Origin of the sequence: Parashewanella curva (genome assembly GCF_003675895.1) — a bacterium.
In the GTDB taxonomy this organism is placed as follows: domain Bacteria; phylum Pseudomonadota; class Gammaproteobacteria; order Enterobacterales; family Shewanellaceae; genus Parashewanella; species Parashewanella curva.
This window is the reverse complement of the sequence record NZ_ML014757.1, coordinates 59,778-112,957: the sequence shown is the minus strand read 5'-3', so window position 1 is coordinate 112,957 and position 53,180 is coordinate 59,778. Positions and strand designations below refer to the sequence as shown.

The window sequence follows — 53,180 nt, the reverse complement described above, 5'->3', positions numbered from 1 at the left end:
GTGATTTCATGTCAATATTTATCTAAGGGTTTGTGTGTTTTAGTTTTTGTCTAAGCAACAAGATTATAACACGCAAACCCTTACCTTTTCTTTAAATATCAACATGATAAACGATTTTTATTGTTGGGTTTGAACTCCGAAACTTGAGTTATTAAATGTATAGCTAAAGCAATTTATTCTGACGAAAATACATACTATGTGCTTCTTTAAGGTAAATAATGAGATTAGGAGACAGCGCTCTATCTTTATCACTTAAAATCCATTTTAATTGAGCTTTCAGAACAGCTTCTTTGTTTTGTTCTGTTGTCTCTGTTTTAAGATGGGGGCTAATGCGAGGATTTCTTGCTAGTTGCTGAATGAAGTTATCATTAAGTATGGAGGCTTTCATTCTAGGCTCTTGTACTATTTTAAGCCTTATCTTAGTGCCTTCTTTATAGTCATTAATTATCAATTTATGAAGTTCAAGCAAGCAAACAGCCTCTTCTGGGTAGATAGAGTCGGATCTTTTGGAGGCGCTTGCAATCAGCCCATTAACCGTTTGTAAGTTCCAGCGTCTTTTTGAAATTGCTTCACATTTGGTTAACCGATTTAGTGTAGAGCCGTTAAGTTTATATTTCACTTGCTTGACCCAAGCTAAAAAAGCAGTTTGTTCTCGAGTATGATAGGTAAGTCTGTTTTTGGGATTATTTGAATCAACTTCTTCAACCAGTTCACCTATTGGGATTAATTGTCCATTCATAGAGATCGTTGTTTTAGTCTTATAGACCGTTATCCTTACTGGAGGGAGTTGCTCTCCTAGTTGTAGCTCATCTAACACCTTAGGTGGGTTGCAAGCTAATGATATGGCATAACGTGAATTTAATTTAGCTTCGAATAATCGAGCATCCTCTGTTCTGGCTACTACTGTTGGAGATGAAGCTGTGGCAAAAAGCGATTTAAAAAAGAAAACAATTTTTTGATAAGTGCTTCTGGCGTCAACAACATGAAAACATTCTCCTCTGACTCTTCGAACATCAAATGATTTAATGTTATTTGGGGCTTTTCGTGTTGGGTCTACGAAGTGCCATTTATTCTCATATTTACCAGAAGAGTTAACTATTCCTTCACTTTCGTGTATTACATCTTTAGATGTTTCAGCAAAAGCAGTATTAAGATCTGGAAGGGAATTGTTAGGAGAAGGCACTGACATATTTGGCACCAAAAATATAGCAATAATCTTATAATTATAGTTATTTGATAAATTTCTCAATATTTGAAACAAAAATTAATATACAGAACAATAGCTTTTAGTCAGAAACGACTCTTTATCACAAGAGTGTCTGGGAAGTGAAACAAAGAGAAGGATGGTCGCTTCAACACCTTTCAATGAAGAAGCTAGTAGAAACTTTCTGATTTGCTACAGCTTGAAATAGGGCAAATCAAAATGAAAGTAAGTTAATACGTTGCAACTTTCATGCTTTTGATGAAGTTACCTAATTTAGTCAACATCTTGTTGTTATCTTTCAAATTAGCTTCAATGATTTTGACCACGGCTGAACCAGAAATCGCACCTTCCGCACCAGAATTAATCGCTTGACTGACTTGCTCTGGTGTTGATATGCCAAACCCTAAAATAGCTGGTGGTGCGTTATGTCGTTTAAGGCTAGATAAAATGTGCTCGATTGGCATTCCTGCTTGAGTTTCTGTGCCTGTTACGCCCGCACGAGATAATAAATAGGTATAACCTTCACCTAATTCACTGACTTGTTTGAGTAAATCATCATTAGCATTTGGAGGAGCTATAAAGATTGGTGCAATATCATGAGCTTTGGCAATCTCTCTAAACTCTGCAGATTCTTCAACGGGTACATCGGCGATTAACACTGAATCAACTCCAGCTTGTTGGCAGTTGGTATAAAAGTTCTCAATACCATTGCTATAGACCAAATTGGCATAGGTTAATAAGCCGATAGGAGTGTCTGGGTAATTTTGCCTTACTTTAGCAAGCAGCTCAAAACAAGCTGTGGGGGTGACATCAGAGTTTAAAGCGCGAATGTTCGCGGCTTGAATGACTGGCCCATCAGCGAGTGGATCAGAAAAGGGTAGCCCAAGCTCAAGCGCATCAGCACCCGATTCAATTAGAGTTTGAATGATCTTATATGACTGTTCTAAATTCGGATCGCCTATGGTAACAAAAGGAACGAAGGCACCTTGTTGTTTCGCTTTTAAATCCTCAAAGACTTTTTGGTATCGAGTTTGGCTCATGTGTTATTCCTCAAGGATTGATGTTTGATTTTCAAGAAGTTTTGATACAGAAAAGATATCTTTATCTCCTCGGCCTGATAAGTTCACAACCAGTAAGGTATCTTCAGTCGCTTGTTGTGCCATTTTATAGGCATGAGCTAAAGCATGTGATGATTCTAGCGCGGGAATAATACCTTCTGATTTTGCTAATAATTGGAATGCTTTTAAAGCTTCGTCATCGGTGGCTGACACATAAGTGCCACGTCCCGAAGCATGAAGTTCCGCATGTTGTGGACCTACCGATGGAAAGTCTAATCCCGCTGAAACCGAATAAGACTCTTCAACTTGACCATGTTCATCTTGCATAAGTGGAGATTTCATACCAAAGAATATTCCCGTTCTTCCATGAACCAGCGGTGCGCCATGCATAGATGTGTCGATGCCTTTTCCAGCAGGCTCTACGCCAATTAATGCTACGTCTTTTTCTTTGATGAAGTCAGCGAAAAGGCCAATAGCATTTGAGCCACCACCGATACAAGCAATCACTGCATCAGGTAATGTACCTTCTTTTTCTAAAATTTGTTGCTTGGTTTCTTCGCCGATCATTTTTTGAAATTCCCGAACGATGGTCGGATAAGGGTGAGGGCCAGCAGCGGTGCCGAGTAAGTAATGGGCTTTATCGTAATTGCCTGTCCAGTCACGCATAGCTTCGTTACAGGCATCTTTTAACGTGGCAGCACCAGCGGTTACTGGGATGACTTCTGCACCCATTAATTTCATGCGAAATACGTTAGGCGATTGACGTTCCACATCTTTTGCACCCATATAAACTTTACACTTTAAACCTAGTAAGGCACAGGCTAGGGCTGTTGCTACACCATGTTGACCAGCACCAGTCTCAGCAATAATTTCTTTTTTACCCATACGTTTAGCCAGTAATGCTTGGCCTAGTACCTGATTAGTTTTGTGGGCTCCACCGTGAAGTAAGTCTTCTCGTTTTAGATAGATTTTGACTTTAGGGTTGGGGCTAAAATTGCGTGTTAAGGTTAGTGCTGTTGGGCGGCCAGCGTAATCCTTGAGTAATGAAAGAAACTCTTGTTGAAATTCAGGATCAGATTGAGCATCAATAAACGCTTGTTCTAGTTGCTGCAAGGCAGGCATTAAAGTCTGTGGAACAAATGCGCCACCAAACTCACCGAAATAGGGATTTAATTTAAATGTCGTCATGGTGATTTATGCCTTAATAATTTCTTAAAAGAGTAAAAACGTGTTGGATCTTTGCTGTATCTTTAATGCCTGCTGATACTTCTAAACCAGAATTAAAATCTAAGCCGTAAAACCCTTGTTTCATTGCTTCGGTGGCATTTTCAGGTGAAAGTCCCCCAGCTAGCCAAGCACTTGCTTTGTTTTCAATTGGCAGGCCCCAATCAAACGCATTGCCCGTACCGCCAAATTGATCTTGGTTTTTGGTGTCTAACAGCAGTCTATCCGAATTGTTAGCTACAAAATGAACTTGGCTGTTTTCATCGACTGCGACAGCTTTAGTGACTTTTGTCGATAATCCTGAAATGGTAAATCGAGCTTTAAGCTGCTGGATAAAATCGGTTGATTCCTTTCCGTGAAGCTGCACAGAATGTAAACCAAGCCTTTGGCTTAGAGAAACGATATCATCAATGCTTTGATCAACAAACACACCCACAAAATTGAGCCCTCGTTGGGCGTGGCGATGGTGATCAGTAATATTAGCCGCAGTCTCAGGTGAAACATAACGTGGAGATTTTGGCGTAAAGATAAAACCGATATGTGTAGCACCAGCGTTGGCCGCTGCTGAGCTGTCTTCGATACTGGTGATCCCACAGACTTTGTTATTGCCATAAACGAGTTGACGACATGCAAGGTCTAAATCATTTTCAGCCATCAATGAACTTCCAACTAAAAATCCATTAACTAATGGAGCGAGTTGTTTAACTTGCTGGTTAGTGTAAATGCCAGACTCACTAATAATTACTCTATCCTGACCAATGAGAGGAGCGAGTTGCCTTGTTGTGTCTATATCAGTAGAAAGATCACGAAGGTTACGGTTATTGATGCCAATGATTGCAGCATCAAAGTCAATTGCACGCTGAAGCTCATCTTCATTGGAGACTTCGGTTAGAATATCCAGTTGGTATTGTTTGGCTATGGTAGCTAGAGCTTGATATTGCTCATCATCTAAAACTGATAGCATTAACAAAATTGCATCGGCACCATGATGAGCTGCCAATCTAATTTGATAACTATCAACAATAAAGTCTTTGCATAAAATAGGTTGGTTAACCAGTTTTCTCACTATGGCTAAGTTTTCAAAGCTACCTTGAAAAAATTGTTCATCGGTAAGTACAGAAATTGCGTTGGCATAACGACGGTAAATGCTACAGATTTCTCCAAGGTGAAAATCTTCACGGATCAACCCTTTAGAGGGACTTGCTTTTTTACATTCAAAAATAAAACTGGTTGGCTCTTCTTTTAAGGTGTCATATAAGCTTTTAAGTGAAATTTTTGGCTGTAATTGTTCTTCAGGGTATCGAACTTTTAGTTGTTCAATATGTTCAGCCTTAGTCGCAACAATTTTTTGTAAAATCGTAGACATTCTTACTTCTCCAAACCTGCAATAAGCAGAGCTAACTTTTTATAGCCTGTATCTGTATTCAAAATGTGTAATGCGCATCGTACGCCTTCTTTTGGTGAATTGACGAGTCCACTAAGGTAGATCGCACAGCCAGCATTAGCAGCAACGGCTGCAATATGAGCTGGCTTACCTTGACCAGATAAAATTTGGCGACTGATTTGAGCGTTTTCAGCTGGCGTTCCACCTTGTAATTCTTTTACTTGGTACTTATCGACTCCTAAAGAGTTAGGCGTGAGTAAAGACGTTGAGAGTTGCCTATCTTTGAGTTCACACACCAGAGTCTCTCCATGCACTGCAACTTCGTCTAAGCCGCAACCATGAACCACCATCGCACGTTTTACACCAAGGTTTAGCAGTACCGTTGCAATAGGTTCGACTAATAACTCATCATAAACGCCAAGCAAAATAGCATCAGGTCTGGCTGGGTTAACTAATGGGCCGAGTAAATTAAAAATGGTTCGTGTTTTTAGTTCTTTGCGAACAGTGGCGGCATGTTTAAAACCGCTATGATAAGTAGGAGCAAACAAGAAACTGATCCCTGTTTTCTCTAATAACTGGCTAGCAACTTCTGGTGATACAGTTACATCAACGCCTAATTGGGATAAAACATCCGATGAGCCTGATTTACTTGATACACCTTTATTGCCGTGTTTTGCTACATTTGCTCCAGCCGCTGCAGCCACAAATGCTGCGGTGGTAGATATATTGATGGTATTAAAGCCATCCCCGCCAGTTCCAACAATATCAACAATATTTGCGACATTGCTGCGATTAAACTCTTTTGCATGAGAAAGCGAAGCGTCGGCCGCACCACAAATTTCTTCAACGGTTTCGCCGCGTACTTTCATCGCTGTGAGTAAACTCGCTAGTTGTATGTCATCTACTTGATTGGTGATGATGTCATCAAAGACACATTTCATTTGCTCGCGAGTTAAAGAATGTCCATTAAACACTTTTTGAAATAATGCTTGGTTGTCGTTCATTTTATTCTCCTGAAAAAGTGCTTAAATAAGTTAATGATTGAATTAATAGCTCACTACCACGAGTCGTTAAAATTGATTCGGGGTGAAATTGAAACCCGAGAACGGGATGCTGTTTATGAGCAATAGCCATTGGCAAACTTTCGGTATAGGCAATCACTTCAAGACTACTTGGAACTTGGGTTGCCACTAAACTGTGGTATCGAGCAACCGGTAGAAGTGAAGGCAACTCACCAAACACTTTATGCATTGTGTGATTGATAGGGCTGGCTTTACCATGAATGGTTTGTGGTGCTTTATCTACCTTACCTCCGTAGTGCTCTACTAGGGCTTGATGACCTAAGCAGATCCCTAGAATAGGTAATTGGCCAGAAACCAATTCGATAAGCTTCATCATACAGCCTGCATTTTTTGGTGCACCTGGGCCGGGAGATAAAACCAGAACAGCATCATTATCGGCCAGAATTTTTTCAGCGAGATATTCAGCATTTAAATCATTGCGATAAATGTATACCTGATGACCTAAGCTACGAAATTGATCAACTAAGTTGTAGGTGAATGAATCAAAGTTATCTAATAGGTAAATGTTCATAGTCCACCTCCAAGTTGGATGGCTGAAATTACGGCTTGGGCTTTTTGACGGGTTTCATCGGCTTCGGCTTGAGGATCAGAATCGAACACCACTCCAGCTCCTGCTTGGACGTGGGCTACATTGTCTTTTACATAAGCTGAGCGGATCACGATACAAGTGTCCATATCGCCCTGAGAATTGATATAACCCACTGCGCCTCCGTAACTGCCTCGGCGCTGGCCTTCAACTTGTCTGATTAATTGGCTGGCTTTAATTTTGGGGGCACCGGTTAACGTACCCATATTCATGCAAGCTTGGTAAGCATGAAGGGCGTCTAGATGAGGTTGAAGTTGACCTGTAACTCGACTGACCAAATGCATGACATGTGAATAGCGATCAACTTTAAGTAATTCAGGAACCTTTCGTGTTCCAGCTTGGCTGATTCGGGCAATATCATTACGTCCTAAATCGACTAGCATTAGATGTTCCGCCAACTCTTTTTTATCTAGCCTTAACTCAAGCTCTATTCGGCAGTCTAAATCGGCATCAATATCGCCGTGCTCGTCTTTACCGCGCTTTCTTGTTCCGGCAATGGGGTAGATTTCAACTTGATTTGAGTCTGCTTCATATTTAAGGGCGCTCTCAGGAGAAGCACCAAATAAAGTGAAGTCTTCGCCACGGAAATAGAACATATATGGGCTTGGGTTCGTTTGTTTCAGCGTACTGTATGCTCCCAGCGTATTAGGGCAAGGCAAGCTAAAACTACGAGAAGGAACAATTTGAAAAATATCGCCTTCAATGATGTGTTGCTTAAGTTCAGAAACATGAGCTTTAAATGTTTCGTCGCACATATTTACTCTGGGTTCAGCATCAACACTTGCTGCTGATAAAGCCACTGGTGGCATTTTTGCTAAGTGTGTAATTTGCTGTGAACGATCGGCTAATTTCGCAGTATTTGATTCATCAAAACTAAATGAATAGGTCGTTAAACTGGCTTTCTTTTGGGTGTGGTCTAAAGTGATAAGTTGTTCTGCCAGATAGAACACATAGTCAGGTGTTTGGTTATCTCCTTGCTTCACTTTAGGCAAAGACTCGATGCAAGCGATAAAATCGAAAGAAAAGACACCGCCAAGAAAAATCGATTGGTGCTCAGACGTTTTTTCGTCAAGGCTAAGAATGGCACGAAGCCCATCTAATGGAGATTGACTTAATAATTTTTGGTCCTCATCTAAAACATCGTGGCTTGGTTCAAGTGTGATTGTCAAACTATTACCAGTTAATTGGTGTTCAAGGTTTTCAAATTTAAGCGCAATTTGTGGGAGTAAGTGTTGTCCATTTATAGTCAGCGCTACAAAAGTTAAGTTTTGGTGATCGCAACGAATCATCATTGCTGCATCCGTCATGATAAGACTTTTAAGATGAGCTTTACTGTCTATTTCGGCAGATTCTAACAACATAGAATGGCTACAATTCTGGGTAACCAATTGATATAAACTCAATGGATCGGTTTGATAGCTGATCTTATTATTTACCGCCGAAAATTGAAGCTTACTTTTCATTTCTAGCACCTAGTTATCAAATTTGAAGCATAAAAAAACCCGCATGTTGCGGGTTTTATGTGTCTTACTCTGTTTGCTTTATTTATTTTGCATGCACAGCATTACACTACCCGCGATTGAGGAAGTGCCACCACCAGTTGATGATTTGAAGAGCTGCATTAAAATTCATGTGTTTAGTAAGATATAAATAAAGTCAAAATGTATTTATAGAAAACACCAGATAACAATAAGTGTCAATATTTTTTTAGTTTGAGCGCTTTTGATATTACTGTTTTTTTATGGTTGGCTCTTGATATTCAAGCGTTATTTTGCTTAAAGACTTATTGTTTATCCGTTTATTTATCGTACTTTTTTCTTAAGATACCATCAAAATACTGTGTGTCATTGGGTCTGTCTTCAAAATTTTCTTCAAAGTCATCTCGACAATTAGGGTTGCAAAAACCAACAATATAGCCTCGATATTCAGTTAACGAGTCCTCTTTAACCGCCTTTCCTGAGCGTGGGCAAAAGTTATTAATTGTTTTTGATGTCATTGCTATCAAATCCTATAAGTTTGTAACACTAATAGACATAAGATCCATTGAAAGAGCTTAAGATTGGTAATGCGAATCTTGTATGGATAAATTATTGAAGCTCAAAAAGCATAGATATTCAGCCCTGAAAACCAAACACTTAATTATACAGCATTAAGGCTAGAATTGATTAATATCTATGCAATTTATGATTTTGTCAACAAAGCCATGATGAATAATCTAAAGAGACAACATTAAACTATCTTCTACCTTGAATTGATACAGCTTTTGAGTAAATGGACAAATAAAGCTAAGTGAAACAGCTTGTAATTGCAAATCTCTCGCTTCATCTCCACTTATGCCGTGCATTCTGTCTCCCACAATTGGGAATTCTATAAAACTTAAATGCTTGCGGATTTGATGTTTTCTACCTGTAAGCAATTTAACATCTACCTTAGAATATTTTTCATTTTTTCCGACAAATGAAAATTTGGACGAAGAAGGCTTGTTATCAATCGGGTGGTCAACTAAATACTCCATAGGTATAGAAGAAAAATCACCATGAACAATAGCCTGATAGCGTTTATCAACTTTCCGAGAATGAAACATTTCAGAAAATAGACGGGCCGCCTTTTTTGTATGGCAAAGTAAAATCAGTCCGGAGGTTGCTCTATCGAGCCGATGAATTAGAAATACTGGGCGTTCATTTTTCCCAGTTAATTTATGGAAATTAGACTCAACCCAACGATTAATACTGAGATGGTCAGCCCAGCGGCTTCCTTGACAGTTAAGTCCAAATGGCTTAAACCACACGCTAAATACATCGCCATCGAAAATGAGTGACGGTGCTGGCGCAGATTGCTGAAGCAATTGAGAGTTGTAGTTTAACTCTAATTTATCTTCAGGTAATAAAGACTTACTTGCTCGTCTAAGGCGTTGTTTACTCTTACCTCTGTATAACCATACCGCCCCTTTATGCATTGCATCCTTTATCTGTGCTTGCGTGAGTTGTGAAGAAGATGCTAGCAACTGACTTGGCTTAGTCTGGTAATTACTTTCATCTATGGGCAAGGTCAGTTCAAGTTTATCCATTATTACAGCAGGTGAGTGATCAGACGGCTCATTATATACATTTGTCGAGAAGCCGTAATGGGGAGTTGATAAAATTTCAAATCAGTATGATTACATTCGTTCTGAAGTTATGTAGCGTCGTTTTCTCCTAATCCTCCGCACCTGCAAATTTTGAAGTGATTTGTTGTACTGTTGACTCTAGGTTTCTTTTTATCTCATCTAAATTGGTGTTCATCTCTGGAACTTTATAGGTGAGAGTTGATATAACTAAAACAGCTATCACTTCTTCATCACTACTGAAAATTGGGAACCCAATATCGAATCCACTTAAAAAGATAGGGCTTTCCATTGCTTCATATCCTTGTTTTTTCACTTTTTCGATACGTTTACGTAGCTTTTGAAAATCAATTTCTGTATTGCTTTGTGCTTTGTAAGCTTCAAGCATGGATTGACGCTTATTATAAGATGCAAACGATAAAAGGACATGTCCAGCACAATTATTTATAAGTGGAAGTTTACTACCTATATTATAAGTGAGTTGTTCCATGTTATCGGTACTAGCCTTATAAGCGGTAATTATTCCGTGACCTTCTGAGTAACATACGAGGTAACAAGGGTGCTTGCATTGGCTAGATAAAATAGTCATTTGAGGTAGAGCAAGATCTAATAATCTATTAGTAGGTGAGATCGTTTGTGATAAACGAAACAGTTTAAGTGATAGTCGATATATTTTCCCTTCAGGTGTGTACTCTACATAATCCAACTCCTTAAGAACGGACACCATTCGAAATAATTGTGCATTTGTTCGCGACAGCTTGTTTGATATTTCAGTCAGACTTAAGCCTTTGGGGTATTTTGAAAGTAACTCTATAACTTCTAACCCTTTTTCTAGCGCCGGAGCCGTATACTTTTTATTCATACGAACTTTGTTTCCTATTATTTCATTATTTTTATGTTACGTTGACGTTAACGTGTATGTGATTGTGACTGGGTGTTTCGTATATAAAATATATCGATAATTTATGTTTGTATATAAAATAATGTGATTTATGGTCAATCAATGTTTGATTATTTGTGAATTAAATGTCAAAAAAGCGATGTCGTTTCAAAATTGAATCAGCGTTTAATATTTGAATCAGTCACAACCATGGAAGAGAATAATGAATAAAAAGTTTAGCCGATCAGTGCTTTCGACTGTAATCAGTGCAGCTATCGTAGGTAGCTTATCGATTTCAGCTCAAGCTGCTGAAGATGAAGCAAGCAAAAGCAAGAAAAATGAAGACATCGAAAAAATTACCGTTTCAGGCATTCGTGGCTCTGTTGCAGAATCTCTGAATACTAAAAGGTTTGATGATAATTTTGTCGATGCCATTACCGCTGAAGATGTAGGTAAATTACCGGATCGCAATGTGGCAGAAGCCCTACAACGTGTGCCAGGTGTTGCTATTCAACGTGATAGAGGTGAGGGTGACTTCGTATCTATTCGTGGTCTGGGTCCTGATTTTGTGCGTGGTACGGTAAATGGTCGTACTTTAGTAAGTGGTACAGAGTCTTTTGACTCAACACTGAATGGTGGTGCTGCAAGTACGACCGGTCGTGCAACTAACTTCGATGTACTCCCAGCTGAAGTTATTAACAAGTTAGAAGTTTACAAAACCGGTTCAGCCTCTCAAGTAGAGGGTGGTATTGGTGGTGTTGTTAACATTAAAACCGCACGTCCTCTACAGCTTGGAACCACAACTGCTGCAACAGTTCGCGGTCAGTACGGTGAGTTCAATAAGAAAACCAAACCATCATTCAGTGGCTTGCATAGCTGGGTAAATGATGACGAAACCTTTGGTGCAATGGCGGCGGTAAGTTACTCAGACCGTTATATACGTGAAGATATTGCCAATACCTTTGGTTATTTAAAATCGCCTGAAATTGACACAAATAGTGATAAAAAAGGTGATTTAGCTGGTGCCTTTATTCCATTCTCTGCTAACCCTGAATCATTTACAGAAGAGCGTAAGCGTACAACTGTAAATGGAACGCTACAATGGTTGCTTGGTGAGGATACTCAGTTGGTTGCAGATGTGCTTGTGTCTAAGCGTGATATCGACTCTAACCAATATGGTGCAATTTATTCATTAGCTCCTGGAAGTCAAGCGGGTGTTAAGTTTTGTAATACTGAACCAAATGAAGATAAAAGTGTTACTTGTAAACCAGAACTTAACAGTGGCACATTTACTCGTTTCCCAACGACAGCTAACATTGAGAGCTTTACAGATATTCGTTCCGGTTCAGATGAAAGTGTTAACTTTGGTTTGAATTTCCAACACAACACTGAGAACTGGTTATTTGAAGCAGATTATTCTTATGCTGATGCCAGTGGTGAACTAAATTTTGGTCGTTCAGTAATTTCGCTAGTTGATGGTTTGAATGCTGATGGTAAAAATATCGTTCACACAGTGAAAGGTATCGCGTCCACTCATGGTGATACAGTCAGCTTCACTCCAGATGCAACTGATGCAGCTTTGTTATCTGCTGCGAATTACGCTATTCAACAAACAGAGTTAAGAAAACGTAAAAACGAAGATAGCGAGCACGCATTCAAATTTGATGCGACCTATAGCTTTGATAGTGACATTTTTTCTGAGTTAAAAGTAGGTGCGCGCTGGCGTTCACGTGAAAAGACGTTTGATGTATATTTTGGTCAAAATGGTGGTCGTAACAACCCAGCTCTAGCCACAGCTATTACTAACTCTACGATGCGTGCACCGAGCAACTTCTTAGATGGAAGCCTTACTGGTTTAACGCCTTCACAGCTACTTTTCCCTAACCATCAAGCTATTTTAAATGCACGAGGTAAAGGAATAGATGTTGCAAGACAGTCTTTAGAGAGCTTCGTTGCTGAAGAAGAAACCTTAGCTGGTTATGCTCAGTTAAATGTTAATACCTATGTAGGCGATATGAAGCTTTCTGGTAACGCAGGTGTACGTGTAGTTCGTACAAATACCGATGTAACTGGTCAGTCTCAAAAATTAACCCTTGAGCAGCAAGGTTCAATTAACGTACCAGTGCTTTCTGGTGAAATCACAGACTTCCCATTCAGTAACAGCTACACTAATGTATTACCTAGCTTGAATGTTAAGTTAGATATTACCGAAGATTTGGTTGGTCGTTTCTCATATTCTAAGTCGTTAACTCGCCCTGAGTTCGAACAATTAGCGCCTTCTCTAAAAATCATTAATGCTACTCAGCGTATCGCTGGATTTGGTAACCCAAGTCTCGAGCCATACCTAGCAGATAATTTTGATTTAGGTTTAGAGTGGTACTTTAATGAATCGAGCGCCTTCACTATTGCTGGATTCCATAAAGATATCGACGATTACATTGTGGGTTCTGTAAACAAAGATGTGACTATCGCTGGTGTTAAGTTTAACTCTGTAAGACAGCCCGATAACCAAGGTAACGCAAAAATTAAAGGCTTTGAAATTGGTTATAGCCAAGCCTTTACTTTCTTACCAGAACCGTTTGATGGTTTAGGTGCCATTGTTAATTTAACAAAAGTGAGTGCAGATCTTAAGTTGAATAATGGTGATAAGGTACCTTTCCCTGGCGTATCTGATACCAGCATTAACACTGCACTTTACTATGATAAAGATGCACTGCAAGCTCGCTTAGCATACTCTTGGAGAGATGATTTCTTAATCGATCCAACTGATGTTTTTGGCGCAAGTCAACTGTATGCAGAAGCTTATGGTCAGTTTGATTTATCTGTAAGCTATGAGTTTGCTGACGGTCTAACTGGTTTCTTCGAAGTCGTTAACTTAACTGACGAGCAAGAAAAGCGTTATGCAACTGCAATTGATTCACCTGCGAATGGCACACGCCCATTATCGCTTGGTCAAACTGGTCGTAAGATCAATTTAGGTGTTAGTTACAAGTTCTAACTCCCTGAAATCATACCGTCGCTTTAATGTGGCGGTATGGTTTTTTCTGTATAAAATTTTTATTTTTTGACAGGAGAGTTGTATGAATCTGTCATTCTTCTATTCTCATCACTCTCGCGTTTTTAAAGGATTTCATTCATGAAAGTAGGTTTATGTGGTCTGGGTGACCGTTTGAGCTATGTTGCAAAAGTAATGCAAGAGTTAATCCCAAACTTTGAGTTGGTTGCTTATGCCGATCCTTCTTCGGTTAAATTAAGCTATATGGAAGAGCATAACATTCACATGACAGGCTACGATCAACTATCTGATATGCTTGCTAATGAACAGCTTGATTTACTGATGATTGGTTCCCCTAACCATCTGCATCTTGAGCACATTCGTATGGGGTTAGAAGCGGGAGTAAAAATCTTTACTGAAAAACCAGTTGTTATTTCTGAAGAGCAAACTTTTGACCTATTAGCCTTAATTAAAAAATACGATGCTGTAGATAGTATTATGGTCGGCATGGTGCTTCGTTATGCGCCTTTATATAAAGACTTGAAGAAAAGTCTTAGCGCAGGCGATATTGGCGAAATTATGAGTGTTGAAGCATCTGAGCATATCGCTCCAGAACACGGTGCATTCTTTATGCGTGACTGGCGACGCAACTCGGAATTGTCAGGTGGTTTTTTGCTAGAAAAATGCTGCCATGACATCGATATTTACCAAGGTGCGATCGGTTCAAGGCCAAAAAGAATTGCAAGCTTTGGTAGCCGAAGATTCTTCAACTCACAACACTCAGAACTGGAAAAGGAAGATGTTTATCATGAAAGGAAGTCACGCTGGCAAGGTGTAGACAGCGTGTTCACAGGTGATGGTGATTTGATTGATAATCAAACTGCATTGCTTGAATACGAAAATGGAACTAATTTGTGTTTCCACACGAACCTAAATACTCCAGATGAATTCCGTCACTTTTGTGTAATTGGCACAAAAGGTATGGCTGAAGGGGATTTTGTTCGTAACTATTATCGAGTTCACGATGCTGTAAGCTCAGAAAAAATCACCGATATTGAATATCAGCATGATGACAGCATTTCTATGCACTATGGTGCAGAAGAGCAAATGGCGGCCGATTGGACGGCTTACTTTGAAACCGGCGCGTCATTACCCGTTTCAATTATTGATGCGCTTGAGGCTGGTTTAACTGCAATAAAGATAGATGAAGCAAGAAAAACAGGTCAGGTTATAGATATGACTGAGACTTGGAATAAGTTTGATAGTTACGGTTTACGTTAATCGTATGTTTCAAAAAGTGCTGTACATGATGTACAGCTCAAGGGGTTCTTGATTATTTATCAAGCTCAGCCAAATATTAGCTCTTGGATACCGTCATACCTGCGAAGGCAGGTATCCAGTGACTTACTTTAGAGAAAGTAGATACGCTGGACTCCTGCCTTCGCAAGAGTGACAACAAAGTTAGCTGAACTTTGTCGGTAATCAGGATGAGTTTTAAGATAACAGAATAATAATTATGACTTTAATTGACTGGTTAATCGTTGCATTATATGTAGTTGCAACCATAGCTATTGGGATGTACTTCACTAAAAAGGCCAGTGAAAGTACCGCAGATTTCTTTGTTGCTGGCCGTTCTCTTCCTTGGTTTATTGCTGGTACCTCAATGGTTGCCACAACCTTTTCTTCTGATACCCCTCTCTTTGTTGCTGGTGTAGTGCGAGAGCAAGGTATCTATGCAAACTGGATCTGGTGGGTATCAGTTATTGGTGTTTTAGTTTCAGTATTTTTCTTTGCAAACCTTTGGCGGAGAAGTGAAGCTATCACTGAAATCGAATTTATTTCCCAACGTTATGATAAAAGTAAGGCAACGGATGGTTTAAGAGTATTCAAGGCTTTGTTTGATGGTGTCTTCATTAACTGTATCATTATTGCTTCAGTTACTTTAGCCATGTCTGATATCATTAGTGTTATCCTTGGCTTCTCAAATGAGGCTTTATTTAACGTACCGATTTTTGGTGGAATTACTGCAACGGATGTGGTTTTAGTCGGATTAGCACTGGCTGCGGTTGGCTATACGGCATTATCTGGCTTGTATGGTGTCGTTTATACCGATTTGATTCAATTTGGTTTGGCGATCATTGGCTCAATCGCATTGGCATTCTTGGTGTATGTTGATCTTGGCGACCAAGGTGGAATCGTTACTGCGTTACAAGCAACACCTAACTTTGATAGCGAAACATTAAGATTCTTTCCTGAATTTGGTTGGGATTTAAAAACGGCTACTTTCTTTATTTTGCTTGCCATTGGCTGGTGGAACTACGCACCGGGCTTTGGTTTCTTTTTACAAAGAACTTTGGCATCTAAAAGTGAAAAAGATGCAGTTTTATCTTTGTATTGGTTTGCTTTCTGTCATTTAGTGGTAAGAAGCTGGCCTTGGATTATTGTAGGTGTCGCTTCGATCATCTATTTCCCTAATCTTGCTGATCCAGAGCAAGCCTATCCTAGAATGATTGATTCTTTTCTACCGGTTGGTTTGAAAGGTGTCATGGTTGCATCATTGTTAGCGGCGTTTATGAGTACTCTAGATACTCAATTAAACTGGGGATCTTCATATTTAGTTAATGACATCTATTCGCCATATTTGGTTAAAGACAAACCTAAAGAACACTATGTAAAAGCCGCACGGATCAGCATGCTTTTATTAACTATTGTGGCATTATTTGTGACAACTATGGTTACCAGTATTATTCAAGCCTATGAATATATTGCTGTGGTAGTTATTCCGCTTGCCTTTGTTCAGGTGATTCGTTGGTATTGGTGGAAGATTAATGTTTACTCGGAAATTACCGCTTTAGTGACCGCTGCGATTGTGGGTAACGCTTTACTGTTTATTTTGCCAGATGTAGGTGAGGAGCGTTGGTTTGCGGTAAGAATGCTTTGCACTGCGATAGCAACGGTAATATTAACGATAATTGTGACCTTACTAACTTCATCAAAAGAGCCTACAGAGCAAACCATTAAGTTTTATGGACGTTTGAGAGTTCACGGCCCCGGTTGGAAGAAAGTACGTGAAATGACGGGTATCACGCCATTGTCATCCGGCTTGAAAGATAACTCCATTGCTTGCTTAGCAAGTATTGCGATGATTTATTCACTATTGCTTGGTATCGGTCATTTATTGTTTGAACAATGGCAACAAGCTGTGCCTTATGCTGTAGCAATAGTCATTTCGGGTTGGATTCTACATAAGAAAATGCCCTTAGTCATTAAGAACCTTAGAAGTTAGATTTTGGTTTTAATATGAATAAATGCCTGCAATTTTATAAAGCAGGCATTTATAATTCTGTTTCTATTGTTGACGATGAGGCTTCATGCTTTCTTGCTTCTTGCTGGCTTCGTTTTTTTCTAAATGACCATTTTTTTTTGAAAGTGGTTTGAGTTCTTTTTGAGCTGGGCGTTGCATGCATAGCATCATGCTTAGGTGGAAATTTCATAGCTGTTTTCTTTAATAATGCTATTGTCTTTTTATCTAATTTATTTTCTGTAGCAAGATCCAATGCGGTTTTATCGTTATTATCAACTAAGTGTACCGCTTCTGGGTACACCTCTATTAGCTTATTTATTACTAAAGTAAGTCTGTTTTTTATTGCAACATGGAGACATATGCATTCTCTATCCCTGTCAATGTGTTCAGCTAATGATGGATTCGCATTTAGTAATATCAAAGCCGTTTCAGTGTGATTTTCTAATATAGCATTTTGTACTAAAAGCCCCGTTCCGCATTGAAATTGCTCTCTGGTGTGCAGTTGCTCTAGGATTAGTTTGAGTATTTCATTTTTCCCTAGGGCTGCGATAGCCTGTAAGGCTGTAAATCCTCCTTGACTTGGTCTTGTAACGTCTATATCAGGACATTTAATTAGAAACATACCAATTTCATCATGCCCTTCATTTAATGCTGCGTTTAATGGCGGTGATGCAAGAGTTTCGTCAACATAGTTAATATCTGCGCCAGCGTTTAGCAACAACTGTACAGCTTCAAAGTGGTTGAAATAAATGGCTTCAAGCAAGGCTTGGGATAATGCTTTTTTATTTTCAGTCACTCTTGAGTCATTCAATAAAATTTTCAAGCAATCCATGCTGCATTCTTCTTTGGTTAAAGTAAGTTGCAGGCATGTGTATCCCTTATACTTCTGCTGAAGATCTACTCTATGTTTTAGTAATAATTTAAGTGTTTCACCACAGTTATTATGAGAAGCAATATGGATTGGAGAACAAGCCTCGATCAAAGGTAACGTTACCTTTGCTTTTCTTTCGATAAGATGTTTAGCAACAAATGTTAAGTTAGGGTCTCTAGTTGACAGAGAAAGAGCGGTATGACCAACACTGTCTATTGCATTTATATCACACTCTTGTTCAATTAAATAATCAATAAAATCAAGTAATTTGTGTTCTTCGCATCGAATGAAATGATTTACGAAGTTTACTAAAACATGTAGAGCTGAGGCTTTATATTTTGGCTTTAATATTTTATAGTGAGCACCTGATTTTATGAGACACTGTGAGATCTCTAAGTCACCATGTGCTAATGATATAAATAAAGCAGAATTATCACAGCCGTTGAGATGATCAACGCTAGCGACATATGGGAGCAGAGCCTCAACAAGCTTCAAGTTGGCGTATTTGCATGCATCGTGAAAGGGGCTGTTTCCTGAAGAATCAAGCATAGAATCTATGCTTTTTCCTCGTGGAATCAGGCATTCAATCCAAGCTTTTAAATTTGAAGTATGTGTATGTAAAGCGTGTAGGGGGTAATATCCATCTTCATCTTGAACATCAACTGAAGCTTTATGCGCGAGCAAAAGCTCGCAGATAGGAAAAAGCCTTTCCCTTACTGCGATATGAAGAGCTGTTTGATCATGTTCATGACGTTCATCTACGTTATAGTTATTGTTTAACAGATATTCCACCATTTTCAGAAAATTAAGTTTCACGGCATAAAAGAGCAATGAGTGCTTATTAATTTTTTGATTGTGGTCAACTAACCCTTCTGAGAATAAATAAGTTAGCGCATTGTATTGATAACAAATAAATAACCAGCGTAGAAGTTCTTCAAGAGGTGATTCAAACTCAATATCTGTTTGACGAAATTCTTTGACCTCAGGATCCCAACTGACTAATAAAGTCGCAGTGTCAAAAGCGTCGTAATCAATGGCTTGTATCAGGGCACTTTGGCTAAAAGATTCATTGGTAATGTTAGCTTCAGCACCATGGAGCAACAGTTGTTTTGTTATGTCGGCACGTTTGTATTGCGCGGCAACATCAAGTGGAGAAAACCCATTATTCAGCTTGAGATTGGGATCTGCACCATGTTGAAGTAGTGTTGTAACGATATCTAATTGACCTTTAATGATTGATAGAATTAGAGGTGTTTCTCCCGATTCTTTTCTAGTAGTGTTGAATTGGCACCCAAGATTAAGTAAGTAATTGACGATTTCAATTGTCCCATCACTACATGCTAATTGTAATGGTGTTAACTCGTGAAGCTTAGTTTTCGACTCAATATCTGCCCCTTGCCTAATTAACAACTGCACAATTTCTATTTGTTTAAAGTGACAGGCGATGTGTATTAAAGTGAAAGCATCGCCTTGACTGTTTGGTCTTTCTGTAAATGCGATAAGTTGGTCGATTTTTTCAAGCGTGGGTATCAGTTTACTTAGTTTTTTTTTATCTCCCGCTTTGCAAGACTTTATAAGCTCTTTACCCAATTGATTGTCAGGTTCGGTTTCGATAGCGTTTTGTTGGTCTAGGGAAGTAGAATACGCATCAGTTACTTGGCTAGTTTCAGCGAGAACTTGCATAATATAACTCTATGTTTTTTGCTTTTTATAAGTGTCTCAAGATTAACTTTGCATTGGAATTCTATAACAGTGATTTGGGTGAGGTTTAATCTTCAAGTTATTTAGTCTTAATAAATGAAAGACAACTTTAAATGAATTGTATGATTTTTGTGTATAGTAAAGCTGTTCAACCTAGGTTCATTGACTTATCTATGTGTGTTTATTACAAAGAGGTGATTACAACACAGCAGTTGAAATTATGAATTATAAACTTTCTAAATTAACCATTTTTATGCATTGGATAGTTGGTTTTGGAATGATTGGAATGCTTTTACTTGGTTGGTACATGACAACTTTTGAAGCCCATTCACTTTATCCTTTACACAAATCTGTTGGCTTATTGGTGATATGTTTTTCTTGTATGCGAATTTTATGGCGATTAAAAGAAGGGTGGTTTCCTCCTGCAACACCAATGGAGGGCTATGAGAAACTGGCAAGCAAAACTGTTCATTATGCTTTACTCATTATCACCTTGCTTTTTCCGATATCAGGAATGTTGATGTCTGCAGCGAGTGGACACGGCATCGCCTTTTTTGGGCATGTTTTAGTGTCATCAAATATTGATTCTGCTACACATAAAGCTATTGCGATAAATCACTCACTTGCAGAAATAGGTAAAGAGATTCATAGATTCTTAATGTGGGCACTTGCCATGATCTTTTTGATCCATATTTCTGCTGTTATCAAGCATCATTTTTTTAGTAAAGATGATACTTTGAATCGCATGCTTGGGAAATAGAATATTAACAGGCTGTTCTTTTATAGTTCATAATAATTAAGTAATCTAGTTCACGAATCTAACAAGATTTTTACTTTTGATGTTGCGCTTTTGTGAGTTACTGATAAGGTGTCGCTTTCTAAATACTCTATAAAAATTAAAAGTAGAAAGGTCATTATATGAGTACCGCATTGGTTAAAGGGTTTGTCGCTGCATCCTTTTGTTTTTCTGTGTTATTTTTAGGTTTTAAACACCATCAAGCTAATGATGTGCCAAAGTGTGAAGACTATGGTGATCAATGTTTAAAGTTTACTATTTTGCACACAAACGATAATCATGGTCGTTTTTGGCACAATAAACATAACGAATATGGAATGCCGGCCAGAGCATCGCTAATTAAATCCATTAGAGATGAAGTAAGCCAACAAGGTAGCCAAGTACTTTTGCTCTCGGGGGGGGATGTTAACACAGGCGTTCCTGAGTCTGATCTGCAAGATGCGGTGCCTGATTTTATCGGCATGAATTTGATGAAATACGATGCTATGGCCGTCGGAAATCATGAGTTCGATAACGAGCTTAGTGTTCTTGATATGCAGAGAGAGCTTGCTAAATTCCCAATGCTTTCGGCCAATATTTATAAAAAAAATTCGGATACCAATGAATTGGTTCGTTATTTCGAACCTTATAAAATATTTACGGTAGGTAATTTGAAGCTTGCAGTGATTGGGCTGACAACAAAGGATACAGCCAAACTTGGTAACCCACAGTTTATTGCCAGCCTGACTTTTACTGATCCGCTAACTGAAATCAAACAGGTTATTAAAGAAATTAAAGAGCAAAATAAAGCCGACCTTATTATGGCTGTAACCCACATGGGTCACTTTATTATTGGAAAACATGGCAGTAATGCTCCCGGTGATGTTTCTCTCGCTCGAGGACTAAACAAGGGCGATCTTCAAGCAATTATTGGTGGACACTCACAGAATCCTGTTTGTATGGAGCCGTATTCGAACCGTTATTCAGACTTTAAGCCCGGTAAAAAGTGTACTCCAGATATTCAAAATGGCACTTTCATCATGCAAGCGTATGAATGGGGTAAATACATTGGACGAGCAGATTTTGAATATTTCAACGGTAAGTTACACCTTGCTGAATATCAACTGATACCTGTAAACCTAACGGAACAAGATTCATATCGTAAGCGTAAATTTATTGAAGATTACATTGAGCCTGATCCAGAGGTGAAAGCTAAGTTGCAGCCTTATCAGGAAAAAGGTCAAGAAAAGCTGGATGTAAACATCGCTAAGATCAGTGAACGATTAGAAGGTAAGCGCTCAATTGTTCGTTTTCAACAAACTAATCTGGGTCACTTTATTGCCACTGCGCATAGAGAGGCTCATGGTGCTGATTTTGCCATAATGAATTCCGGTGGTGTGCGTGCTTCTATTGAAAAAGGAAATGTATCATATCGCGATGTATTAACGGTTCAGCCATTCGGAAACGAAGTTTATAAAGTCACAATGAGTGGAACTGATTTATCTGATTACCTTGGTAAAGTAGCATCTAATCAGATTGAATCGGGTGCTTACGCTCAACTTGTTGGTTTAAAAATGAGTGTGAACTGTAAAATAAAAACTGCAAAAATATCTGAAATCAATGGCAAGAAGTTCAATAATAATGAGTCTTATACATTTACCATTCCGGGCTTCAATGCCGCTGGAGGAGATGGCTTTCCTCGTTTAGTTGGTTCGGCTAATCAATTTCCTGATGCTGAAGTGATTGATAATTCAGGGCTCATTGACGAGCAAGTGTTGTATCAGTTCTTCAAATCAAAATCGGAAAACAACACCAAAACGATTGACGTAAGTGAATTTGAACCTTCTACTAATGATGTTACTTATTTAAATAGTAAAGATCACAGAGGTTGTAAATTAAACTAAAAATGAGTGATTAGTGTCACGAGTATATTATTTTCAAGTCCATAGTCTTGCGATTATGGACTTGAATTCGGGTTTAGGGATTCATTTTATTTATACTGCACAGCATCAACAAGCATATAATCGCCAGAACGCTTATAAACCTCGATAGTATGTTCACCTTGAGGTAAATCAGTCACTTGGAAGATAACCTGTTGCACCTGTCTATCGACAGAGTATGTATTAACAACACCACGGGAGACACCATCAACAAAAATTTCTACATTTCCCTGATCAATCGCTTTAGGTGAAATGAATTTAACTGCAGTACCCGTAAAGGTGAAACTCATTTTATCGCCATTTTGCGTGGTGTACCTAACATCATCAGCTAAATCACCATGACCGCGACCGCTGCTTGTGCCCCAGTTGCCGGTGTATGAAATGCGAGGATCATCATTGTTGAGTTCGTTATATGACGTATTTTCAACGTCTAACGCATCAACAAGCATGTACTGGCCGCTTCTTTTCACAACTTTTATTGTATGTTGACCACTGCTTAGCTCAGCAGATTCGAAGAGCACTTGTTTGACTTGTCTATCGACCGAATGGGTATCAACAATTGCTTGTGATTGACCATCAATAAAGATTTCAACTTCACCTTGGTCTACTGCTTTAGGGGCAATGTACTTAACCTTGTTTCCTGTGAAGGTGTATGAGAAAGAATCACCATTCGTTGTCGTGTAGGCAACATCATCGTCAAAATCACCGTGCCCACGACCTGAGCTCGTGCCCCAATTACCTTCGTATTGAATGCTCTCGCTGGTGTTGTTTATACGATTGCTTGTTGAGCTTTCGCCTTTAGACAATACTACGTCTGCAAGCATGTATTCACCTGAGCGTTTCACAACTTTTAATGTGTGTGTGCCCGGCGCTAAATCGTGCTTTTCAAAAATGATTGCTTGAACTTGTCTAAAGTTGTTTCCATCATAGGTTGAGCGTACGCCTTGAGAAACGCCATCAATGAATATTTCAATATCGCCTTGGTCTTTTGCTTTAGACGTCGCCACAACAATGCTTTCACCAGTAAACTCGTAAGTATAATAAGCACCGTTGTCACGTGTTGCATGGATATCTTGATTGAATTCGCCCGTTTCTCTATTTTCGACTTCGAACCAATTTCCATTTGAACTGTAGTTGATTCGACTATCGTCATTGTTCACGATTTCGAGTGAAGAGTAGGTTGTATCAGAGGTCGTGCCTAATTTATTACCGATATACTGTAGTTGAACGATTTTATCGACAGGGAAGGTGCCATTCGGGTTGATAGCCGTATCCCAAGTGCTAGCGCCACCATTATCAGAAATGGCTTTAGCACGATTAGCAACCGTTTCATTTGTATATCTGAGGTTTTCAGTCACCTGTCCCCAACCTGCAAAAATAGGATCTTTTTGTGATAAGAAAGTGAAACTTTGCCACAGTACTGACTTTCCACCATAGCCAATGACTTCACCAGATGCAGGTACTGGCGGTAACTCGTTATATTCTCCAGCCGTGATATTGGCTACTGGCGTATCTGTGTTGAATGTGAAAGCAATGTTAGTTCCACGGTTAAAGGTGATAATAGGGTTAGGGTGACCTTTTTTTGCAGACTCAAGGATTTTCCTTGCAATAGGGAAATCGTTGCTTTGCTCATTGGCTAAAACTTGCCAATAACCATCGATCCACCATCCTGAAACCTTATCGCCCCATGCTAAAGCTTTTTCACTAAAAAAATCTTCAATAAACCATTTTTGTGCTTGTGTGGTATTAGCTGGTTGACCTGTCCATCGATTTGGTACGTGGTATGGGCTATAGACTAGGGTTTTGATGTCCTTTGCATCAAGTGCTGTAGCTAAATCTAAAATTAAGTCACGATCAGGGGTATAGTCGGCACGGTTAGTACCAGGTTGGTTTTGACACCCTTCTGTTATTGAAGGGCAGGCAGGTGAGTGTTGATCATACACAGTACTTGTAGTTGAGATATATCCACGGTTTTGACCAATGGTGAAAATAACGTATTTAACCCCCATTTTTTCTGCTAAATCGGCGTAAGCGTCTACATCAAATTCGTTAACGTAGTTATTCCACTCGTTATAATCTTGGATGTTATACCAAGCTTCATTCAAAGCACCGCCAGCTAGATAGTGGTGACCAATACCCCATTTTGCATCTTGCATCCATTGTACTTCAGGTGGGATGGCTGCTGTCGTTGTTTGGCTCATTGCCAATAATGCACCTGCAGCAATCAAAGAGCTTGCTAGTTTAGACTTAGATGACTTCTTAATTGAGTTGTTCTTGTTACTCATAATGTTCTTCTTTTGTTTGTTGAGTGATATCCGTTTTTGATACCTGTTTATTTCCTTAAACAGAGAACGTATTTTTCAACTCCCTCTCAATGTTGACGTTAACGTAAAGTGTTTTTGTTTTGTTAACATTTAACGTTCGGGTAACAATATGCTCTATAAATGTACAACATTCAACATATGTAACGCTGTTCCATATTTAAACTGATTATTGTGGTGTGTTGTTTTCGTATCTTTTCAGTTGGTTATAGGGAAATTAATCAAAGAAAATTTTATTTAAATTCAACGCTAAAGCCTTTGTAGATAAGAGATATAAATAAGATAAGTTGAATTTATGTAGTCTAAAGGTTGCTCGAAGTTACATAGTTTGGTAGTTTTGCATGTGAAATATTATTTTATATTTAAACGAGGGCGGCGTGACAAATAAAATAAGCTCAATTAAGACAATGGATGTTCGATTCCCAACGTCTGAAAATTTAGATGGCTCTGATGCTGTCAACAAAGACCCAGACTATTCTGCGGCGTATGTTGTACTGGAAACTGAACAGGGTGATAAAGGCTACGGTTTAGTCTTTACCATTGGTCGTGGTAATGATCTGTGTTGCCAAGCGATTCAAGCGATGGAACACCTTGTTGTTGGTTACGACTTTGATGACATTATTGCTAATATCAGTAAGTTTTATGATGAATTAAGATCAGACAGTCAATTACGTTGGTTAGGCCCTGAAAAAGGGGTGATCCACATGGCAGCTGGCGCAATTATGAATGCCATTTGGGATATGTGGGCGCGTAAAGAAGGCAAACCTGTTTGGCGTTTATTGGCTGATATGTCACCAGAACAGTTTGTTGATTGTCTCGATTTTAGATATGTAACTGATGCAATAACAAAAGAAGAAGCGTTAGCTATTGTAAAGGCCAATGCGGCTACTAAAGAAAATCGCATTCGTGAAATAGAGCAAAATGGTTATCCTTCTTATACTACTTCGGCAGGTTGGTTAGGCTATAGCGATGAAAAATTGGCTAATCTTTGCCAGCAGGCCGTTGACCAAGGTTTCAAGCACATCAAATTAAAGGTAGGTGTGTCGCTTGAAGATGACATTCGCCGTTGCCGCATTGCAAGAGAAGTCATTGGCGATGATGTTAAATTGATGATTGATGCCAACCAAATTTGGGAAGTGCAACAAGCTATTGATTGGGTAAATGAATTAGCACCTTACAAGCCTTGGTTTATCGAAGAACCTACAAGTCCTGATGATGTTTTTGGTCACAAAAAGATCAGAGAAGGCATTAACGACATTCAAGTTGCAACCGGTGAACATTGCCAGAATCGTGTTATTTTTAAGCAGTTTATTCAAAATGATGCGCTTGATGTCGTACAAATTGATGCTTGTCGTTTATCCAGTATTAACGAAATCTTAACGGTTTACATGCTTGCGGCCAAATATGGCAAGCCTGTTTGTCCACATGCTGGTGGTGTTGGTTTATGCGAATACGTTCAGCATCTTTCTATGATTGACTATGTGCATATTTCTGCTGACTTAACCGATAGAGTGGTTGAGTTTGTTGATCATCTTCATGAGCATTTTGAAGATCCTTGCCGAATCGACAATGGTAATTATGTTGCACCCAAACTGCCGGGTTATAGCATCAAGATGTTTGATGAATCTGTTGAGAAATACACGTATCCTACTGGTTCAGAATGGAAAAAAAGACTGTAGCTCATAGGAATTGATGTGATGCTGTTGGATAAACGTAAAATTGGTAACACGAGTTTGCGCGTTGATAGTTTGGGTTTTGGCTGTGCATCAGTTGGAAATCTTTACCGAATGCTTAGCGATCAAGATGCCTGTGACGTCTTAAACCAAGCGTGGGAGAAAGGCTTTCGTCATTTCGACACCGCTCCCCATTATGGTCAAGGACTTAGCGAACGCCGTGTTGGTGATATGCTGCGTTCTAGAGGTGAAAGTGATTACGTGCTTTCTACAAAAGTAGGTCGGATTTTAAAACCTGCTGGTTACGCTAAAGAGAGGCATGGTTTTCGTTCAACTATGCCCTTTGATATCGAATACGACTATAGCTATGACGGTGTAATGCGTTCATTTGAACACAGCCTTCAACGTTTAGGTCTGGATCGGATCGATATTCTCTATATGCACGATATCGGCAGTGTCACTCATGGTGATGCTCACGAGCTGCTTTTTGACCAAGCGATGACAGGTGGCTATAAAGCAATGGACGAATTACGCCAGCAAGGTGTGATAAAAGCCATTGGTTTAGGTGTTAACGAATACCAAGTGTGCGAACAAGCTTTAGAACACGGCGATTGGGACTGCTTCTTACTCGCTGGTCGATACACGCTTCTAGAACAAGAAGCATTGCATTCATTCTTACCTAAATGTGAGCAAAGAAACTGTTCGATTATTATTGGTGGCCCATACAATTCTGGAATTTTGGCAACAGGTACTCGTAAGGTAAGTGAACCTTATTATAACTACGCACCTGCACCTCAAAATATCATTAACAAAGTGGCGAAAATTGAAGCTGTCTGTGATGAGTTTGGGCTGCCAATTGCTGCTGCGGCGCTGCAGTTTCCTTTAGCTCATCCTTGTGTTGCCAGTGTTATTCCTGGGGTTGGTAAGGCAAAAATGATCCAGTCAACTTTGGATTTATTTAATGCAGACATTCCAGCTGAATTTTGGCAATCCCTAATCCTGCAAGGTTTGATTTCTGATTCTTCACCTATCCCAAAGGCAAAGTAATGACGATGACAATGAGAGTAGACAGTCACCAGCACTTTTGGAAAAGAAGCCGTGGCGACTACGATTGGCTTACTTCAGATTTAGAGCCAATTTACAGAGATTACATGCCTGCCGATCTCACTTCGATGTTATCGCAAAATGACATTGATAAAACCATTTTGGTTCAAGCTGCGCCAACAGTAGAAGAAACGCTATTTTTGTTAGACATTGCAGAAAAAACGCCTTTTGTTGCTGGTGTTGTAGGCTGGATTGATTTTGAAGATGAAACCGCACCTCAGCAGTTAAGTAAGCTCAAAGCAAATAATTATTTTAAAGGCGTTCGCCCGATGATTCAGGATATTGAAGATCCTGATTGGATGTTGAATCCTGCTTTTGAAAAAGTTTTCAATGAGCTTATAGAGTTGGATTTAACATTTGATGCTCTAGTTCTGCCTCAACATCTCGACAATCTACATAAGTTGCTCGAAAAATACCCTAAATTAAAAGTGGTTATTGATCACGGTGCCAAGCCCAATATCACTAAACAGGAATTTTCTGCTTGGGCTGCAAATATGGCACGCATAGCTGAAGAAACATCAGCTTATTGCAAATTATCAGGCTTAGTAACTGAAGCACCTAAATACTCTGAAATGAGCTTATTTCAGCCTTATGTTGATTTACTGTGTAATAGCTTTGGGCATGAACGGTTAATGTGGGGAAGTGACTGGCCGGTAATTAATTTATCAAGTACAAGTTATGAGCGATGGAGCGCAATGAGTTTTTCAATGCTCAAACGTTCTGGGTTTACTGCACAGCAAATTGAGCATGTCATGGGCGCTAATGCGGCTAAGTTTTATCAGTTAGAAGGTATCAAATGAACAATCGATTAGAAGGAAAGGTTGCACTAATAACGGCTGCAGCTCAGGGAATAGGGCGTTCTACAGCGCTATTGTTTGCAGAGCAAGGGGCAAAAGTGATTGCCACTGATATTAATGAGTCGTTATTAGTTGAGCATCCAAATATCACTAACTACAAACTTGATGTGACTGATTTTGATGCTATTCAAACATTAGCCTGTGAAATCCCAACACCAGATGTTTTATTCAACTGCGCTGGCGTTGTTCCAAATGGTTCAATTTTAGATTGTGACGAAAAACAGTGGGATTTTGCATTCGACTTAAATGCCAAAGCCATGTATCAGATGATCCGCACTTTTTTGCCTAATATGTTGGAAAATAAAGGTGGCTCGATCATCAATATGTCATCAGTAGCCAGCTCAATTAAAGGCGTACCCAATCGCTTCGCTTACAGCGCTTCAAAAGCGGCAGTCGTAGGCTTAACAAAATCGGTTGCAGCTGACTTCATTACACAAGGTATCCGTTGTAATGCTATTTGCCCTGGTACTGTAGATTCTCCATCGTTGCATGAACGTCTCGCTAGCACGGGTGACTACGATAAAGCGCTATCTGAATTTATTGCTCGTCAACCAATGGGGCGTATTGGTAAAGCTGAAGAAATTGCGCAACTCGCACTGTATTTAGCCAGTGATGACTCTGCTTATACCACAGGTCAATGTCATGTAATAGATGGTGGTTGGGCGAATTAAAGAATGCATTTTAGATTAGCCGACAGGGGCTGTTTACCTTGATGCTGACAAGGGGCTTTGGAAAATCAAAAATTGAGCTAGAAAGGAATTATTATAATGAAACTATTAAGATTTGGTGAGAAAGGGCAAGAAAAGCCTGGTGTATTAGATACACAAGGAACTATACGTAGTTTGGAAGGCGTAGTTAATGATGTAGATGGTTCATTGTTAGCGGATTTAAGCGTACTCGATGGTGTTGATTTTGACTCTTTACCAAAAGTAGATGCTAACACTCGTTTCGCGCCGTGTGTAGCTAATCCAAGCAAGTTTTTATGTATTGGCTTAAACTATGCGGATCACGCTGCTGAATCTGGTATGCCATTACCACCTGAGCCAGAAGTATTTACTAAGGCTGTTAGTGCTGTCTCTGGTGCGAATGACGACATTGAAAAACCTCGCAACAGTGAGAAGCTGGACTGGGAAGTAGAACTTGCGATTGTAATTGGTAAGGAATGTAAATACGTTGATGAAGCTGATGCAATGGATTACATCGCTGGATATTGTGTATGTAATGATGTTTCAGAGCGTAACTTTCAGCTTGAGCGCGGTAGCCAGTGGGATAAAGGTAAAGGTTGCGACACCTTTGGTCCAATCGGTCCTTACTTAGTGACCAAAGATGAAGTGACAGATCCTTGTAATCTACCTATGTGGCTAGAAGTTAATGGTAAGCGTTATCAAAACGGTAATACCAACACTATGGTATTTAAGCCTGCTTTCCTAGTAAGTTACTTAAGTCAGTTTATGAGCCTTAAACCAGGTGATGTGATTTCAACTGGTACCCCGCCTGGAGTTGGGTTAGGTCAAACTCCACCAGTATACTTAAATGAAGGTGATGTGATTGAGCTAGGTATTGAAGGTCTAGGCCAGCAAAAACAAGTCGTTGTTGCGGCTAAATAGTTAGGATAAATAACGATGCTTTACAACATTAACCCATTACTGTCTCCAGATTTGTTACACATATTGCGTAGCATGGGGCATGGTGATCAGATAGTGATTGTCGATGCGAACTTTCCCGCAGATAGCCATGCGCAGCGATTGGTTCGCCTTGATGGAGCGAACGCGACTCAAGCATTAGAAGCCATAGTGTCAGTACTACCGTTAGATACTTATGTAGAAGCTCCGGTGCATACCATGCAAGTGGTTGGTGACCCACAAGCCGTTCCTGAAATCGTTGCTGAGTTTTATCAGATAGCTTCTAATGGCCCAGGTGGTGAAGTGCCGCATCAAAGTATTGAACGTTTTGCTTTTTATGAACAAGTCAAAAACGCCTATGCTGTAGTAGTGACCAATGAAACACGCTTGTATGGTAATGTAATATTGACCAAAGGCGTGATTGGTTAATAAGTTTCAGTTGGTAGTTAATGAGTATGCAGAAATAAAATCACTGACACGCTGTAAACCCATCCATGGGCGCTCTGTCTCGGTATCCATGCCTCGGATGGTCAGCTTATTTTATTTCTGCATTCCAGTATTATCTTACTTTCATTGTAATAATAGTTAATGAATTGCTTAACAACTTGTATCAAAGCTCAGTAGGAAAAAGATGGAAGTTATCATTTTTGAAAATGAATCATTAGTAGCAAAACGTGCAGCAAGCATGCTTGCCGATTTATTGTCCATAAAACCATCAGCGGTTTTGGGTTTAGCGACGGGATCAACACCAATTAAAACCTATCAAGAACTAATCAAAAAGTTTAATAACGGTGAAGTGAGCTTTAAAGATGTTTCAACCTTTAACCTTGACGAATACGTAGGATTGAAGTCAGATAACAAACAAAGTTATCAATACTTTATGCGTGAGCAATTATTTGATTTTATCGATATTCAACTTGATAACACCCATTTTCCTATCTGCTTAAATGCAAAAGAAAATCAGCAGGTCGCAGAAAACTATGAAGCGATAATTAATGCAAAAATGGGCATTGATTTACAATTGCTCGGTATCGGACATAACGGTCATATTGGCTTTAATGAACCGTCGTCTAGTCTTGCATCCCGAACTCGCTTAAAAACACTCACTCGATCTACCATTGAAGTCAATAGTCGTTTATTTGAGGCTGGTGAAACTCAACCCACTATGGCAATGACTATGGGCATTGGCACCATCATGGATGCTAACCATATTCTTTTGATCGCTACAGGTGAGGGTAAAGCTGAAGCTGTAAGAAACGCCATTGAAGGTGCTATTTCTGCTTCATGTCCTGCATCTATTTTACAAATGCACCCTCATGTAACAGTGTTACTTGATAAAAACTCAGCTTCACTTTTACAAAATACAGCTTACTATCAGAGAGTTGCTGAACAAGTTAAAGAGTTGAATTAAGTTTTTTTATCATGATATACATTCATTATGCCCATAACCACCTAACAAACAATAACAAAGTGAGCCCATTATGTTGATGTATGGCTTTGATGTCGGCGGAACTAAAATTGAAATCAAGATATTCGATTCTGAAATGAATGTGTTAGATAGTTGGCGCGTTCCGACACCGACAAACGATTACTCTGTTTTTATCTCAACCGTACAACAAATGGTCGCAAAGGCAGATAAAAAATTTTCGGATCGATCTAGTGTTGGTATTGGTTTGCCAGGTGTTATTGACAAAGAAGGGCGAGTCACCACAGTCAATATCCCTTGTTTGTGCGGTAAGCAATTACTCAAAGATTTAGTGCAAACACTGAACAGGAACGTTGGTTTGGTTAATGATGTTAGAGCTTTTGCATTGTCGGAAGCGATGGCTCGTGAAAATTATCACTCAGAAACAGTGCTTGGCGTTGTGCTTGGAACTGGAGTTGCCGCTGGCTTGTGTATTAATGGTCAAATCCATTTAGGTAAAGCGGCTGTAGCGGGTGAAATCGGTCATTCTTGTATTCATGCCACGCTTCAACAAAAGTACCAATTTCCAATTCAACAATGCAATTGCGGTTTGTTAGGCTGTTACGAAAAGTATTTATCTGGCTCAGGGTTGTTGTTTATTAGTCAGCATTTAGGTTTTGATTATGTGAATACTCGTGACATTGTCAATGATCTCAATTGCGACAATCCAAACGCGAAAGAAGTCATCAGCTGTTATTTAGATTGTTTAGGTCAATTTCTTGCTCAGCAAGTATTAGCGTTTGATCCTGACGTTATCGTTCTTGGTGGTGGTTTATCCAATATTGATTTCCTGTATAAAGAAATACCTCACTACATAGAACAGTATCTATTTGGTGATCTTAAATCACCTCAAATTTTGCCACCACAACATGGTGATTCCAGTGGCGTTCGTGGGGCAGCCTTAGCTGGCAGAGTAGAGAATAATTAAATGAAAGCCATTATTAATGCTAACGTATTCGATGGACAGCAACTTTATAAAAACCATGCCGTGGTGTTTAAGGCTGACCGAATTATATCTGTAATACCAATGGGTGCTTTAGATAAAACTATTGCTGTCGAAGTGGATTTACAAGGCGACACCTTAATTCCGAGTTTTATTGATTTGCAAGTCAATGGTGGTGGTGGCGTGATGTTTAATGACGCTCCAAGTGTTGAAACCTTAAAAGCAATGGTACAAGGTCATCGTTTATTTGGTACAGGTGCTATGATGCCCACTTTGATCACCGATGATTACCATGTGATGGAACAAGCGATTAAAGCTGTTGACGAAGCCATTGAGCAAGGTATCGAAGGGATAGTAGGTATTCATTTAGAAGGCCCTTTTCTTAATGTAGAAAAAAAAGGTGCCCATGATGCCAATAAAATCTGTTTGTTAGATGAAAAAGGTTTTGATCTGGTTTGTTCACTGAAAAACGGTAAAACCATAGTGACCCTTGCACCAGAGCAAACAACACCTCAAATGCTTCAAAAACTCTGTGCTAAAGGCATTATTGTTTGTGCGGGTCATACTGCTGCCGATTATGAGCAGGCGATGGAAGGCTTTAAAGCTGGAGTATCAGGCGTAACACATTTATTTAATGCCATGACACAATTTAATAGCCGAGAACCTGGTATGGTTGGGGCAGCTTTGGCGCATGATGATTCTTGGTTTGGGATTATTGCTGATGGCTATCACATGCATCCTGATTCGTTAAAAGTTGCTGTTAGAAGTAAAAAGCAAGGGGGGGCGATCTTGGTCACAGATTCAATGGCGACCGTTGGCTCTGACAAAGATTATTTCTATTTGAATGGTGAAAAGATTTATGCAAAAGACGGCAAGTGTGTCAATGCTGCCGGTTCTCTTGCTGGCTCAGATCTCGATATGATCTCTGCGGTGAATAATACCGCGAAATTTGCAAGCATTGATTGGTTCGAAGCTGTTAGAATGGCAAGTTTATATCCAGCGAATGCTCTAGGTTTAAATGACTTAGGGCAAATTGCTCCAGATGCCAAAGCCAATTTTGTCGCTGTCGATACTGATAAAAATATCCTTTCTACATGGGTTGATGGTAAGCGAACGTAAATTGGCTTTACATTTGCTTAACAAAAAATTAAAAAAAACGGAAAAATATGTCGGAAATAGAAACCAAAAAACGACAGTATTCAGCCCCCGCGCTAAGTAAAGGACTAGATATTTTAGAGTTAATGGCAGGTCAATTTGAGGGGTTAAGTTTAAGGCAAATCAGTGATCTTCTTGGAAGACAAAAGTCTGAACTTTTCAGAATGTTAGTTGTGTTGGAAGAACGTGGTTACATCAATGTACTTCCTGATTCAGATAAATATATTATCTCAATGAAGCTATTTGGGTTGGCGCATCAACTACCTGACATTAAGCGTATTACGGCGATAGCTGAACCATTGATGAGGGAGTTCTCTAATCGTTCAGAACAATCATGCCACTTAGTGGTTGAGAGAAGTTCTGAAGGAGTGGTTATCATGCAAAAAGATAGCCCGAGCGACCAACGATTCGGTATTCGAATTGGCGCTAAAGTGCCATTACAAAATACCTGTTCGGGTCATGTTTTGTTGGCTTTTGCTGATGAAAACAGTCGTGAAGTTATGATGGATGGCATACCTGCATCCAAACATTTACCAGAAAATGTTCTAGCCGATATTTGTGACAGAGTTAAAGCACAAGGCTTTGAAAATGTAGAGAGTCAACAAATTGCTGGCGTTAAAGATATTGGTTTTCCTATTTTCAATTATTCAGGCAATGTCGTTGCTGCTCTTGTCGTGCCTTACCTATCTCACCTTGATAACACCAATGCTATGGATTTTGATTCTGTTAAAGTAGTGTTAGGGGATATCGCTCAGCGTATGTCCGAACAGCTTGGTTATAACGAGAATAAATAGAGAGAAGTCATGGATCAATTTAATGGATTAGGGATGAATTTAGGAAATTTATCCCGTATATCTTTTGCTAAATCACGCTCAATTTCACCTGAAAATATGACAGGTGAAGCAGGCAAAGGCGGTATGGCCACTGAGGGTATGGGCGCCATGCCAGGACGTGATTTAGGCCAAGGTTGGAAAATTTCACCTAGTCTAGAAATTGATTCTAACGACACTTTGACTCTAGCTGACATCCATGGCTCAGGTGCAATACAACAAATATGGCTTGCTTGTATTGGCCCCAAAAAACGCGACCTTATTTTTAGAATGTATTGGGACGATCAGTCTCATCCTTCTGTTGAAGTTCCGTTAGGCGATTTCTTTTGCTGTGGCTTAGAAGATTACGCTCATGTGAATTCTTTGCCTGTTTGCGTGAATCCGGGAATGGCATTTAACTGTTTTTGGGAAATGCCATATCGTAAGAATGCTCGTATTACTTTAGAAAATCGAGACCCGTTACAAAAAGCCGTAGTGTATTTTCAAATCAATTACACTGAAACCAAAGTTCCGAAAGATTGTGCATATTTTCATGCACAATTCCGTCGCACTAACCCTGTTCCATATAAAGGTTTACATACTATTCTTGATGGCGTTGAAGGCCAAGGTCAGTATGTAGGTACTTATATGACTTGGGGGTGTAACAGCAATGGTTGGTGGGGCGAGGGTGAAGTGAAGTTCTTTATGGATGAAGATCAAGAATTCCCAACCATCTGCGGCACGGGTACAGAAGACTATTTCTTGGGCTCCCATAATTATGACATCGGTACGGCTGTTCCAAACCGTGAAAACGCCTATACCGAATATTCAACGGCTTACGCTGGAGTACCTGAAGTTCAACGCCCTGACGGCGTGTATCGTTCACAACATCGTTTTGGTATGTATCGCTGGCACATTCCAGATCCCATCCGTTTTGAAAAACAGCTCAAAGTGAATGTTCAAGCACTTGGTTGGCGTGATTTTGGTCATTGGGGAGGCGATGTATAAAAGCGCAGATACTTACCATTGCAAGATGACTTATCTTCCGTAGCATTTTGGTATCAAACGCTACCAAGTAAACCGTTTCCAGAGCTACTACATCGAGATTTATTAGAAATCAATTAGATCAAACTTGAATTACTCAAATTGTCCAAACCATCATATCGTAAAAAGCCTTACCTTAATAAATTCAACCAATAAAAACTTAATCAAGTTATGCGCTTAATTTTTGATGAATAGAGTTTAATTGGATTGTTGCATGCTTATAGTGGTCAAATACTCATTATGATTGTTGTTGAATAGTTGAAGGTTTAAGCATGGCAGTTTCACAACTTATTGGGCTAGGTGTGGCAGTACCTGTCGATAGATATGGTACCCCGAAAAGTGAATTGCCTACATTCAATACTACTGATCATGTCAAGATCTTCAGTCGTGAGCAGTTCATGGATTTGAGAGCGTTTGAGTACAGTAGGTTTTACCAGCCTTTTAAACTTCACTTATTATCTGAGATACAGGTGCTTGAGTCGTTTTGTCGTCATAAAGGAATAACAGCAAAGCCAAGTATTGATACTTTTATAAACACATTCAAATATCATTTATTTGATAGACCTTTATTTGTCAATGGTGAGGAACAAAAGATTGGTCCTGAAACATTGACTGAATTTCGTGAAAAAATGTACGGAGAAGCCCGCCTAGAATTCCATTCTTTAATTTGTATTCTTCAAAAGAAAAGTGTCATTAGTGGTGAACAAAAAAGAGCAATTGAAAACTTTATTGAAAGCATTGCGACCTGTTCGGGTGGTATTGAATATACCTTAGCAGTGGCTAGATATGCATTTGATGAATCCAGACATACTCTAGAAGAAGTGTTGAGAATGGCAAGAGTAGAGGTTATCAGGCAAGCTGCAATAGAGCATTTGTCTCAGGTCGTAAATCATCAAACATATTATAAGGGAAATCACAGACATCATGTAAATCGCTTGTCTAACTCTGTAGCGACTCAATACGATATCCCTTTTTGTAAAGATAAAAGCATGGATAGCGGATTTAAACACGAGTACCTAAGAGGTTTTGTAGATAGAGCGTCAAAGGCTGTCACTCTCGGAAATGTTTTAGCTTATTTAACAAAAAACTATTTTGATAAATTTTGTGACTTAATGGAGGCTCATAATATTCATAGACACAGTATAGAAGAGATATTTACTGAAGAGTTAACCCCAAACGTTCATGCTGAGTTAGACGAAAAAGTGTTTTACGCCATTTCAGGGTGCACGCGAGATGAGGGGATTTCATCAGCCATATTTTTTAGTTCTTTTGATGCGTGGACATTAGAAGGCATTGAAGCCAAATTGAAATCGTTAGTCAAAGATAATTCTTACCTCGATAGTAGACAAACTATTTCAATTTTTATGGGCTATATAGAACGTTGTTTACGAGCTAATGTATCTTTTCGTCGTTATGATTTTTTTTGTACAGAAGATATTAGTGGTCAAGAGGTCATGCGTAGTGTCGAGCAAGAAATTTCAAAACCGATAGAAGCCCTTGCTGAAAATGGGTATAACGCTTCAGAATTGCTTACAAGTGATGACATTTCTAGATTATCGTTTTCTCAGCTTAAATTAAATATTTCTAGAGCTATTACTTGTGGTTTTATTCGTCATAAGATTGAAGGTTTACACCGTCTCGATATTGATCTTCCCCTTCGTGTCTCTGGTGGTTCAAGAGAACTAAAAATATTCCTTAAAGGGGTTTTTAGTTGCGGCTGCTTTTGGGTTGAAGATGAGAGTACTACAAGAGCAGTGACTTTAGGAGACATAGTTGGAGTGGATTTCTCTGAAGAACGTAGGCTCAATGAAATTTTAACGCTTTTTCAACATGCAGCTGAGAATACATATGCAGCGAAAGATTTTTATGAGTTTATCACTAGGAATTTGTTATCTATTGCTTACCAAAGTCGAATAAAAAACCAAGCATTGGTAATCATTCAAGACCAAATCAAAGAAAAGCCTCATATACTTCCAATCGTTCAAAAGTTTACAGAAAGAGAACCATCTTCATATAGAGTGAGAGAGTTACATGCTGGGCTTAACTTGAAAGAGCAAATTAATAATGGAGAGATAGAGCGAAAGCTTATGAATCGCATTAACCTGTCTGCACGAGATCAAGCTATTTGCGGAGAACAAATACTGTCCCTGTCAGCAGCGCTTTATTTGCATAAGCAAACACCGGCCAATTTACACTTTTTATTTAAGCTATTATTGGATTTGCTTAATAAACAAAGCGTAGGCGCTGATTTCGTTATGCAGAGGCTCCAGTTAATAATAGAGAATAATGATTTTTTGATGGTAAAGAGTTTTAAGTATAAAACTAAAGTGCAGGGAAATGAAATGAGCTTAAATATTTTTGAGCTCGCGATAGTTTCAGGTTGGGAGAGCATTTATAAGCTGCTTCCTGAACAACGTTATAACTGGGTGGATTCGGCTTCAGATGGTGTGGGAACAATGAGGGTTTTTCCTATTCATCTAAGTATTTTTTGTGCTGATGCAGTAAGCTACTTCTTTCTTACAGAGGAGTGTGGAGTTAATCTAAATTCTCAAGATAGTGATGGAAATTCTATTGCCCATTATATTTTTCAAAACAAAGATATCGCGGAAGTAATTAAACAATTTATTCTACATTCTGAGAAAGTGGATTTTGGGCTAAAGAACAAAGAAGGGGTGACTCCGTTCCAATTAGCTGAACAGGCTGAACCGCAATTTTTTGGTATATTAAAAGATAACTTGGAAAGAAGAAGGAGAGCAATTCCTGAGCCTCGCCACCCCCCTGTTGCTAGGAGGACACAATATGATCATATTGTTGTATGTCCTCCTAATGTGTCCGCATTTACTAATCGTGGAAAATTAGTAATCTAAATTCCGAGAGTCATTGGTGATGAACCCATTCTCAACGATTGTTTAAAAGCAAGACTTGTCTCGCACATGTTTCAGCGAGTATCCTTTTCAGCCAATGTTAAAAAACAAAATTACTGATTAGTGATAATGGACAGCTCTAAAACGTTTAATCAACCTAGCATCCCCAAAATAGGTTTAAGAGGATTGCTGACAACAATCTTATTGATGATTGCGTTTATTCCCTTTTCAGTGTACTTACCTTATTCAGGATACTTCATCAGTATCATTATGAGCGTTTTCTTATTGTTTGCGGTCTATACCGTTAGTCAAAATAAGCGTACATTTTTGATAGGGGTTTTTCTTGCAGTACCCACGTTTATAAGCAGTTGGGCGCTTAACATTACAAATTCTGAAGATGCAATCTTTATAAACAATGTTACCAATATCATTTTCATAGGCTTCATTACCTTAGTGTTGATGAATGTAGTATTCAAAGCCAAAAAGATAACTGGGGATATAATTGCAGGAAGTATCTGCATCTATTTACTTTTAGGCTTTTTATGGAGCTTTATCTATGTTCTCTGTGACTTGATAGTTCCGAATTCATTTACCATGAAGTCCAACTCAATTGATTCACGATATGACTATTTTTACTTCAGCTTTGTGACTTTAACCTCACTGGGCTATGGAGATATTTCACCCAATAATGCATTTTCAGAAACGTTTGCGATGTTAGAAGCGATAGTCGGGCAAATCTATTTAACTGTAATGGTAGCTTGGTTAGTCGGGGTTCATGTAAGCCAGCATGAAGCCGCAGATTAGAAGTCATGTACGCCTTTAGTTTCTATGAGTTAAATTATTCTGAAATAAAATCTGCGACTCTAGTGTCTTTTTATAAGTTACATATTTGTAAATTATAGTGAGACACGAAATGGCTATGATTAAACCAATAATAATGGCTGGGGGCTTTGGCACTCGACTATGGCCTCTATCTCGCCAATTATTCCCTAAACAATTTTTAGCTTTAGATGGTGAACGTTCGTTACTGCAAACTACCATAAAAAGGCTCAATAATATTCCACATCAATCACCAACCATTATTTGTAATGAACAGCATCGCTTTGTTGTTGCAGAGCAATTGAGAACATCTGAAGCTTTAGATGCAAATATTTTGCTTGAACCCAAAGCAAAAAATACCGCTCCTGCGCTGGCCTTAGCTGCTTTCGATGCTTTACAAAGAGGTGATGACCCGATTTTATTGGTTTTGGCTTCTGATCATATGATTAAAAAAGAAACGTCTTTTTTATCTGCGGTTGAGAAGGCAAAGACACTGGCTGAGAAAGAAAAATTAGTGACTTTTGGTGTAATACCAACAAAAGCAGAAACGGGCTTTGGTTATATCAAGTTGGGGCATGCTGTAGCCGACGGCTTTAACGTTGAGCAGTTTGTAGAAAAGCCAGATTTAGAAACAGCAAAGTTGTATTTTAATAGCAAACAGTATTACTGGAACAGTGGCATGTTCATGTTTAAAGCCAGTGTTTACCTTAATGAGTTAGAAACCTTCCGCCCTGATATTTTTGAAGTGTGTAAAGCGGCATTTGAAACTCAAAAGTCGGACATTGATTTTTATCGATATGACAATGATATTTTTGAGTCTTGCCCTGATGAATCCATTGATTATGCGGTAATGGAAAACACCAAAGCTGCCGTTGTTGTGCCATTGGATGCACAGTGGAGCGATGTAGGCAGTTGGTCGTCACTTTGGGATATCGAAGCCAAAGATGATCATGGAAATGTGTGTAAAGGTGATGTACTAGCGCTCAATACTAAAAATTCATTGATTTCTTCCAATGACAGGTTAGTAGCCACAATAGGGTTAGATGATGTAGTGATCGTGGATACCAAGGATGCTTTGCTCGTTTCTAAGAGAAGTGAAGTACAACAAGTTAAAAACATTGTTGCAGAGTTGAATGTTCAAGGGCGTAAAGAGGCTGAGATAAATCGCAAGGTATATCGACCTTGGGGCAAGTATGATTGTATTGATGCGGGAGAGCGTTTCCAAGTTAAGCGGATTACGGTCAAACCCGGGGCAAAGCTATCGTTACAAATGCATCATCATAGAGCTGAACACTGGGTAGTGGTAAAAGGTACGGCTAAGGTAACCAAAGATGATGAAGAGATCTTGCTTACAGAAAATCAATCGACTTATATTCCAGTGGGAAGTGTTCATGCTTTAGAAAATCCTGGTTTAGTGAATCTTGAATTGATAGAAGTGCAATCTGGTTCATATCTTGGTGAAGATGATATTGTGCGTTACCAAGATGAATATGGAAGAGCTTAAGTATCCATGTATATGTAATCGAATAATTTTGGTGTTCATTTCAAGTGCTCAGCAAGGCGCTTTTGCGAAGGAATACCGGCAGTCTTTCAAGCAAAAGGAACGTAGCGCAGTGCTTAAGAGGGATATCAAAAAATATGTTTTCATTTGCATGGGTACTTAACATATGACATTAACCTGCTTTAAAAGTTATGATATTCGGGGTCGATTAGGTACAGAATTAAATGAAGTTATTGCCTACGATATCGGTAGAGCTTATGCGAGAATCATTAATCCGAAAACAGTTGTAATCGGTGGTGATGCTAGGGCAACGAGTGAATCTTTAAAGTTGGCACTAAGCCAAGGCTTACAAGCTGAAGGCGTGGATACCATTGATATTGGGTTGGTAGGAACGGAAGAAATTTACTTTGCTGTTCCTCATCTTAATGCTGATGGTGGCATTATGGTGACCGCTTCTCATAATCCAATTGACTACAACGGTATGAAGTTGGTTCGTGAGCAAAGCATTCCTTTGTCTGGTGATACTGAATTATTGGCCATCAAATCACTTGCAGAAACTAAGCCATGGAATGACGAAACCACGGAAGATGCTTGTTTGGGCTCTTACCAAGTTCAATCTATTTTAGCGCCTTATGTACAGCATCTTCTGAGCTATATCGATTTGTCCAAGCTAAAACCACTAAAACTGGTTGTTAATTCTGGTAATGGTGCAGCGGGACATGTGATAGATGCCCTTGAAGTTGAATTTGAAAAGCTAAATGTGCCGATTGAATTTGTTAAGGTCTTTCATGAGCCAGATGAAACCTTCCCAAATGGTATTCCCAACCCGATATTAATCGAGAATCGTCAAGTTACGACTGATGCTGTTTTGACTCACAAGGCAGACTTTGGCATTGCATGGGATGGTGATTTTGATCGTTGTTTTTTATTTGACGAAACAGGGCAGTTTATTGAAGGGTATTACATTGTTGGTCTACTTGCTGAAATGTTTCTGCGTAAAAATAGTGATGAAAAAATCATTCACGATCCAAGACTTACATGGAATACACAAGAAATAGTGCATGGTGCTGGTGGTCAGCCGATAATGAGTCAAACGGGGCACGCGTTTATTAAAGAGCGTATGCGTGCAGAAAACGCAATATACGGCGGAGAGATGTCAGCCCATCATTATTTTAGGGATTTTCATTATTGTGATTCAGGTATGATCCCTTGGTTATTGGTAATTGAGTTGATCTCGGTTTCAGGAAAATCACTTTCACAGTTGGTTTCTGAACGGATTTTGCTTTACCCATCCTCAGGTGAAATCAATTTAAAAACTTCAGACCCTGAATTAGCTAAGCGATCAGTATTAGCTGAATATGGCTCACAAGCTATTGAAGTGGATAACACCGATGGCATTTCTATGACTTTTGATGATTCAGGGAAACAATGGCGCTTTAACTTAAGATGTTCAAATACAGAGCCACTGCTTCGACTAAACATTGAGTCAAAAGCCGATAAAAAATTAATGCAAGAAAAAACGAGAGAATTACTGAATTTCCTTGCTCGATTTTCTACTAATAAGGAGGTCTAAGCCAATCGCCAACGGCTTGGATTGCTTTGCCTTTGTATTCTACCCAAGCTACCCAAGCCAATTTTGGGGCTTGCATAGATGATTTTGGAATTTTATCTATCAGACCTGTAAAGCTCAGATTGTCGCTTGGATTAAAGCTTTTTAGTGATAGAGCAACAAAATCTTGTTGTAACGTTTTATTGCGATTTTCACCACGTATTATTTGTGTATGGTAGCCACTACCAACCAATGAAACGTAAAGCTCATAATCTTCTAGCTTATTTTTTTTTTATTTGCTGGGGTGAAGTGCGCATTTATAGTATTTCCATTAATCGTCACTTTCAACTTACCAACTCGGTTACTAGGCAACTCTGTTATTTGCTTGGTATTCCTATCAAACCAACCACGCCATTCATGGCCATTTACAACAAACTCAGGTGTATAAACTTGCCTGATATTAAGTGCATTTAGGTGCTTGTATTGACGTTTACTAAATTGCCGTTGAGAAAATGGATCTTTCCAACCTAAATAGTTCCAATAGGTCACATGAAAAGCAATTGGAAAATAGCGTTGCCATAATTGCTTGTTATCGACAAAAGAAGAGAGCCAAGTTTCGGCTGGTGGGCAGCTGTTACAACCTTGAGAAGTATAAAGCTCCATAAACACAGGAGAGTTAAGGCTACTTTCTTTACTAAATTGAGATAGTGTTTGGCTGCTTGCCATACTACTCAGACACAAGAGTGTCGCTAAAACTATCCATTTCATTATTATTTCTCATTTACACTTTTACTATAAGACCTTTAGGGCTAGCAATAAATTTCATGTTTCTGTACTTTAGAGTCCGCAGAACAACATTAACCAAAGGATATAAAGATGCTAAAAAAAATATCAATAGGGATCTTAGTACTTCTCGCCATTCCATTTGTTGCCGCATTATTTATCAAAACTAGCTATGAAGTAGAACGTAGTGTGATTATTGATAAGCCTGTCGAGCAAGTGTTTTCATACGTAAAAATGCTTAAAAACCAAAACCACTATGCAACATGGGGGATGAAAGACCCAAATATTAAACGTACCTATTCAGGTGTAGATGGCACAGTTGGATTTATTTCTAAATGGTCTAGCGAAGATCCAGAAGTTGGCGTAGGCGAACAAGAAATTAAGGCTATTAAGCCAAATAAACGAATCGACTTTGAATTACGATTTCTTAAACCATTTGAAGCAACCGAACCTGCTTATATGCTGACTTCATCACATGGTGAAAATGCTACGAAAGTTAGCTGGGGATTTAAAGGGCATCTTGATTACCCAATGAACTTGATGTTCCTTTTCATTGATTTTGAAGCTCAAATTGGTAATGACTTACAAAATGGACTGGATAACCTAAAAAATATTCTTGATAAGCAATAGCTTGAGCTATAAGTTCGAGTCAATTTATAAGGAAAGGGCAGTTTTTTGACTGCCTTTTTGCTTTTATTGTAAATAATTAACTATAACTCATTAAGATATTGAAATAATCCTGCTTTTTTTCTGAAAAGTAAATTTTGTTAACTGAAATGTGTAACTTTGTATGTAGAATGTATTTGATTTAAAGGCCAGCTCGGTAGAGTGCTGGCCTTATTTTTACAAAGGATTGAGGTTCACAATGCGGTTTAGAAGAAGATATTTAGCATTAGTTATGATGCCTATGTTTGTTGGGTGTGGTGGAGGAAGTTCAGAGCCAGAGCCTCCTAAAACTCCAGAAAGTATAGATAAACCTAGTACTCCACCTGTGGAAATTAAGCTACCAGAGGTTGTAAGTGCATCAGGTGTTATTGAAGGTAACCAAGCAAAGCTAACTTGGACTCTACCAAATGATGATAGAGTTAAGAATATTTTGCTAAACCGAAAAGAAGGAGCTGTTGCACCTGATACATGTCAGCAAAGTCACGGAGATGCTTTTGTTCGTTTAGATAAAAGTGATCAATACACATTTACCTCATTAACTCCTGGTAAACAGTATAGTTTTAGGATTTGTACATCAGATGGCAATAAAGTCAGTGAGGGGATAACTGCTGATCTAACTGGCTTGAGAGTTAATGTTGAAGATGTTACTAGTTTGAAAGCTGATGTTGAAATCAATTCGGCAAATTTAACTTGGACAACACCTGCTGCTGATCGCTACTCATCATTAAAACTTGCCTATATTAAAGGGAATGAAGTTCCTGCAACATGTAATATAACCTCGTCGATTGCCTTAGCCCACGGAAGTAAAAGCCATAAATTAACTAATTTAGAAGCTGACACTAGTTACAGTATTCGGTTGTGCTCTGTAGGTGCGAATGATGTTTCTAGTGAAGGTCAAACGATAAGATTCAAGACATTGCCCATTGTTGTAGTAACCCCTTTAGCTGAGGTTGCAAATGCTACAGTTGTAAACAATGGTAATGCAGCTAACTTAACGTGGGATTTACCAAACGATGACCGAGTTAAGCACGTTCTCATCAATCAAAAAGTAGGCTCAGTTTCACCGGCGAGCTGTGGCCAGAATCAACAAGATACCTACGTTAAATTAGGGAAAGATAGTCAATACACGTTTAATGATTTAATTCCGGGGCAGCAATATAGCTATAGAATTTGTACGTCCGATAATGAAGTTACAACTGCAGGTATTACAACAAAATTAAGTGGTTCAAGAATAAGTGTAGATAATGTTAGCGATGTGCAAACTGAAGTTGGAGAAGGCTTTATTAATTTGTCTTGGAGCCTTCCAACAGCTGAACGTTATCTGGCATTGAAGCTGGCTTATGCTAAAGGTGATGATGTACCAACTGGATGCAGTACTGATAACTCTATCAGGTTTGATAAAGGGACAAATAGCCACAATCTCAATAATCTAGAAGGTAATACTAACTATTCTATTCGTATTTGTTCTCTAGGTGCAGATGATTTTTCAACTGATGGTGTTGTGGTCCAAGCTACAACACCACCTATCCCACCAGATCAAGATAATGATGGCGTAGTTGATGCTGAAGATGTAGATGATGATAATGACGGTTTGATTGAAATATCATCAATAGCAATGCTGAACAACATTCGAAATAACCTTAATGGCACTAGTTATAATGATGGAGACACCAACAATACTAATGGATGCGTATCTTCAGGCTGCAAAGGCTATGAATTGATTAACAATCTGGACTTCTCTGGATCAGAATTTGCAGAAGGTGGTTCTAAAACTAATGGTTGGGACCCAATTGGGCATGATGACATAGATGCTGTTTTTAATGGTGTTTTTGAGGGTAATAACCATACTATTTCAAACCTTTATATTAACAGTTCAGAAAGCGCATTAGGTTTGTTTGGGTATATTAGAGATTCAAAGATTGCGAATATGTCTCTTCTAAATGTCAATGTGAACGGTTTTACCAATGAAAATGATATAAATGAACGAGCACGGTATGTTGGAGGACTTGTAGGACTGGTGTTAACTCCTAATGATGAATCTGTAAAAGGGTTTACAAGGATAGAAAAAGTATCTGTAAATGGTCAAGTAAAGAGCCAGTCTGGCGCCGCTGGTGGTTTGGTTGGACAGATTAATCCGTCTTATTATTCGTGTGGACAAACGCTATGTGATGATACTCCAAGAGTTTTTAAGCCTTCAGTGACGATTGCATTATCCAATACTAAAGGCAGTGTTTCATCAACTAATGCAGGTGGTTTGGTTGGTAAAATGTGGGGTGGAACAATTGTATCCTCATATAGTCAGAGTCAAGTAACAGGCAGCCTTAATCCAAGCGTAGGGCTAAAGGTCGGTAGGCTTGGTGGGTTAGTCGGGTTATTAGAAGACGGAATTCCAAAAAACATTAACGAGGAAGCTCCTGTACCAGCTAATTTAATTATAAGCAGCTTCGCGGCAGGTGAAGTGAAAGAAGGGAGTTTAGCGGGTGGCCTAGTCGGTGAGCAAAATGCTAAAACAGCCATTATTGCTAGCTACGCTGCTAATCCTAGAGTTAGCGCCAGAGATATAGCTGCAGGTATGGTGGCGCAATGGAATTTAAAACCAGGTTTTACCGATGAGAAACCCGTAATAATAAATAGCTATACTCGAAGTAGTCAGGTAAGTGGTGGTAGTTTTCGACATGGTTTGGTTGCGGGCAATTCGGGTAGTGGGATACCTGCTCAGGTTGTGAATAGTCATTGGGATAGAAATACAACTCAAGATGGGGCTCAACGAAGCTCGAATGGAAGGTATATCATTCGTAGTAAGGGTGGATCAGGATACACGAGTAATCAATTAAAAGGGAATGAAGCTGTAACCGCAGAAAACCCAGGTTATCTCACTCAAGAAAATGTAGATGGCCTTAATATTCCAACAACAGAATCGCCTTTTGGTGGCTGGTTACCCGTTCAAGGACAGAGTTATAGCAACGAACAAAAGCTAATGCTTTTCTGTGATGATAATGCCGATGGTGTGATTCAAGGCTCTGAAACTACGCCTATTTGGAACAAAGGCACGGTTAATGAATATCCAGTAATTAACTGTATTTCCAAAGATGTGCAGATGTAATAAGTATTCTCTTTAAGTTTCAAACAGTCGCTGAGGCGACTGTTTTTTCTTTATTGGCTGTAAGAAACTAAATTAACATTAGCTCTGCATAAGCCAACCTCTACAGCACAGCTACTTATGCGTATTTCAGTGTTAGAACAGCCCGTAATAGAAACGCAGTAACGACAGTTTTGTATGTCGGTAACGGCTATTACGAACTGTTTTGCCTTAGACTACACAAAATTAGCAGCACTGTAGATAAAAATTTAAGATTTCTATTGAAAATCAGAAGGGTATCGATTTCGTTATACAGAGCTGAAGTTAAATTAAAACTCGTATCATTAAAAGATATAGACGCTTGAGCCAGTGGTTTCTAGTTCTGGACGCAGCAAGTATAGATTTTTATTATACATTTAGGCTATTTCTTTTTTAGCTTTACTTCAAAAACAAAATTTTCGTGATAAAAACTAACTCTTATCTACACTTCTAAAGGATGAGATAATTGGAGTGCGAACAATGGAAGGAAAAGAAAGAGAAATTACGCTAAGGTTTTTAGCTGAACCATCGGACGTAAATTTTGGAGGTAAGGTGCATGGTGGCGCTGTGATGAAGTGGATTGACTTAGCGTCTTATGCATGTGGAACTCAATGGAGTGGTAAGTATTGTATTACGGCCTATGCTGGTGGCATTCGGTTTGTTGAGCCTATTTATGTGGGTAATATTGTAGAAATCACTGCTAAAGTTTTGTATACGGGTAGAACCTCTATGCATATAGGTGTTGAAGTCAAGGCGGGTGATCCGAAAGAAACAGATCGCTATTTAAAAACCCATTGTTTGACAATCATGGTTGCAGTCGATGGTAATGGCAAATCCACGCCAGTTCCTGAGTGGATCCCCGAGACTGAAAGAGACATTTCTCTTCGAGACGCCGCATTGAAATTAGTCGAAATGCGTAAAAAAATTTCTGATGAAATGACGTCTTTTATTGAATAAGTAGTATCTCAATGATTGTAAGACCACTAAATCACCCTCTAAGCTGTGACTCAATTAGGGGAAGCAGCTCAATAAATTGTTTTGATAAAAAAATTCAGACTAAACCGCTTTTTCAAACTGCTTTTTCAGCAAGGAATAAGTGCAAAGAAGAGTTTGGCCCTAAATGGGATATTCACGATAAATTGGTAAAAAATTTACATGAAGCATGGATGATCGAAGTCGATAAAATTCCGCTTGTTGTTGACCAAGCTTGGTTATCTGTTAGGTATAGAGTTCGAGATAGATTGCCTAAGGCTGAAAGTGTCAGGCTGTATCGACAACAGGTGTGGCTTCGAGCTAGAGAAATCCAGAATCAGAAGCAAAGAAAGTTCATTAATCGCTTGCTCCCAAAACAGATAAATTAATTAATACTATCTGTCGACTTACAATAACAAGTAGCAGTACCAAAATAACAGCCTTTTATTAACCCTCCTCTGTCTGCAGGAATATCTAATTGGTGACTGGCACAAACTTGAGCCGCTTCGGACTTTCTTTGTTTTGAGCAAAATAAGGCTGACCTACAGTTTGAGACAAAGCCAGTTTTGCATAAGCCATTTTTTTCAGGAGAAAATAAACATTCTGGTTTATGCTGTGCGGCAGATGTAGTAAAGCAAATAACACAAATGAAGCTAGTGAATATGATCTTTTTTAAATGAGTCATGGTGTTGGCCTTTTGCGAAAGAGTCATTAATTTGGCATTATCTAGTGACAAAAAATGTGAATTAGCTCTCACAAAATAATAAGAAGATCAGAATGGATAAACCTTACTTTCTCGCCCTTGATTATGGAACGCAGAGTGTTCGAGCAATAATATTCGATAAAAATGGTAATATTCACACTAAGGTGCAGAGTAAAGTGGAGCCTTTTATTGCTAATTCAAACGGGGCCGCTGAGCAGTTACCTGAATATTGTTATCAACAGCTCGTTAACGTGATAAAACAGCTGTTGTTAGAAACAGAAATCTTACCTAAGCAAATAGCCTGTTTATCTATTACCACACAAAGAGCTTGTACATTGCTATTGGACAAAAAACAGCAGCCTATTTCTCCACTCTATATGTGGTCAGATACTCGATTAGCCACTCAAGAAAATTTAAAACCCATGAGCTGGTATTTTCAGTTTACATTTAGAGTGATTGGTTTCCATGACCGTATTAAATTTTTGCGTCAAACGGCCAAAGTAAACTATCTCGCAGAGCATCAAGGTGAACTTCTAAAGTCTGCAGACAAGGTTGTATTACTCAGTGGTTTTTTATTGTCACGAATTACAGGAAAATTGACAGATAGTGTTGCATCGCAAGTGGCTTACTTGCCATTTGAATATAAAGATCTGACTTGGGCAAATAAACACAGTTGGCGCTGGCAAGCACTAGAATGTACTTTCAATCAGATGATGCCCTTAACTCCAGCAGCTAAGCTTGTTGGAGATGTTTCAGAGCAGTTTGCTAAAGAAACAGGTTTAGATGTTCAAACTAAAGTAGCTACTGCTGGCGCGGATAAAGCGTGTGAAATGTTTGCCACAGGTTCAGGCGAAGAGGGCGTTGCAAACATCAGCTTAGGCAGTGCAGCAAGCATTAGTATTGGTTTAGAAACATACCAAGAAACAATTCGTTTTATGCCATCATTCCCGTCACTGGCCGAAGGCCAATATATGAATGAAATCCAACTAGAACGTGGGTTCTGGTTGCTAACTTGGTTAATCGAGCAATTTGGGGATGAAGACGTCAGAAAAGCAGCGGAGTTAAATGTAGGAGTTGAAGAATACATTTGCAGCAAAATTCAAGAAATTGAGCCGGGCTGCAGCGGGCTATTATTAAGTCCAACTTGGTCGCAAGGTGTGATATTTCCTGGGCCAGAAGCGAGAGGAAGTATCATTGGTTTCACACCAAAACATACTCGCTATCACTTATATCGAGCCGCTATAGAGGGAATATTATTTACTCTCAAAGCGGCATTGATGCGTTTAGAGAAAAAACATAAGTATCCTGTTCAGTTGGTTAGAATCAGTGGTGGTGGCAGTCAAAGTGAGCAAGTGTTGCAAATGGCGGCAGATATTCTTGAAAAGCCAGTTGAAGTCATTACTACCCCTGAAGCTTCAGCATTAGGTGCTGCAATGTGCAGTGCTGTCGCAACAAAATGCTATCCCGATCTCTTTTCAGCGCGAAAAGTAATGATGAAAGTGTCAAAGCGTTATTTGCCACAAAGTGAGCATAATAAGACTTATCAGTGCTTATTTCGATCACACGCAAAAATTTATAACAATTTAAAATCAATTTTTAAAACATTAAGTTAATGGAGCAAAATATGGCTAATGTTGCATTTATTGGGTTAGGCGTTATGGGTTACCCAATGGCGGCTCACCTCCAAAATAACGGTCACCAAGTAACCGTTTATAATCGAACTACTGCAAAGGCTGAACAATGGGTTGTCGAAAATGGCGGCAAGTTAGCATTATCACCAAAAGAAGCTGCTGTTGGACAAGATATTGTTTTTACATGCGTTGGCAATGACCTAGATTTAAAGCAAGTCATTTTAGGTGACAATGGTGCTTTAGCTGGAATGAAGTCAGGTTCAATTTTGGTTGACCACACGACGGCTTCGGCTGAAGTGGCAAGAGAGTTGGCCAAAACGTTAGCACAGCATGAGATTGATTTTATTGATGCACCAGTTTCAGGCGGTCAGGCGGGCGCAGAGAATGGCGTATTAACAGTAATGGCTGGTGGAGATGAATCTGTTTTCAATTCGGTTAAGCCTGTTATCAAGTCATTTGCGCGTTGTGCAGAATTAATTGGTGAAACAGGAGCAGGGCAGCTTGCCAAAATGGTTAATCAGATTTGTATTGCTGGCGTTGTGCAAGGATTAGCAGAAGGGCTGAATTTTGCTAAGCGGGCTGGGCTGGATGGTGAAAAAGTTGTAGAGGTGATTAGTAAGGGCGCAGCACAGAGCTGGCAGATGGAGAATCGTTACCAAACCATGCTCAAAGGTAAGTATGACTTTGGATTTGCTGTTGATTGGATGCGCAAAGATTTAAGCATTGCTTTAGATGAAGCCAGAAAAAATGGCAGTGCATTACCATTAACTGCGATGGTGGATCAATATTACGCTGAGGTTCAAAATATCGGTGGTAGCCGTTGGGATACTTCAAGTTTAATGGCTCGCCTAGAAAAGTTAAGTAAATAATTGATATTTAGATTAGCCACTGGAGGAGGACATCTGTTAGTTGTTGACATCAGGTTGCTTTCGAGGGTGCTAATGAGAGCAAATTTTTACTTATTTAGGACTTACCCAAATAGAGCCAAACTAAGAAAGAAGCTAGAGTTTAGGTTTCAATAAAAAGAAAAAGCGCAGCAGAGAGTTTGCTGCGCTATCTAAACAATTACTCATTTTTACTCTGGCTCAACCGTCACATGCTCAAGCTCGATGTTGGTAATATCGTGAAGGGCATTCATACTCACATTCGCCAAACTGATCTTCCCTGATGCAGATTCAACCAGAACCGCGCGTTTGATTTCAGAAAAATCCTTATTCATTCTCATTAATTGACATAAAGCGACTTGCATTGGCAGCATGGAAGGATTGAAAGCGGCGTTTTCAGCATATCGTCCCGAAACAATTGTGCCATCGGATAATTCTAATGAAACCCCAGCATGATTATTGCTGTACGGAGAATAACTCTTAGAAGCTTGATGGGTGGCTTCGAGAATTAAAGCATCTTCACTAATAAGCTTAAGCTGTATCGCCTCAGATGAAAGCAAAGGTGTTGTGATATTTAAATCTTTTGGTCCAAACGCATAAGGCAAATAATGACTCATAGGCTGAGTGGCTTGCTCAGGCAAATGTACTTGAATGTTCGAGCTATCGACTAACTCATTGATAAATTGACGGCAATGGCCACAGGGACTGTAATTGATAAAAATATCAGTAATTTGCTTTTCATTTGACATCCAAGCATGGCTGATAGCACTTTGTTCAGCATGAACAGTTTGTCCAAGAGTCTCACTTGGAAACTCTAAATTAGCACCCATGTATAAATCACCACTGCTTCCTTTAGCAATAGCGCCTACATAAAACTGACTGATTAATGGCTTGGCCATAGCAGCTGCAACGGGTAATAAAGCAAAGATAAGTTGATTTTCAGATAAACCTGACATCCTTTTCAGTTGCTCGATTTGATTAGCTTCTATATGACCAGAAAAACTATCGTTTAATACAGGCACTAATGCTTGTGCCAATAATGGTGGTAGTTGGGCGATGCTCTGTACAAATCTATCCTGCATTCCCTTATCCTCATTTGATGTTTTATTTAATTCCTTTGATTCTAGTTAACTTAACTAGAAGTTAATGAGACAACACTCTCATTTATAACCTATTTATCTTTATAGGGTCTAATTTTATTCTGTTTAAAGCCTATAGAGATTGTAGATACTTACAAAGTGCTTGAAGCAATTTTTGCTTTTGTTCATCTTCAGAAGTCTCATGCAGCAAGTTTTCTAAGCGAACGATATACTCAGGATCATTCAGCCTTTCTTGACAGAAATCACGCCATTTTTCACTTTCTAAATCAGACAATGTTTCTGGATAGTTTCTTGCGCGATAACGGAATAACATCTCCGGTAAGCGCTTATCTTCAAAATGCAGCTCTAAAGCGGCTAAATTTTCCGGTTTTGTTTGTTGAATCATCGCTATTTTATTTTTATCGGCGTGGCTAAAAAATCCTCCAGAATAGAGCATTTGATCGGGATCTGAAGAAGCAGGGCGGTCATCCTCTAGGCTGAATAAATCAGTAAGTTTTTGTCTAATAAGGTTCGACTGCTTTAAGCGTTTATACTGTTCCCTGGCAAATCCTAAATCAAAATCAAGTCTCTTGGCATGTTGCTCTGTTAATGCTTTAGCTGTAGTGATAAATGGACATTTATTTACATGGATTTCTTTAAGCGGTATTGGCAGCTCATCTGGCCCTAGCTCACTGCGCTTAGTGAACATTCTTTGTTTTATTTCTTTGACACTTAACTCAAAAAGAGGAGAAACATCCATTGCGAGATTCACACAAACAACGCTGTTTTTATTGCTTGGATGGTGAACCACGGGCACGATTAATGTTGTGCATCCATTAATTGCCGGTATTTTTGAAGACACGTGCAGTAAAGGTTGCATATTTACTACGTCAACCAGCGCGCTTACAGCTTGCTTGCGTCTCAAGTTAAAATAATACTCGTATAGTTTTGGCTGCTTTTCTTTAATTAACTTGGCTAGAGCAATTGTCGCTTTTACATCAGATACCGCATCATGAGCATTTTCATGGGCTAGACCGTTAGCAACAGTTAAACGTTCAAGTTTAAAACTTGGGCTGCCATCTTCATTCTCTGGCCAGTTAATCCCATCTGGGCGCAAAGCATAGCAAGCTCGAACAAGATCAATTAAATCCCAACGGGAATTATTGTTCTGCCATTCACGCGCATAAGGGTCGATAAAGTTGCGATAAAAACCATAACGACTGACCTCATCATCAAATCGCAGCGAGTTATAGCCGACAACACAAGTATCAGGTTGGCTGAATATTTGATTAATTCGAGCCATAAACTCCGCTTCAGGTACGCCGCGAGTGTTGGCGATTTGTGGCGTGATATGTGTTACCAAAATCGCTTCAGGTTGTGGTAGGTAATCTGGTGATTGCTTACAGTAGAAACTGATAGGTTCTTCAATAATGTTCAGTTCGAGATCAGTACGAATAGCGGCAAACTGAGAAGGGCGATCTTTAGCAGGGCAAGCTCCAAAAGTTTCGTAG

The 53,180-nt window shown here is 39.1% G+C and carries 43 protein-coding genes; 26 read left to right on the top strand and 17 right to left on the bottom strand.

What is annotated here, in order from left to right:
- Positions 1 to 163: 163 nt before the first annotated feature.
- The 10 genes from D5018_RS03675 to D5018_RS03630 form a co-directional block, all read right to left on the bottom strand.
- A complete protein-coding gene (locus D5018_RS03675) occupies positions 164 to 1,249 on the bottom strand; it encodes a hypothetical protein (RefSeq protein WP_133309228.1) in 1,086 nt (361 codons plus the stop codon).
- A 185-nt stretch (positions 1,250 to 1,434) separates the two neighbouring features.
- The gene (trpA, locus tag D5018_RS03670; RefSeq protein WP_121837627.1) at positions 1,435 to 2,244 is read right to left on the bottom strand and encodes a tryptophan synthase subunit alpha; all 810 of its coding nucleotides are present in this window, start codon (positions 2,242 to 2,244) and stop codon (positions 1,435 to 1,437) included.
- A 3-nt stretch (positions 2,245 to 2,247) separates the two neighbouring features.
- Entirely contained in the window at positions 2,248 to 3,450 is a 1,203-nt protein-coding gene (gene trpB, locus D5018_RS03665; RefSeq protein WP_121837626.1) for a tryptophan synthase subunit beta, read from the bottom strand.
- Positions 3,451 to 3,463: 13 nt separating this feature from the next.
- Positions 3,464 to 4,852 carry a bifunctional indole-3-glycerol-phosphate synthase TrpC/phosphoribosylanthranilate isomerase TrpF gene (gene trpCF / locus D5018_RS03660; RefSeq protein WP_121837625.1) on the bottom strand — a complete coding sequence of 463 codons (1,389 nt, stop codon included), beginning with the start codon at positions 4,850 to 4,852 and terminating at the stop codon, positions 3,464 to 3,466.
- A gap of 2 nt (positions 4,853 to 4,854) precedes the next feature.
- Complete coding sequence (trpD, locus tag D5018_RS03655; RefSeq protein ID WP_121837624.1) at positions 4,855 to 5,874, bottom strand: anthranilate phosphoribosyltransferase; 1,020 nt, start codon at positions 5,872 to 5,874, stop codon at positions 4,855 to 4,857.
- 1 nt (position 5,875) lies between these two features.
- The gene (locus tag D5018_RS03650; protein ID WP_121837623.1) at positions 5,876 to 6,463 is read right to left on the bottom strand and encodes an aminodeoxychorismate/anthranilate synthase component II; all 588 of its coding nucleotides are present in this window, start codon (positions 6,461 to 6,463) and stop codon (positions 5,876 to 5,878) included.
- Positions 6,460 to 8,001: an anthranilate synthase component 1 gene (locus D5018_RS03645; RefSeq protein ID WP_121837622.1), complete on the bottom strand. Its 1,542-nt coding sequence runs from the start codon at positions 7,999 to 8,001 to the stop codon at positions 6,460 to 6,462. The genes D5018_RS03650 and D5018_RS03645 overlap by 4 nt, the downstream gene beginning before the upstream one ends.
- A gap of 335 nt (positions 8,002 to 8,336) precedes the next feature.
- The gene (locus tag D5018_RS03640; protein WP_121837621.1) at positions 8,337 to 8,534 is read right to left on the bottom strand and encodes a YHS domain-containing protein; all 198 of its coding nucleotides are present in this window, start codon (positions 8,532 to 8,534) and stop codon (positions 8,337 to 8,339) included.
- A gap of 219 nt (positions 8,535 to 8,753) precedes the next feature.
- Positions 8,754 to 9,605: an RluA family pseudouridine synthase gene (locus tag D5018_RS03635; RefSeq protein WP_121837620.1), complete on the bottom strand. Its 852-nt coding sequence runs from the start codon at positions 9,603 to 9,605 to the stop codon at positions 8,754 to 8,756.
- Positions 9,606 to 9,732: 127 nt separating this feature from the next.
- Entirely contained in the window at positions 9,733 to 10,503 is a 771-nt protein-coding gene (locus D5018_RS03630; RefSeq protein WP_121837619.1) for an IclR family transcriptional regulator, read from the bottom strand.
- Between the two features lie 241 nt (positions 10,504 to 10,744).
- Here D5018_RS03630 and D5018_RS03625 point away from each other — a divergent pair, with 241 nt between their 5' ends.
- The 3 genes from D5018_RS03625 to D5018_RS03615 all read left to right on the top strand — a co-directional run bounded on the left by D5018_RS03625 (position 10,745) and on the right by D5018_RS03615 (position 16,802).
- A complete protein-coding gene (locus tag D5018_RS03625; protein ID WP_121837618.1) occupies positions 10,745 to 13,519 on the top strand; it encodes a TonB-dependent receptor in 2,775 nt (924 codons plus the stop codon).
- Positions 13,520 to 13,657: 138 nt separating this feature from the next.
- Entirely contained in the window at positions 13,658 to 14,797 is a 1,140-nt protein-coding gene (locus D5018_RS03620; RefSeq protein WP_121837617.1) for a Gfo/Idh/MocA family protein, read from the top strand.
- 235 nt (positions 14,798 to 15,032) lie between these two features.
- Positions 15,033 to 16,802, top strand: coding sequence for a sodium:solute symporter family protein (locus D5018_RS03615; RefSeq protein ID WP_121837616.1), 1,770 nt, complete (start codon positions 15,033 to 15,035; stop codon positions 16,800 to 16,802).
- A 49-nt stretch (positions 16,803 to 16,851) separates the two neighbouring features.
- On the opposite strand, the gene D5018_RS03610 is transcribed toward D5018_RS03615, so the two are convergent.
- Complete coding sequence (locus D5018_RS03610) at positions 16,852 to 19,374, bottom strand: ankyrin repeat domain-containing protein (protein WP_121837615.1); 2,523 nt, start codon at positions 19,372 to 19,374, stop codon at positions 16,852 to 16,854.
- 238 nt (positions 19,375 to 19,612) lie between these two features.
- Here D5018_RS03610 and D5018_RS03605 point away from each other — a divergent pair, with 238 nt between their 5' ends.
- Together D5018_RS03605 and ushA are read left to right on the top strand one after the other, a co-directional pair.
- Complete coding sequence (locus D5018_RS03605; RefSeq protein WP_133309227.1) at positions 19,613 to 20,152, top strand: cytochrome b; 540 nt, start codon at positions 19,613 to 19,615, stop codon at positions 20,150 to 20,152.
- A gap of 158 nt (positions 20,153 to 20,310) precedes the next feature.
- A complete protein-coding gene (gene ushA, locus D5018_RS03600; RefSeq protein WP_121837613.1) occupies positions 20,311 to 22,071 on the top strand; it encodes a bifunctional UDP-sugar hydrolase/5'-nucleotidase UshA in 1,761 nt (586 codons plus the stop codon).
- 86 nt (positions 22,072 to 22,157) lie between these two features.
- Here the strand turns inward: ushA and D5018_RS03595 are convergent, their stop codons facing one another.
- Entirely contained in the window at positions 22,158 to 24,392 is a 2,235-nt protein-coding gene (locus tag D5018_RS03595) for a hypothetical protein (protein ID WP_121837612.1), read from the bottom strand.
- A gap of 413 nt (positions 24,393 to 24,805) precedes the next feature.
- Here D5018_RS03595 and D5018_RS03590 point away from each other — a divergent pair, with 413 nt between their 5' ends.
- The 15 genes from D5018_RS03590 to D5018_RS03515 all read left to right on the top strand — a co-directional run bounded on the left by D5018_RS03590 (position 24,806) and on the right by D5018_RS03515 (position 41,857).
- Positions 24,806 to 26,107 carry an L-fuconate dehydratase gene (locus tag D5018_RS03590; protein ID WP_243637372.1) on the top strand — a complete coding sequence of 434 codons (1,302 nt, stop codon included), beginning with the start codon at positions 24,806 to 24,808 and terminating at the stop codon, positions 26,105 to 26,107.
- Between the two features lie 18 nt (positions 26,108 to 26,125).
- Positions 26,126 to 27,148 (top strand): aldo/keto reductase, encoded by a 1,023-nt coding sequence (locus tag D5018_RS03585; protein ID WP_121837610.1) that lies wholly within the window; start codon positions 26,126 to 26,128, stop codon positions 27,146 to 27,148.
- Entirely contained in the window at positions 27,148 to 28,005 is an 858-nt protein-coding gene (locus D5018_RS03580) for an amidohydrolase family protein (protein WP_207819208.1), read from the top strand. Before D5018_RS03585 ends, D5018_RS03580 begins: the two co-directional genes overlap by 1 nt.
- A complete protein-coding gene (locus D5018_RS03575) occupies positions 28,002 to 28,733 on the top strand; it encodes an SDR family oxidoreductase (RefSeq protein ID WP_121837609.1) in 732 nt (243 codons plus the stop codon). Before D5018_RS03580 ends, D5018_RS03575 begins: the two co-directional genes overlap by 4 nt.
- 96 nt (positions 28,734 to 28,829) lie before the next feature.
- On the top strand, positions 28,830 to 29,669 hold the full coding sequence (locus D5018_RS03570) for a fumarylacetoacetate hydrolase family protein (protein WP_121837608.1): 840 nt from the start codon (positions 28,830 to 28,832) through the stop codon (positions 29,667 to 29,669).
- Between the two features lie 15 nt (positions 29,670 to 29,684).
- Positions 29,685 to 30,113 carry an RbsD/FucU family protein gene (locus D5018_RS03565; protein WP_121837607.1) on the top strand — a complete coding sequence of 143 codons (429 nt, stop codon included), beginning with the start codon at positions 29,685 to 29,687 and terminating at the stop codon, positions 30,111 to 30,113.
- Between the two features lie 202 nt (positions 30,114 to 30,315).
- A complete protein-coding gene (gene nagB / locus D5018_RS03560) occupies positions 30,316 to 31,095 on the top strand; it encodes a glucosamine-6-phosphate deaminase (RefSeq protein WP_121837606.1) in 780 nt (259 codons plus the stop codon).
- Positions 31,096 to 31,165: 70 nt separating this feature from the next.
- On the top strand, positions 31,166 to 32,077 hold the full coding sequence (locus D5018_RS03555) for an ROK family protein (protein WP_121837605.1): 912 nt from the start codon (positions 31,166 to 31,168) through the stop codon (positions 32,075 to 32,077).
- A complete protein-coding gene (nagA, locus tag D5018_RS03550; RefSeq protein WP_121837604.1) occupies positions 32,078 to 33,211 on the top strand; it encodes an N-acetylglucosamine-6-phosphate deacetylase in 1,134 nt (377 codons plus the stop codon).
- Positions 33,212 to 33,258: 47 nt separating this feature from the next.
- A complete protein-coding gene (locus tag D5018_RS03545) occupies positions 33,259 to 34,041 on the top strand; it encodes an IclR family transcriptional regulator (protein ID WP_121837603.1) in 783 nt (260 codons plus the stop codon).
- A gap of 9 nt (positions 34,042 to 34,050) precedes the next feature.
- Positions 34,051 to 35,064, top strand: a complete 1,014-nt coding sequence (locus tag D5018_RS03540) for a glycoside hydrolase family 172 protein (protein WP_207819206.1) — start codon at positions 34,051 to 34,053, stop codon at positions 35,062 to 35,064.
- Positions 35,065 to 35,372: 308 nt separating this feature from the next.
- Positions 35,373 to 37,967: an ankyrin repeat domain-containing protein gene (locus tag D5018_RS03535; protein WP_121837602.1), complete on the top strand. Its 2,595-nt coding sequence runs from the start codon at positions 35,373 to 35,375 to the stop codon at positions 37,965 to 37,967.
- Positions 37,968 to 38,150: 183 nt separating this feature from the next.
- Entirely contained in the window at positions 38,151 to 38,768 is a 618-nt protein-coding gene (locus tag D5018_RS03530; protein WP_165904987.1) for a two pore domain potassium channel family protein, read from the top strand.
- 115 nt (positions 38,769 to 38,883) lie between these two features.
- Complete coding sequence (locus D5018_RS03525) at positions 38,884 to 40,287, top strand: mannose-1-phosphate guanylyltransferase/mannose-6-phosphate isomerase (RefSeq protein ID WP_121837637.1); 1,404 nt, start codon at positions 38,884 to 38,886, stop codon at positions 40,285 to 40,287.
- Positions 40,288 to 40,450: 163 nt separating this feature from the next.
- Positions 40,451 to 41,857, top strand: a complete 1,407-nt coding sequence (locus D5018_RS03515; RefSeq protein ID WP_121837599.1) for a phosphohexomutase domain-containing protein — start codon at positions 40,451 to 40,453, stop codon at positions 41,855 to 41,857.
- Here D5018_RS03515 and D5018_RS22090 read toward each other — a convergent pair.
- Together D5018_RS22090 and D5018_RS22085 are read right to left on the bottom strand one after the other, a co-directional pair.
- On the bottom strand, positions 41,841 to 42,086 hold the full coding sequence (locus tag D5018_RS22090; protein ID WP_243637371.1) for a hypothetical protein: 246 nt from the start codon (positions 42,084 to 42,086) through the stop codon (positions 41,841 to 41,843). The genes D5018_RS03515 and D5018_RS22090 overlap by 17 nt on opposite strands.
- 23 nt (positions 42,087 to 42,109) lie before the next feature.
- On the bottom strand, positions 42,110 to 42,601 hold the full coding sequence (locus D5018_RS22085; RefSeq protein ID WP_243637370.1) for a DUF1223 domain-containing protein: 492 nt from the start codon (positions 42,599 to 42,601) through the stop codon (positions 42,110 to 42,112).
- Between the two features lie 108 nt (positions 42,602 to 42,709).
- Here D5018_RS22085 and D5018_RS03505 point away from each other — a divergent pair, with 108 nt between their 5' ends.
- The 4 genes from D5018_RS03505 to D5018_RS03490 all read left to right on the top strand — a co-directional run bounded on the left by D5018_RS03505 (position 42,710) and on the right by D5018_RS03490 (position 47,761).
- Positions 42,710 to 43,246 carry an SRPBCC family protein gene (locus D5018_RS03505; protein WP_207819202.1) on the top strand — a complete coding sequence of 179 codons (537 nt, stop codon included), beginning with the start codon at positions 42,710 to 42,712 and terminating at the stop codon, positions 43,244 to 43,246.
- A 268-nt stretch (positions 43,247 to 43,514) separates the two neighbouring features.
- Entirely contained in the window at positions 43,515 to 46,385 is a 2,871-nt protein-coding gene (locus tag D5018_RS03500; protein ID WP_121837597.1) for a fibronectin type III domain-containing protein, read from the top strand.
- Between the two features lie 495 nt (positions 46,386 to 46,880).
- On the top strand, positions 46,881 to 47,357 hold the full coding sequence (locus D5018_RS03495; protein WP_121837596.1) for an acyl-CoA thioesterase: 477 nt from the start codon (positions 46,881 to 46,883) through the stop codon (positions 47,355 to 47,357).
- A gap of 11 nt (positions 47,358 to 47,368) precedes the next feature.
- Positions 47,369 to 47,761, top strand: coding sequence for a hypothetical protein (locus D5018_RS03490; RefSeq protein ID WP_121837595.1), 393 nt, complete (start codon positions 47,369 to 47,371; stop codon positions 47,759 to 47,761).
- Here the strand turns inward: D5018_RS03490 and D5018_RS03485 are convergent.
- The gene (locus tag D5018_RS03485; protein WP_133309225.1) at positions 47,758 to 48,057 is read right to left on the bottom strand and encodes a hypothetical protein; all 300 of its coding nucleotides are present in this window, start codon (positions 48,055 to 48,057) and stop codon (positions 47,758 to 47,760) included. The two genes, D5018_RS03490 and D5018_RS03485, sit on opposite strands and share 4 nt — an antisense overlap.
- Before the next feature lie 92 nt (positions 48,058 to 48,149).
- On the opposite strand from D5018_RS03485, the gene D5018_RS03480 reads away from it, so the two are divergent.
- Positions 48,150 to 49,688 (top strand): FGGY-family carbohydrate kinase, encoded by a 1,539-nt coding sequence (locus tag D5018_RS03480; RefSeq protein WP_121837593.1) that lies wholly within the window; start codon positions 48,150 to 48,152, stop codon positions 49,686 to 49,688.
- Between the two features lie 11 nt (positions 49,689 to 49,699).
- A complete protein-coding gene (locus D5018_RS03475) occupies positions 49,700 to 50,575 on the top strand; it encodes an NAD(P)-dependent oxidoreductase (protein WP_121837592.1) in 876 nt (291 codons plus the stop codon).
- Between the two features lie 206 nt (positions 50,576 to 50,781).
- Here the strand turns inward: D5018_RS03475 and cdd are convergent, their stop codons facing one another.
- Entirely contained in the window at positions 50,782 to 51,672 is an 891-nt protein-coding gene (cdd, locus tag D5018_RS03470; RefSeq protein WP_121837591.1) for a cytidine deaminase, read from the bottom strand.
- 130 nt (positions 51,673 to 51,802) lie between these two features.
- A partial coding sequence (sbcB, locus tag D5018_RS03465) for an exodeoxyribonuclease I (RefSeq protein ID WP_121837635.1) occupies positions 51,803 to 53,180 on the bottom strand: 1,378 nt, incomplete at its 5' end.

Bases quoted from the DNA above. Each gene is read 5' to 3' on its own strand.
- trpA (WP_121837627.1), bottom strand. From the start codon at position 2,244: ATGAGCCAAACTCGATACCAAAAAGTCTTTGAGGATTTAAAAGCGAAA.
- trpB (WP_121837626.1), bottom strand. From the start codon at position 3,450: ATGACGACATTTAAATTAAATCCCTATTTCGGTGAGTTTGGTGGCGCA.
- trpCF (WP_121837625.1), bottom strand. From the start codon at position 4,852: ATGTCTACGATTTTACAAAAAATTGTTGCGACTAAGGCTGAACATATT.
- trpD (WP_121837624.1), bottom strand. From the start codon at position 5,874: ATGAACGACAACCAAGCATTATTTCAAAAAGTGTTTAATGGACATTCT.
- D5018_RS03650 (WP_121837623.1), bottom strand. From the start codon at position 6,463: ATGAACATTTACCTATTAGATAACTTTGATTCATTCACCTACAACTTA.
- D5018_RS03645 (WP_121837622.1), bottom strand. From the start codon at position 8,001: ATGAAAAGTAAGCTTCAATTTTCGGCGGTAAATAATAAGATCAGCTAT.
- D5018_RS03640 (WP_121837621.1), bottom strand. From the start codon at position 8,534: ATGACATCAAAAACAATTAATAACTTTTGCCCACGCTCAGGAAAGGCG.
- D5018_RS03635 (WP_121837620.1), bottom strand. From the start codon at position 9,605: ATGGATAAACTTGAACTGACCTTGCCCATAGATGAAAGTAATTACCAG.
- D5018_RS03630 (WP_121837619.1), bottom strand. From the start codon at position 10,503: ATGAATAAAAAGTATACGGCTCCGGCGCTAGAAAAAGGGTTAGAAGTT.
- D5018_RS03625 (WP_121837618.1), top strand. From the start codon at position 10,745: ATGAATAAAAAGTTTAGCCGATCAGTGCTTTCGACTGTAATCAGTGCA.
- D5018_RS03620 (WP_121837617.1), top strand. From the start codon at position 13,658: ATGAAAGTAGGTTTATGTGGTCTGGGTGACCGTTTGAGCTATGTTGCA.
- D5018_RS03615 (WP_121837616.1), top strand. From the start codon at position 15,033: ATGACTTTAATTGACTGGTTAATCGTTGCATTATATGTAGTTGCAACC.
- D5018_RS03610 (WP_121837615.1), bottom strand. From the start codon at position 19,374: ATGCAAGTTCTCGCTGAAACTAGCCAAGTAACTGATGCGTATTCTACT.
- D5018_RS03605 (WP_133309227.1), top strand. From the start codon at position 19,613: ATGAATTATAAACTTTCTAAATTAACCATTTTTATGCATTGGATAGTT.
- ushA (WP_121837613.1), top strand. From the start codon at position 20,311: ATGAGTACCGCATTGGTTAAAGGGTTTGTCGCTGCATCCTTTTGTTTT.
- D5018_RS03595 (WP_121837612.1), bottom strand. From the start codon at position 24,392: ATGAGTAACAAGAACAACTCAATTAAGAAGTCATCTAAGTCTAAACTA.
- D5018_RS03585 (WP_121837610.1), top strand. From the start codon at position 26,126: ATGCTGTTGGATAAACGTAAAATTGGTAACACGAGTTTGCGCGTTGAT.
- D5018_RS03580 (WP_207819208.1), top strand. From the start codon at position 27,148: ATGACGATGACAATGAGAGTAGACAGTCACCAGCACTTTTGGAAAAGA.
- D5018_RS03575 (WP_121837609.1), top strand. From the start codon at position 28,002: ATGAACAATCGATTAGAAGGAAAGGTTGCACTAATAACGGCTGCAGCT.
- D5018_RS03570 (WP_121837608.1), top strand. From the start codon at position 28,830: ATGAAACTATTAAGATTTGGTGAGAAAGGGCAAGAAAAGCCTGGTGTA.
- D5018_RS03565 (WP_121837607.1), top strand. From the start codon at position 29,685: ATGCTTTACAACATTAACCCATTACTGTCTCCAGATTTGTTACACATA.
- nagB (WP_121837606.1), top strand. From the start codon at position 30,316: ATGGAAGTTATCATTTTTGAAAATGAATCATTAGTAGCAAAACGTGCA.
- D5018_RS03555 (WP_121837605.1), top strand. From the start codon at position 31,166: ATGTTGATGTATGGCTTTGATGTCGGCGGAACTAAAATTGAAATCAAG.
- nagA (WP_121837604.1), top strand. From the start codon at position 32,078: ATGAAAGCCATTATTAATGCTAACGTATTCGATGGACAGCAACTTTAT.
- D5018_RS03545 (WP_121837603.1), top strand. From the start codon at position 33,259: ATGTCGGAAATAGAAACCAAAAAACGACAGTATTCAGCCCCCGCGCTA.
- D5018_RS03540 (WP_207819206.1), top strand. From the start codon at position 34,051: ATGGATCAATTTAATGGATTAGGGATGAATTTAGGAAATTTATCCCGT.
- D5018_RS03535 (WP_121837602.1), top strand. From the start codon at position 35,373: ATGGCAGTTTCACAACTTATTGGGCTAGGTGTGGCAGTACCTGTCGAT.
- D5018_RS03525 (WP_121837637.1), top strand. From the start codon at position 38,884: ATGATTAAACCAATAATAATGGCTGGGGGCTTTGGCACTCGACTATGG.
- D5018_RS03515 (WP_121837599.1), top strand. From the start codon at position 40,451: ATGACATTAACCTGCTTTAAAAGTTATGATATTCGGGGTCGATTAGGT.
- D5018_RS22085 (WP_243637370.1), bottom strand. From the start codon at position 42,601: ATGAAATGGATAGTTTTAGCGACACTCTTGTGTCTGAGTAGTATGGCA.
- D5018_RS03505 (WP_207819202.1), top strand. From the start codon at position 42,710: ATGCTAAAAAAAATATCAATAGGGATCTTAGTACTTCTCGCCATTCCA.
- D5018_RS03500 (WP_121837597.1), top strand. From the start codon at position 43,515: ATGATGCCTATGTTTGTTGGGTGTGGTGGAGGAAGTTCAGAGCCAGAG.
- D5018_RS03495 (WP_121837596.1), top strand. From the start codon at position 46,881: ATGGAAGGAAAAGAAAGAGAAATTACGCTAAGGTTTTTAGCTGAACCA.
- D5018_RS03490 (WP_121837595.1), top strand. From the start codon at position 47,369: ATGATTGTAAGACCACTAAATCACCCTCTAAGCTGTGACTCAATTAGG.
- D5018_RS03485 (WP_133309225.1), bottom strand. From the start codon at position 48,057: ATGACTCATTTAAAAAAGATCATATTCACTAGCTTCATTTGTGTTATT.
- D5018_RS03480 (WP_121837593.1), top strand. From the start codon at position 48,150: ATGGATAAACCTTACTTTCTCGCCCTTGATTATGGAACGCAGAGTGTT.
- D5018_RS03475 (WP_121837592.1), top strand. From the start codon at position 49,700: ATGGCTAATGTTGCATTTATTGGGTTAGGCGTTATGGGTTACCCAATG.
- cdd (WP_121837591.1), bottom strand. From the start codon at position 51,672: ATGCAGGATAGATTTGTACAGAGCATCGCCCAACTACCACCATTATTG.